At 71.3% G+C, this 56,073-nt stretch carries 54 protein-coding genes and 6 pseudogenes (2 of these 60 cut by a window edge); 38 read left to right on the top strand and 22 right to left on the bottom strand.

What is annotated here, in order from left to right:
* Positions 1-321, bottom strand: a pseudogene (locus IO33_RS44455) (MerR family transcriptional regulator) (it extends 145 nt beyond the left edge of the window).
* 51 nt (positions 322-372) lie between these two features.
* Positions 373-567, bottom strand: coding sequence for a sensor histidine kinase (locus tag IO33_RS0124875; RefSeq protein WP_031168748.1), 195 nt, complete (start codon positions 565-567; stop codon positions 373-375).
* 1 nt (position 568) lies between these two features.
* On the opposite strand from IO33_RS0124875, the gene IO33_RS0124880 reads away from it, so the two are divergent.
* Positions 569-766: a hypothetical protein gene (locus tag IO33_RS0124880; RefSeq protein WP_031168750.1), complete on the top strand. Its 198-nt coding sequence runs from the start codon at positions 569-571 to the stop codon at positions 764-766.
* 33 nt (positions 767-799) lie between these two features.
* Here IO33_RS0124880 and IO33_RS0124885 read toward each other — a convergent pair whose 3' ends face one another.
* Positions 800-1,408: a YdeI/OmpD-associated family protein gene (locus tag IO33_RS0124885; protein ID WP_031168752.1), complete on the bottom strand. Its 609-nt coding sequence runs from the start codon at positions 1,406-1,408 to the stop codon at positions 800-802.
* A 106-nt stretch (positions 1,409-1,514) separates the two neighbouring features.
* Between IO33_RS0124885 and IO33_RS0124890 the strand changes: the two genes are divergently transcribed.
* On the top strand, positions 1,515-2,573 hold the full coding sequence (locus IO33_RS0124890; protein WP_031168754.1) for a YihY/virulence factor BrkB family protein: 1,059 nt from the start codon (positions 1,515-1,517) through the stop codon (positions 2,571-2,573).
* A gap of 55 nt (positions 2,574-2,628) precedes the next feature.
* Here the strand turns inward: IO33_RS0124890 and IO33_RS0124895 are convergent, their stop codons facing one another.
* A complete protein-coding gene (locus IO33_RS0124895) occupies positions 2,629-3,378 on the bottom strand; it encodes an SDR family oxidoreductase (protein WP_031168756.1) in 750 nt (249 codons plus the stop codon).
* 980 nt (positions 3,379-4,358) lie between these two features.
* On the opposite strand from IO33_RS0124895, the gene IO33_RS0124900 reads away from it, so the two are divergent.
* Positions 4,359-5,315, top strand: a complete 957-nt coding sequence (locus tag IO33_RS0124900) for a hypothetical protein (protein WP_031168758.1) — start codon at positions 4,359-4,361, stop codon at positions 5,313-5,315.
* 221 nt (positions 5,316-5,536) lie between these two features.
* Here the strand turns inward: IO33_RS0124900 and IO33_RS0124905 are convergent, their stop codons facing one another.
* Positions 5,537-6,187 (bottom strand): hypothetical protein, encoded by a 651-nt coding sequence (locus IO33_RS0124905; RefSeq protein WP_031168760.1) that lies wholly within the window; start codon positions 6,185-6,187, stop codon positions 5,537-5,539.
* 503 nt (positions 6,188-6,690) lie between these two features.
* On the opposite strand from IO33_RS0124905, the gene IO33_RS0124910 reads away from it, so the two are divergent.
* Complete coding sequence (locus tag IO33_RS0124910; protein WP_051926934.1) at positions 6,691-7,185, top strand: GNAT family N-acetyltransferase; 495 nt, start codon at positions 6,691-6,693, stop codon at positions 7,183-7,185.
* Positions 7,186-7,386: 201 nt separating this feature from the next.
* On the opposite strand, the gene IO33_RS0124915 is transcribed toward IO33_RS0124910, so the two are convergent.
* On the bottom strand, positions 7,387-7,785 hold the full coding sequence (locus IO33_RS0124915) for an ACT domain-containing protein (protein ID WP_031168763.1): 399 nt from the start codon (positions 7,783-7,785) through the stop codon (positions 7,387-7,389).
* A gap of 97 nt (positions 7,786-7,882) precedes the next feature.
* A complete protein-coding gene (locus IO33_RS0124920; protein ID WP_031168765.1) occupies positions 7,883-9,043 on the bottom strand; it encodes an erythromycin esterase family protein in 1,161 nt (386 codons plus the stop codon).
* Between the two features lie 101 nt (positions 9,044-9,144).
* Here IO33_RS0124920 and IO33_RS0124925 point away from each other — a divergent pair, with 101 nt between their 5' ends.
* Together IO33_RS0124925 and IO33_RS0124930 are read left to right on the top strand one after the other, a co-directional pair.
* Complete coding sequence (locus IO33_RS0124925) at positions 9,145-9,879, top strand: TioE family transcriptional regulator (protein ID WP_031168767.1); 735 nt, start codon at positions 9,145-9,147, stop codon at positions 9,877-9,879.
* Between the two features lie 109 nt (positions 9,880-9,988).
* Complete coding sequence (locus IO33_RS0124930; protein WP_031168768.1) at positions 9,989-10,525, top strand: AAA family ATPase; 537 nt, start codon at positions 9,989-9,991, stop codon at positions 10,523-10,525.
* Between the two features lie 148 nt (positions 10,526-10,673).
* Here IO33_RS0124930 and IO33_RS0124935 read toward each other — a convergent pair whose 3' ends face one another.
* Complete coding sequence (locus IO33_RS0124935; RefSeq protein WP_031168770.1) at positions 10,674-11,597, bottom strand: SDR family oxidoreductase; 924 nt, start codon at positions 11,595-11,597, stop codon at positions 10,674-10,676.
* A gap of 84 nt (positions 11,598-11,681) precedes the next feature.
* Between IO33_RS0124935 and IO33_RS0124940 the strand changes: the two genes are divergently transcribed.
* Together IO33_RS0124940 and IO33_RS0124945 are read left to right on the top strand one after the other, a co-directional pair.
* On the top strand, positions 11,682-12,251 hold the full coding sequence (locus IO33_RS0124940) for a TetR/AcrR family transcriptional regulator (protein ID WP_031168772.1): 570 nt from the start codon (positions 11,682-11,684) through the stop codon (positions 12,249-12,251).
* 102 nt (positions 12,252-12,353) lie between these two features.
* A complete protein-coding gene (locus IO33_RS0124945) occupies positions 12,354-14,012 on the top strand; it encodes a penicillin-binding transpeptidase domain-containing protein (RefSeq protein WP_031168774.1) in 1,659 nt (552 codons plus the stop codon).
* 103 nt (positions 14,013-14,115) lie between these two features.
* Here the strand turns inward: IO33_RS0124945 and IO33_RS0124950 are convergent, their stop codons facing one another.
* Positions 14,116-14,784 (bottom strand): O-methyltransferase, encoded by a 669-nt coding sequence (locus tag IO33_RS0124950; RefSeq protein WP_031168776.1) that lies wholly within the window; start codon positions 14,782-14,784, stop codon positions 14,116-14,118.
* A 142-nt stretch (positions 14,785-14,926) separates the two neighbouring features.
* Between IO33_RS0124950 and IO33_RS0124955 the strand changes: the two genes are divergently transcribed.
* On the top strand, positions 14,927-15,487 hold the full coding sequence (locus tag IO33_RS0124955; RefSeq protein WP_031168778.1) for a YciI family protein: 561 nt from the start codon (positions 14,927-14,929) through the stop codon (positions 15,485-15,487).
* Positions 15,488-15,527: 40 nt separating this feature from the next.
* On the opposite strand, the gene IO33_RS0124960 is transcribed toward IO33_RS0124955, so the two are convergent.
* Positions 15,528-16,337: a DUF427 domain-containing protein gene (locus IO33_RS0124960; protein WP_031168780.1), complete on the bottom strand. Its 810-nt coding sequence runs from the start codon at positions 16,335-16,337 to the stop codon at positions 15,528-15,530.
* A gap of 144 nt (positions 16,338-16,481) precedes the next feature.
* Here IO33_RS0124960 and argG point away from each other — a divergent pair, with 144 nt between their 5' ends.
* The 6 genes from argG (at position 16,482) to IO33_RS0125000 (ending at position 23,672) form a co-directional block, all read left to right on the top strand.
* Positions 16,482-17,930: an argininosuccinate synthase gene (argG, locus tag IO33_RS0124965; RefSeq protein ID WP_031168782.1), complete on the top strand. Its 1,449-nt coding sequence runs from the start codon at positions 16,482-16,484 to the stop codon at positions 17,928-17,930.
* Positions 17,931-18,141: 211 nt separating this feature from the next.
* On the top strand, positions 18,142-19,098 hold the full coding sequence (locus IO33_RS0124970) for a GlxA family transcriptional regulator (RefSeq protein ID WP_031168783.1): 957 nt from the start codon (positions 18,142-18,144) through the stop codon (positions 19,096-19,098).
* A 125-nt stretch (positions 19,099-19,223) separates the two neighbouring features.
* Positions 19,224-20,222: a type I glyceraldehyde-3-phosphate dehydrogenase gene (gene gap, locus IO33_RS0124975; RefSeq protein WP_031168785.1), complete on the top strand. Its 999-nt coding sequence runs from the start codon at positions 19,224-19,226 to the stop codon at positions 20,220-20,222.
* 160 nt (positions 20,223-20,382) lie between these two features.
* Positions 20,383-21,459: a fatty acid desaturase family protein gene (locus tag IO33_RS0124980; protein WP_031168789.1), complete on the top strand. Its 1,077-nt coding sequence runs from the start codon at positions 20,383-20,385 to the stop codon at positions 21,457-21,459.
* 474 nt (positions 21,460-21,933) lie between these two features.
* Positions 21,934-22,083, top strand: a complete 150-nt coding sequence (locus IO33_RS54135) for a hypothetical protein (protein ID WP_425347975.1) — start codon at positions 21,934-21,936, stop codon at positions 22,081-22,083.
* Positions 22,084-23,240: 1,157 nt separating this feature from the next.
* Complete coding sequence (locus IO33_RS0125000; protein ID WP_031168793.1) at positions 23,241-23,672, top strand: nuclear transport factor 2 family protein; 432 nt, start codon at positions 23,241-23,243, stop codon at positions 23,670-23,672.
* 182 nt (positions 23,673-23,854) lie between these two features.
* On the opposite strand, the gene IO33_RS0125005 is transcribed toward IO33_RS0125000, so the two are convergent.
* Positions 23,855-24,001 (bottom strand): TetR family transcriptional regulator C-terminal domain-containing protein, encoded by a 147-nt coding sequence (locus IO33_RS0125005; RefSeq protein ID WP_209438912.1) that lies wholly within the window; start codon positions 23,999-24,001, stop codon positions 23,855-23,857.
* A gap of 428 nt (positions 24,002-24,429) precedes the next feature.
* On the bottom strand, positions 24,430-24,876 hold the full coding sequence (locus tag IO33_RS44460; RefSeq protein ID WP_051926935.1) for a MarR family winged helix-turn-helix transcriptional regulator: 447 nt from the start codon (positions 24,874-24,876) through the stop codon (positions 24,430-24,432).
* 83 nt (positions 24,877-24,959) lie between these two features.
* Here IO33_RS44460 and IO33_RS0125015 point away from each other — a divergent pair, with 83 nt between their 5' ends.
* From IO33_RS0125015 to IO33_RS0125030, 4 genes are all read left to right on the top strand, one after another.
* Positions 24,960-25,412, top strand: a complete 453-nt coding sequence (locus IO33_RS0125015; protein WP_157857899.1) for a hypothetical protein — start codon at positions 24,960-24,962, stop codon at positions 25,410-25,412.
* Positions 25,409-26,875 carry a multicopper oxidase family protein gene (locus IO33_RS0125020; protein WP_031168801.1) on the top strand — a complete coding sequence of 489 codons (1,467 nt, stop codon included), beginning with the start codon at positions 25,409-25,411 and terminating at the stop codon, positions 26,873-26,875. The genes IO33_RS0125015 and IO33_RS0125020 overlap by 4 nt, the downstream gene beginning before the upstream one ends.
* A 449-nt stretch (positions 26,876-27,324) precedes the next feature.
* A complete protein-coding gene (locus IO33_RS0125025) occupies positions 27,325-28,128 on the top strand; it encodes a hypothetical protein (RefSeq protein WP_245235879.1) in 804 nt (267 codons plus the stop codon).
* Positions 28,129-28,229: 101 nt separating this feature from the next.
* The gene (locus tag IO33_RS0125030; RefSeq protein ID WP_031168805.1) at positions 28,230-28,676 is read left to right on the top strand and encodes a hypothetical protein; all 447 of its coding nucleotides are present in this window, start codon (positions 28,230-28,232) and stop codon (positions 28,674-28,676) included.
* Between the two features lie 18 nt (positions 28,677-28,694).
* Here the strand turns inward: IO33_RS0125030 and IO33_RS0125035 are convergent, their stop codons facing one another.
* The gene (locus IO33_RS0125035; protein WP_031168808.1) at positions 28,695-29,138 is read right to left on the bottom strand and encodes a nuclear transport factor 2 family protein; all 444 of its coding nucleotides are present in this window, start codon (positions 29,136-29,138) and stop codon (positions 28,695-28,697) included.
* A gap of 142 nt (positions 29,139-29,280) precedes the next feature.
* On the opposite strand from IO33_RS0125035, the gene IO33_RS0125040 reads away from it, so the two are divergent.
* From IO33_RS0125040 to IO33_RS44475, 11 genes and pseudogenes are all read left to right on the top strand, one after another.
* The gene (locus IO33_RS0125040) at positions 29,281-29,853 is read left to right on the top strand and encodes a TetR/AcrR family transcriptional regulator (protein ID WP_209438913.1); all 573 of its coding nucleotides are present in this window, start codon (positions 29,281-29,283) and stop codon (positions 29,851-29,853) included.
* Between the two features lie 379 nt (positions 29,854-30,232).
* Positions 30,233-30,617 (top strand): annotated as a pseudogene (locus IO33_RS47745) (helix-turn-helix transcriptional regulator); the annotation flags it as partial.
* Positions 30,618-30,888: 271 nt separating this feature from the next.
* A complete protein-coding gene (locus IO33_RS0125045; RefSeq protein ID WP_209438914.1) occupies positions 30,889-32,340 on the top strand; it encodes a purine-cytosine permease family protein in 1,452 nt (483 codons plus the stop codon).
* Between the two features lie 154 nt (positions 32,341-32,494).
* Positions 32,495-33,160 (top strand): annotated as a pseudogene (locus IO33_RS44465) (acetate uptake transporter).
* Between the two features lie 302 nt (positions 33,161-33,462).
* Positions 33,463-34,297, top strand: a pseudogene (locus IO33_RS47750) (sigma factor); the annotation flags it as partial.
* 52 nt (positions 34,298-34,349) lie between these two features.
* Positions 34,350-34,400: pseudogene (locus IO33_RS54140) on the top strand (hypothetical protein); the annotation flags it as partial.
* Positions 34,401-34,413: 13 nt separating this feature from the next.
* Positions 34,414-34,605 (top strand): hypothetical protein, encoded by a 192-nt coding sequence (locus IO33_RS51750; protein ID WP_245235887.1) that lies wholly within the window; start codon positions 34,414-34,416, stop codon positions 34,603-34,605.
* A gap of 93 nt (positions 34,606-34,698) precedes the next feature.
* A complete protein-coding gene (locus IO33_RS0125065; protein ID WP_031168814.1) occupies positions 34,699-35,127 on the top strand; it encodes an ester cyclase in 429 nt (142 codons plus the stop codon).
* 147 nt (positions 35,128-35,274) lie between these two features.
* Positions 35,275-35,664 (top strand): hypothetical protein, encoded by a 390-nt coding sequence (locus tag IO33_RS0125070; RefSeq protein WP_245235880.1) that lies wholly within the window; start codon positions 35,275-35,277, stop codon positions 35,662-35,664.
* A 4-nt stretch (positions 35,665-35,668) separates the two neighbouring features.
* Positions 35,669-36,181 carry a lipoprotein gene (locus IO33_RS0125075; RefSeq protein ID WP_031168818.1) on the top strand — a complete coding sequence of 171 codons (513 nt, stop codon included), beginning with the start codon at positions 35,669-35,671 and terminating at the stop codon, positions 36,179-36,181.
* A gap of 65 nt (positions 36,182-36,246) precedes the next feature.
* Positions 36,247-36,622: pseudogene (locus tag IO33_RS44475) on the top strand (peptidase inhibitor family I36 protein).
* Positions 36,623-36,659: 37 nt separating this feature from the next.
* Here IO33_RS44475 and IO33_RS0125085 read toward each other — a convergent pair.
* Complete coding sequence (locus tag IO33_RS0125085; RefSeq protein WP_031168820.1) at positions 36,660-37,010, bottom strand: DUF1330 domain-containing protein; 351 nt, start codon at positions 37,008-37,010, stop codon at positions 36,660-36,662.
* 251 nt (positions 37,011-37,261) lie between these two features.
* Between IO33_RS0125085 and IO33_RS0125090 the strand changes: the two genes are divergently transcribed.
* Entirely contained in the window at positions 37,262-38,191 is a 930-nt protein-coding gene (locus tag IO33_RS0125090; protein WP_209438915.1) for an alpha/beta fold hydrolase, read from the top strand.
* On the opposite strand, the gene IO33_RS0125095 is transcribed toward IO33_RS0125090, so the two are convergent.
* The 7 genes from IO33_RS0125095 to IO33_RS0125125 form a co-directional block, all read right to left on the bottom strand.
* Positions 38,137-39,747 carry a 2-isopropylmalate synthase gene (locus IO33_RS0125095; protein ID WP_051926962.1) on the bottom strand — a complete coding sequence of 537 codons (1,611 nt, stop codon included), beginning with the start codon at positions 39,745-39,747 and terminating at the stop codon, positions 38,137-38,139. The genes IO33_RS0125090 and IO33_RS0125095 overlap by 55 nt on opposite strands.
* A gap of 44 nt (positions 39,748-39,791) precedes the next feature.
* Entirely contained in the window at positions 39,792-41,228 is a 1,437-nt protein-coding gene (locus IO33_RS0125100) for a DHA2 family efflux MFS transporter permease subunit (protein ID WP_051926938.1), read from the bottom strand.
* Positions 41,225-42,415, bottom strand: a complete 1,191-nt coding sequence (locus IO33_RS46035) for an AMP-binding protein (protein ID WP_031168828.1) — start codon at positions 42,413-42,415, stop codon at positions 41,225-41,227. The genes IO33_RS0125100 and IO33_RS46035 overlap by 4 nt, the downstream gene beginning before the upstream one ends.
* Entirely contained in the window at positions 42,412-43,497 is a 1,086-nt protein-coding gene (locus tag IO33_RS0125110; protein ID WP_031168830.1) for an ATP-grasp domain-containing protein, read from the bottom strand. Before IO33_RS0125110 ends, IO33_RS46035 begins: the two co-directional genes overlap by 4 nt.
* Positions 43,498-43,528: 31 nt before the next feature.
* Positions 43,529-44,344 carry an alpha/beta fold hydrolase gene (locus IO33_RS0125115; RefSeq protein ID WP_031168831.1) on the bottom strand — a complete coding sequence of 272 codons (816 nt, stop codon included), beginning with the start codon at positions 44,342-44,344 and terminating at the stop codon, positions 43,529-43,531.
* Entirely contained in the window at positions 44,337-45,848 is a 1,512-nt protein-coding gene (locus IO33_RS0125120) for a class I adenylate-forming enzyme family protein (protein WP_031168833.1), read from the bottom strand. The genes IO33_RS0125115 and IO33_RS0125120 overlap by 8 nt, the downstream gene beginning before the upstream one ends.
* Before the next feature lie 125 nt (positions 45,849-45,973).
* Positions 45,974-46,672, bottom strand: coding sequence for a class I SAM-dependent methyltransferase (locus IO33_RS0125125; protein ID WP_037685904.1), 699 nt, complete (start codon positions 46,670-46,672; stop codon positions 45,974-45,976).
* Positions 46,673-47,187: 515 nt separating this feature from the next.
* Here IO33_RS0125125 and IO33_RS0125130 point away from each other — a divergent pair.
* From IO33_RS0125130 to argS, 5 genes are all read left to right on the top strand, one after another.
* Positions 47,188-48,099, top strand: coding sequence for a LysR family transcriptional regulator (locus IO33_RS0125130; protein WP_051926939.1), 912 nt, complete (start codon positions 47,188-47,190; stop codon positions 48,097-48,099).
* A gap of 174 nt (positions 48,100-48,273) precedes the next feature.
* Positions 48,274-50,172 (top strand): molecular chaperone HtpG, encoded by a 1,899-nt coding sequence (gene htpG / locus IO33_RS0125135; protein WP_031168840.1) that lies wholly within the window; start codon positions 48,274-48,276, stop codon positions 50,170-50,172.
* Between the two features lie 172 nt (positions 50,173-50,344).
* A complete protein-coding gene (locus IO33_RS0125140; protein ID WP_031168842.1) occupies positions 50,345-51,001 on the top strand; it encodes a helix-turn-helix transcriptional regulator in 657 nt (218 codons plus the stop codon).
* Positions 51,002-51,071: 70 nt separating this feature from the next.
* A complete protein-coding gene (locus tag IO33_RS0125145; RefSeq protein WP_031168844.1) occupies positions 51,072-52,235 on the top strand; it encodes a DSD1 family PLP-dependent enzyme in 1,164 nt (387 codons plus the stop codon).
* A complete protein-coding gene (gene argS / locus IO33_RS0125150) occupies positions 52,219-53,904 on the top strand; it encodes an arginine--tRNA ligase (RefSeq protein ID WP_245235881.1) in 1,686 nt (561 codons plus the stop codon). The genes IO33_RS0125145 and argS overlap by 17 nt, the downstream gene beginning before the upstream one ends.
* Positions 53,905-53,922: 18 nt before the next feature.
* Here argS and IO33_RS0125155 read toward each other — a convergent pair whose 3' ends face one another.
* Positions 53,923-54,714 carry a PIG-L deacetylase family protein gene (locus IO33_RS0125155; RefSeq protein ID WP_031168848.1) on the bottom strand — a complete coding sequence of 264 codons (792 nt, stop codon included), beginning with the start codon at positions 54,712-54,714 and terminating at the stop codon, positions 53,923-53,925.
* Between the two features lie 100 nt (positions 54,715-54,814).
* Here IO33_RS0125155 and IO33_RS0125160 point away from each other — a divergent pair, with 100 nt between their 5' ends.
* Both IO33_RS0125160 and IO33_RS0125165 read left to right on the top strand, forming a co-directional pair.
* A complete protein-coding gene (locus tag IO33_RS0125160) occupies positions 54,815-55,450 on the top strand; it encodes a DUF1345 domain-containing protein (protein ID WP_031168850.1) in 636 nt (211 codons plus the stop codon).
* Between the two features lie 313 nt (positions 55,451-55,763).
* Positions 55,764-56,073, top strand: partial view of a bifunctional transcriptional activator/DNA repair enzyme AdaA gene (locus tag IO33_RS0125165; protein WP_031168852.1) — the start only. The gene runs 1,058 nt beyond the window's last position; the window shows 310 of its 1,368 coding nt (coding positions 1-310); the start codon lies at positions 55,764-55,766; its stop codon lies off the right edge, out of view.

The raw sequence follows: 56,073 nt of genomic DNA on the forward strand, positions 1-56,073 counted from the left end.
GCGGGCCCCTGGCGGACCAGCGCGGCGTAGCGCACCATGTGCGCCGCCGGCATCCCGGTCAGCCGCAGCTTGGTCACGCAGGCGAGCCACTCCAGGTCCCGGTCGTCGAACCGGCGTTGGCCCGCGTGCGACCGCTCCACCTGCGGCATCAGACCGATCTGTTCGTACCAGCGCAGTGTGGGCGGGCGGAGCCCCCGTCAACGCCGCGACCTCGCTGATCGTGTAACGGTCCTGGCCGTCGGGCCGAGGCCGCACCGGCTCCGTGGACGCGCGGGTGTCCACGGGCGAGGACATCACGGGCGTGCTGTCGATCACCGTCATGCGGCCCACGCTAGATCGTTCAAGTGCGCTTCAGGCAAGTGTCCTCGGTGATCACCACACGCAGGGGAGCTCCACCTCGATCACGGTCGGTCCCCCGGCGGGACCGGTCAGGGTCGTCCCGCCGTCCAGCGCGGCGACCCGACGGCGGATGCCGAGCAGGCCCGAGCCGCCCCGCTCGTCGGCACCGCCGCGTCCGTCGTCGCTGATCACGGCCCGCAGCCCGGTGCGCAGGCGCTCCAGCCGCACGGTGGCCCGCCTCCTCGCGTCGCGGCCGGTGCTGTGGCTCCTGTTCCTGTTCAACGGCGCCGTCGCCGCCTTCTGCGCCCTCGCGGTGGACAGCACGCAGGGCACCCTGGCAGTGGTGGGCAGGGGAGCCGTCTCGCTCGGAGCCGGCCTGGGCCTCCTCCCTCCGTGGCGCCGCGAGCCGCGGCCCGGGAGGGCCTGAGCCCCGGCCGCCGCAGGGCCCGCACGCCGCGGTTCAGGGATGGATCTTCTGCCGCGCGGCCAGCATGGCGACGAACTTCTCGATACGCGCCGCCCGGGTCTGTGGCTTCTTGGCGTCCTGGACGCGGTAGAGGATCGCGAACCGGTTGCGGCTGTCGAGCTCGGCGAAGAAGTCCCGCGCCTCCGGAACGGCCTCCAGGGCCGCCCGGAGGTCGTCGGGGACCGTGGCCGCGCCCTGGTTCTCGTACGCCGCCTCCCAGCGGCCGTCCGCCTTGGCCTTCTCCACCTCGAGCAGGCCGGCCGGTCGCATCCGGCCCTGCTCCGTGAGCTCGGTCGCCTTCTGCCGGTTCACCCTCGACCACTTGCCGCCCCGCCGGCGCGGGGTGAAGCGCTGCAGCCAGTGCCGCTCGTCCAGCTTCTTCTTCTGCCCGTCGATCCAGCCGAAGCAGAGGGCCGACTCCAGTGCCCCCGCGTAGTCGACGCCGGCGATCCCGGAGTCCTTCTTCGGGATCTTCAGCCAGACGCCCCGCACGCCGGCGTGATGCTCCTCCAGCCACTCCTCCCACGCCTCCTGCGAGGCGAAGGCGAGGACCGGATCGGCCGCCGCGTCGTGTGCTCCACCCGTCTGCGCCGAACCCGACATGCGTCACATCCAAACCCAGGTCGGTGGAGCGGTCAATCCGGCGACACACCTGATTCCCGCCGACCTCCCCGGGCTTGAGGCCGCGCGGCCGGGTTACCCGAACGCCATGGCGAAACTGCATCTTCCCGGGCGCCACCACGACGAGGACGTGGTCGAGGCGCCGCGCGTACCGGCACCGGAGGAGGCCGGGCCCGGCCGGCAGGTCGAGCAGGCCGCCCCCGACACCCCGGCGAAGCTGCCCAGGCGGGCCTGGGCCGCCGTGTTCAAGGGCTCCCTGCGCGAGTTCCGGGACGACGAGCTGACCGACCGGGCCGCCGCCCTGACCTACTACGGGGTCCTCGCGCTGTTCCCGGCGCTGCTGGTACTGGTGTCGCTGCTGGCCGTCGCCGGCAGGTCGGCCACCGACAAGGTGCTGGCCGACCTCAGGCATCTGGCGCCCGGCTCCGCCCGGGACATCATCACCAGGGCCGTGGAGCAACTGCAGAACAACGCCGGCACCGGCTCCGTCATGGCCGTCGTCGGCCTCGTACTGGCGGTGTGGTCGGCCTCCGGCTACGTGGCCGCCTTCATCCGCGCCGCCAACGCCGTCTACGACATGCCCGAGGGCCGCCCGGTGTGGAAGATCCTGCCGGTGCGGATCGGCGTCACCCTGGTACTGATGATCCTCGCCGTGGCCAGCGCGCTGATCGTCGTCTTCACCGGCGGTCTGGCCCGCCGCGCCGGTCAGGCGCTGGGGGCCGGCGACATGGCACTGACGGTGTGGTCGATCGCGAAGTGGCCGGTGCTGGTCCTGCTCGTCACGATGATGATCGCGATCCTGTACTGGGCGACACCGAACGCCAGGGTCAAGGGCTTCCGGTGGATCACCCCGGGCAGCGTCCTGGCGCTGGCGATCTGGATGGTCGCCTCCGCCGGGTTCGCCTTCTACGTGGGGAACTTCGCCTCCTACAACAAGACCTACGGCACCATGGCCGGAGTCATCGTCTTCCTGGTCTGGCTGTGGATCAGCAACCTGGCGATCCTGCTGGGCCTGGAGTTCGACGCGGAGACCGTGCGGCAGCGGGCCGTCGCCGGCGGCCATCCGCCCGCGGCCGAGCCCTACACCCAGCCCCGGGACACCAGGAAGTGGGACGAGGAGGACGTACGCCGGCTGAACGAGACATGACCCCGCAGGCGGGCGGGGCGCACCGCGCCGCGAGCACGGTGCGCCCTGCCCCCGCTCATGCCGCGTACCCGCCGTCCACGGAGAACTCCGCGCCCGTCACGTACACCGCCCGCGGTCCCGCCAGATAGGCCACGGTCGACGCCACCTCCTCGGCCGTGCCGAACCGGCCGAGGGCGGTCATGGCGGCCTGGCCGGAGGCGAAGGGGCCGTCCGCGGGGTTCATGTCGGTGTCGGTCGGGCCCGGGTGCACCACGTTCGCGGTGATCCCACGCCCGCCCAGCTCGCGGGCCAGCGCCTTGGTGAGCCCCACGACCGCGGACTTGCTCATCGCGTACAGCGAGGCGCCGGGGCCCGGCACGCGCCGGGTGATGCAACTGCCGACGGTGATGATCCGTCCGCCGGGTGCCATCAGCGCGGCGGCGGCCTGGGCGGCCAGGAACACCCCGCGCACGTTCACGGCGATCACGCGGTCCACGTCGGCGAGCGACATGCTCTCCAGCGGCTGCATCAGTCCGACGGCCGCGTTGTTCACGAGGACGTCCAGCCCGCCGAGTGCCTCGGCCGCCCGGCCGACCGCCTCCGCCGCCTCCGCCGCGTCCGCGGCGTCGGCACGCAGGGCCACCGCCCGCCGCCCCAGCGCCCGGATCTCCCGCACCAGGTCCTCCGCCGCCTCCTTCCCCTGCACAAAGGTCACGGCCACGTCCGCGCCCTCCTGTGCCAGTCGCCGTGCCGTCGCCGCACCGATGCCCCGGCTGCCGCCGGTGACCAGTGCCTTCGTGCCGTTCAGAGTTGCCTGTGAAGTCATGCCTCCATCCCACCGGCGGAGCGTGGGCAACGCTGGCGGCGAACGGACCTCGACCTGGCGACCGGGAGTACGGGGCCGCGGGCCCCGGTTCTGCGGCGCTGCCGGCTCCGCCCAGCCGCCTGGCCGTCACCGCGGATACCGGCGTGGACGGGCGTTGTCAGTGCCGGGTCGTAGGGTGCGAAGCACGGTCCGTTCACGGAGGCGATGGGGGCAGTGATGCGCAGGCCGGTCGAGGGAGAAGTCCATGTCCACTACGGCCAGCTCTACGTCGAGAGCGATCCGGACAGCCACGGCCCGGACCTCGCCGACGCGTTCGCCGGCCAGTCCTGCGGGCTGTGCGGTGCGGCGGTCCCCGGAGCCCTGTGGCTGACGACCGGACTGCACACGGGAGACGTCGGCTTCACCGTCGAAGTGCACGATGAGGCCCCGCCGTCGGACGCGGGCTGGGAGGACGTCGTGGAGGTGTCCTTCCGCCCCGTCTCGGGCGACACCGCGCTCGTGCTGTGGGGCGGCGAGGGATCCTGGGAGCTGGGCCTGGAAGAGACCGACTACCGGGTCCGGTACCGCGCCCAGGGCATGGACGCGGCACACGAGGAGGACACCCGGCACCACCGGCCCCGGTCTGAAGATCACCGGTTTCGCGGCGGGCGCCGCGCTCGCCGGCCCGCTCGCGACCTGGTCCCTCCCGGGCGCCCGGCCACGGCATCGGGCGTGACGGCCGCAGCGGTGCTGGCCTTCCACGCCGTACCGCTGGACGCCGTCGGAGCTCGGTCACCGGCCTCCTGCCCGGCCGGCCAGGAACGGTGCCGTTCGTCGAAGGGAGCGGAGAACGCATCGCCACGAGCGGGACGGACGCGCCCGAGCAGCCCCGGAACAGCGGCAACCGGCCGCCGCCCGGACAGATGCCGGATGATACGTGTAAACCATAACGATCTCGGCCCAGCTCTTGTATCCTCACCGATCCGGCCTAGCCTCCGGCCATGGCATTTCTTTCAAGTCGCCGCAGAAGGGCCCGCCTCGCTCCGGAGCTCGACGACCAGGAGCTGGGCAAGCTGCTGAAGTCTCTCGTGGCGACCACCAGGACCGGCACCTTCGGCACCACCGAGCTGTGTGTGGCGCAGATGTCCCGGCTCCTGGAGCAGGACCCCGGCGACTGGGACCGCCGGACGCACCGCATCGACGTCCTCGCGGGATACCTCGCCGGGTCCCAGCTGCCGCGCTCCTGGGTCACCCGTGAGCCCCGCAGCGCGAACGCACTCGTCCTGCACGCCTGGACCCAGGTGGCGCGGGGCCGCACCGAGGGGCGCCTGGAAGACCCCGCCGGCACCGTCGAGACATGTCTTCGGGCTGCCGAGCTCGCCCCGGACGACCCCGCTCCCTGGGTGGCCCTCCTCGCGGTGGCCCGTCTGGAGCGCCGGGAGCAGTCCCAGGTCTTCGGGGTGTGGAACGAGGTGCTCGCACGCGACCGCTGGAACCGCGAGGCCTATCTGAGCATGCTGGCCTACCTCAGCCCGGAGGAGGCGGGCTCGCGCATCCAGGTCCTCGAGTTCGTGGACACCCTGGGTGCACGCATGCCCGCCAACGCACCGTGCGTCGCGACAGAACTCACCGCCCAGGTCATGCAATACCACGCCATCCTCCACCGCGGCGGGTTCGAGGCACTGGTCGCGCGCAACCACTGGTCCCAGGCGATGGCCGCGCAGGCCCTCGACCGTGTGGCGCACACATGGGCCCAGCCCGGGTTCCTCCGTCACGCCAAGGCGGTCGCCGACCTCAACCTCCTCGCCTACGCGCTGATGGCCGCGGACCGGCGCGCCGAGGCACGGCCCGTCTTCGAGGTGGTCGGCGGCCTCGTCACCCCCTGGCCCTGGCAGACCGGCGGCGATCCGGTGGCAGAGTTCGACCAGACACGACAGAAGGTGAGCCCCGGCATGTGAGCCGTGGCAGCGGCGGCCTGATCTGACGCTGCGTCAGCCTTTCTCCGGTGCCAGGCGGCGACGCCCGCTCGACGTCGAGCGGCGCGGCGCGCCGGATCGGCCCCGTCCCACGGCTCGGCGACACCGTTCGGTGCCGGGCGAGACCGTTCCCGAGCGGGCCGGGGGCTCGGGCACCGCCGCGGCGCTCAGGCGCGGTCAGGACGGGGAGACGGGGCCACGGTTCACTCGGCGGGTTCGGGCTGGGGCTCCTCCGCGCTCGCCGTGGCCGGCTCCGAGCCGGCGGGAAGGGTGTAGAACACGGACGAGCCCTGCTTGGTGCGCTGGGCGTTGTTGCGGGCCACGAGGTTCTCCAGCGTGGTGCGGATGACCTTGGTCTGGATCGCCCGGTCGGGATGTGCCTTCTCGAGCGCCTCGGCGACCTCCGCCGCGGAGCGGGGCTCCTGCTGGTCCGCGAGATGGCGGCGGACGAGCTCGACGAGAGTGGGCTGTGCCGTCGGGGCCGCCGCCGCCTTCTTCGCCGCGGGCTTCGCGGCCACGGGCTTCTTGGCGGACCGCTTCCTTGGCTCGGACTGCTCCGTGGCCGCCTTCTTCGGCGTCCGGCGTGTGCCGGCGGTGGCCGTGGTCTTCGTCCGCGGGCCGGGCACCACGGCACTGTCGGTGGTGGCGGGTGCGGCCACCGAGGTCACGCCGAGCGCCTGCTGCATGCTCGTCAGAATGGTGTGATCATGCTGCAGGGCGGTCAACTGCTCCTGCAGCGCCACGATTTCGGCGGTGATGCGCTCCTGTTCCTTGACGTTGTGCTCGAGGTCGTTGGTCACCTGGCTGACGTACTGCGAGGTCAACTCGGTGACGGGTGTGGTGGGCTCAGGCATCTGTCGCTCCGATCGTGAGTGTGGTGCGCTCCTTTGCCTCCGGTTGCGGCAAGCGGGGAGCGGGAGTTGTGCTGCGGCTTCCCGGCAGAGCGGGGTTTCCTGTGGGGGTGTCCCGACACTTGGATGATACGGGTGGCCCGACCTGTTTCTACTGAGTGAATCCTGTGCGTTGCGCCGGCATACGGCATCCACCCTTGAGGATGCCGAAGGCCGGCGCGTCCGGCCAGGGCGGATGCACGAGGCGGCGGATTCCCTGATGACGCACACCATCGGGTGACACGGCGGCGGTGAACTCCCCTGACGTGTCCGGCCTGTCATGTGGTCGCGGACGGTACACCCGTGGTGTGTCCGCCCGGTGGCGCGGCGGCGGACGCGCCCGGGCGGGCCGGGCGGGTGCGTCAGGGCCGTCGGCCCGAAACCGCCTCCGACCGGCGGCCGCCGGGCCATCCCGCCCTTCTCCCCGCGTCGTTGGCCGCGGTCCGCAGGCGCCACAGGGCGGCCGCATGCGCCGCCCCCTGCGCGCCAGCATCTCGATCAGGGCGGACTGGGAGATACGTCCCGCGAAGGCTGCGGACGTCGAGCCGGTGGCCGAGCTGCGGGCCGTGGTGATGAGAGCGGACCTGGAGCGTCTCGGCCGGTACGACGAGCACCGGGTACGGCAGCGGCTGCGGGACGGGTTCGCGCCGGACCACACCCAGGTGATCGAGGTGGGCGGTGTGCTGGCCGGATGTGTGGCGCTGCGGCCGGCGCCGGACGGTCACTGGCTGGAGCACTTCTACCTCGACCCGACCCTGCAGAGCAGGGGCATCGGATCGGCCGTGCTGCGGATGGTGGCGGAGCGGGGCGACCGGGAGGACAGCCGGATCCGGTTGAACGTGCTCCAGGGGAGCAGGGCCCGCCGGCTGTACGAGCGCCACGGCTTCACCGTGGAGAGCGAGGACCCGGTGGACGTGTTCATGGTCCGTGAACCGGTCCCCGCGCCCACCGACACCCCGTGATGAGGGCACCCGCTCCCGGGATCCGACCCCGGACCCCTGTTCGCACCGCGGGACGCCGACACCGCCGCGAACATCCCGGTCGTGGCCCGGAGTTGCGGCAGCCGACGTGTCCACGCGCCGCCGCGCCACGGCCGGACACCCGGCGCGGCCGGATCAGGCCAGCCCCTGCCGCCGCCTCGGAGCAGTGGGCCGACCGTCGGCTCAGGAAGAGGCGCGGGACAGGCCCTGGAGGACGTCCACGGCCTGCCCGGCCTGTTCGTAGGGCACGAAGAGGTGGTCGTGGTGGAAGCCGGCGACCACGTTGCAGCTCAGGCCCGCGTCGGCGAGCGCCCGGGAGACGGCCGCCGTCAGACCGACCGCGGCCAGCGCGGAGTGCACCCGCAAGGTGATCCATCCGGCCACGTAGTCGTACGCCATTCCCGCCGCGTCCGCCTCCGCCTGCGGCACGACGAGGGTCAGACCCTCCTGCTCGGCGACCATCACCACGGGACTGACACCGGACGGCACCCCTCCCTCGGCCATGGTGAAGACATAGCGGCCCGGATTCAGCTCCGGACGCATGCCGCTGAGCAGTGTCTGCAGATCAGTCTCACCGGTCACCGGCCCAGCCTACGCGGCGACCGGCCGCGCGCCGGGCAGGCGGGCAGTGACGGACCTCCGCGTGGCCCGGCGGTACACGGTCGGCCGCCCGGCCGCGTCATGTGTGTGCGGGTGTGCCGGCCGTCGTGCCGTCGCTGACGTGCAGGACCGCGTCCACCGCGCCCAGTGTCGCCCGGTCGAGCGGGAAGTAGCCCTGCCTCGGGTGTGTGTCCGTCCGGGTGCGCGCGGCCGGGTCCGCGGTTGCCGGTTGTTCGAGGCGCCAGGTGCTGGTGCGGCTCTGCAGGAGGCCCTCATGGGTGTCCGGGGCGGGTTCCCGAAGCCCCAGAGCCTCGCTGCGGCCCAGGCTGCCGGCGACGCACACGTACCGTTCGCCCAGCAGCGAGGCCACGATGGCGCCGGCACCGGACCACCGGGCGGCCAGGTCGCCCAGGCTCCAGACGCTGGAGTTTCGCTGCAGGTGGAGGTTGTGCGCGAAGACCAGGGTCGGGCCCCGCCGCTCCTCTATGGCCCGGATGTCCAGGAGGTTCCGGGCCATGAGCGCGTCACGGGTGGCGGCCAGGCCGGCTATCCGCGGACTCGGTTCCAGGGGCTGCGCCGACTGCTTGTGGTAGCGCAGCAGGTCGAGGCCGGCGGTGAGGTGTGTCCTGGCCCTCGTCCACGCGGCGCGGGAGGTCGCCGCGATCAGTTCGGGGGCGCGGCCGTAGAGCGAGACGAGCATGTCATCGGCGATCGACCGCAGTCGCTCGGCCTCGGCGGTGGCACCGGGCGACATGGTGTGGTCCAGGACCGCCTCGGGTCGGCTCCACCGTGTGTCGTCGCCGGTGAGTTCCGCCAGATCGAGGTCGAGTCCCAGGTAGTCGCGGGCGTGTTCCAGACAGGTCCGTGGGCTGGGTGCGGTGGTGGTCTCCAGCGGCGCGTCGAAGCCGTGGAAGGCCAGACGTTCTGCGGGCGGCCGGTTCCGGTTGTGCTCGCGCATCCAGCTGACGAGCCGCCGGTTGGCGTCCTGGTCGCCGAAGCCGTGGGAGAAGCCGTCGCGCATGAGCGCGTCGAGGTTCCCCGTTCCCTCCTGGACGTAGTCGTTCACGGCGAGGGCCGCCACGCGATCGGTCTCCAGGGCGATCGACCGGAAGCCGTGGCAGGCCAGCTGGGCGAACAGCTCGTTGCGGACCCGCCCGAAGGCCGGTTCCTGGTGTGTGGGCTCCCCGAGCGCCAAGAGGTCGCATGAGGGGGTCACGAAGTCGCGGATGTCCTGACTCATGGACCTCAATCGTATCTTTGAAAGACCGGTTGAGACTTTGCGGAACCACTGCCCGCACCTCGCGCTGTGTCGAGGTGCGGACTGGGATAAAGTCTCAACCGGTGAGCACCCTGCGACCGACCGACCTCGCGCGCGAGCACGGCATCTCGACGCAGGCGGTGCGCAACTACGAGCGGCACGGATGCATCCCGCCCGCCGAGCGCACCGCCAGCGGCTACCGGATCTACACCGAGCTGCACGCGGCAGCGCTCCGTGCCTACCTCGCGCTCGTCCCGGCGTACGGATACGCCGCCGCCGGCCAGATCATGAACGCCGTCCACCGGGACGCACTCGACGAGGCCCTGGCGATCGTCGACCGCGGCCACGCTCAGCTGCTCCGGGACCGGGACACCCTCGACGCCGTGCGCACGGCGGTACGCGACCTGACAGCAAAGTCTCCGGCAGCCCCGGCCCCCGCACCGGACCCCGGAACCCGCACCGTCGGCGAACTCGCGCACCAACTCGACGTCACCCCGGCGACCTTGCGCAACTGGGAGAGCGCCGGCATCCTCACGCCCGCCCGGGACCCGGCCACCGGATACCGTGTCTTCCGCGCCGACGACATCCGCGACGCCGAACTGGCGCACCTCCTGCGGCGCGGGGGCTATCCGCTCGACCACATCGCGACCGTGGTCCAGCAGATCCGCTCGGCCGGCGGCACGCAGGCACTGGCCGCCTCCCTGGACACCTGGCAGCGCAAACTCACCGCCCAGGGCCTGGCCATGCTGCACTCCGCCACGCGTCTCAGCGCCTACCTCGGCAGCGAGAACCACACACTCCCTGCGGGCCGTTCATGACGCGTCGAGCGGACCGGGGCGCCGCCGGCGGACCGGCATGGGCCGCGTCACGGCTCGGCGCGGCCGACGGACGCCGCCCCGAAAGGCGCCGACCGCTACCCTGCGGTGGATGAGAGTCGGTACCGAACAGACCCGGCTGGTGGTGCTGCGGGGCAACAGCGCCTCGGGCAAGTCGTCCGTCGCGGCCGGCATCCGCGCCCGGTTCGGCCGTGGGCTCGCCCTGGTGGAGCAGGACAACCTGCGCCGTGTCGTGCTGCGCGAGCGGGACCGGCCGGATGCGGCGAACATCGGTCTGATCGACACCGTCGCCCGTTACGCCCTGGACGCCGGCTACCACGTGGTCGTGGAGGGCATCCTGTACGCCGACCACTATGGCGCCATGCTCGCGCGGCTGCGCGCCGACCACCGGGGGCCGACCCACGGCTACTACCTCCACGTGCCGTTCGACGAGACCCTCGCCCGCCACGCGACCAAGCCGATCGCCGGCGAGGTGAGTGAGGCCGACCTGCGGGACTGGTACCGCCACCGTGACCTGCTGCCCGGCGGAGCGGAGACGGTCGTCGGCGCCGGCAGCTCCTTGGCGGAGACGGTGGAGCACATCATGCGCGACACCGGACTGGCCGGACTGCCGCCCCTGGACCTCTGACTCCGAAACCGCCCGTGCGGCCGGGCCGTCGACGAGGACGAGGGCCGGACCGCCCGCGAGTTCAGCCGTGGCGCTCCCTCGCCCGTCCTGCCGGCGGCCCGGCCGGGGCCCGAGTCTCCGGAGCCTCCAGCCGGGCGTCCCCGTCCGCTCAGACGCCGGAGGCAGGCGTCCGGAAGTAGTGCCCCTTGCCGAGATCTTCGAGAAGAGCCGGGTGTGCCGGCTCCCAAGCCAGCAGGTCGCGGGTCAGGGTGCTCGACACCGGCGCGTCGAGTCCGAGGAAGCCCGCCAGCCAGCCGAAGTGCTCGGCCGCGGCCTCGGGGGCCACGGAGACCACCGGCACGTCGAGGTGCCGGCCGATCACCTCGGCGACGTCACGGATCGCGACGCCCTCCTCCGCGGCACCGTGCAGCACCGATCCGGCCGGGGCCCGTTCCACCGCCAGGCGGAACAGGTGTGCGGCGTCGAGGCGGTGGACGGCCGGCCAGCGGTTGGCACCGTCGCCGATGTAGCCGGAGACGCCCTTCGCGCGGGCGAGGGCGACCAGCATGGCCATGAAGCCGTTGTCCCCCTCGCCGTGACAGGTCGGTGAGAGCCGTATCACGGACGAGCGGATGCCACGCGCGGCGAAACCGAGCACCTCCTGCGCGGTGACCGCCCGGATCGAGACCGGGGATCCGTCGGACGTGGGCATGTCCCGTTCGGTCGCCACCCGTCCGGGCGTCAGGCCCGCCACGCCGGAGGCGAGGACGAACGGCCGGTCGGTGCCGGCGAGCGCCTCGCCGAAGGCGTCGACGGCGCGGCGGTCCGCCTCGGCGGCGCCCCGGAAGTCACCGCTGAAGGCGATGTCGTGCTTGAAGGCGAGATGGATCACCCCGTCCGACGCGGCGGCCGCGTCCCGCAGTACGTCGACGTCGTCGACGGTGCCGCGGACGACCTCTGCGCCCGCCGTGCCGAGCGCGGTGGCGGAGGCGTCGGAGCGGGCGAGCCCGAGGACCTGGTGCCCCGTCTCGATGAGTTCGGGTACGACGGCGGATCCGATCCAGCCGGACGCGCCGGTGACGAAGATGCGCATGGGAGAGCCCCCACCAGTTGATGTCAGTGACTGTCATAGACGCTACACCTGATGTCAGTGTCTGTCATCACGTAAGATCTCCGCATGGGGAGATGGGAGCCGGACGCGCGCGGACGCCTGGCGACGGCCGCACTGGCGCTCTACGCCGAGCGCGGGTACGAGCAGACCACCGTGGCGGAGATCGCCAGGAGTGCCGGGCTCACGGAGCGGACCTTCTTCCGGCACTACGCCGACAAGCGCGAGGTGTTGTTCGCCGGCGCCGGTGAGCTGGAGGACCTGTTCGTGCGGGCGGTCGCCGGCGCCCCCGCGTCGGCGGCGCCGCTCGCCGCGCTGACGGTCGGTCTGGACGCCGTCGCGGAGATGTTCGCCGACCGGCGTGAGTTCGCACGCCGACGGCACGCGGTGATCACGGCGAACGCGGAGCTCCAGGAGCGCGAGCTGATCAAGCTCGCGTCACTGGCGGCCGCGCTGGCCGGCGCCCTGCGCGGCCGCGGCGTCGCGGAGCCGGCCGCGAGCCTGGCCGCAGAGACGGCGGTCGCCGTCTTCAAGATCGCTTTCGAACGCTGGATCGCACCGGCCGAGGAAGCCTCGATGCAGCAGCTGATCCGGGAGTCGCTGACCGAACTCAAGGCCGTGGCCTCGGGCGGCGCGTAGCCGTGCCGCGGCCGTCACGACGGCTGTGACCGCCTGACGTTCAGATAACGATCTACCGACGACGGGCACGCGCTTTCATGGAATCTACATACGATCCTGCGCATGAACAGAGCTGTGAAGATCGGCATCGCCGGTACATCCACCGCGCTGCTCGTCCTCGGGGGAATCGGTACCTACAACATCGTGCACGGCTTGGTCTCCGGTTCAGCCGGTGACGACACCTCGCAGGCAGCACGCGGTTTCGACCCCTCGGCGGTGTCGAGTACGCCCCCCTCGGGTGCCGAGGCGAAGAAGCTGACCCGCGCGTTCCTGGACACCTGGTCCCAGCAGCACCTCGACGGTGCGGCGAGCGACACCGACGTGCCGGACGCCGCCTCGCAGGCACTGCGCGACTACGCCCGCGGCCTGCACCTGGAGAAGCTGTCGTTCGACCACATCCTCGACGCGGGGCCGTCGTCGGTGACGCAGGGGGCCACCAAGGTCACCTTCGACGTCACCGCCCGGGTCGCGGGCGGCACCTGGAGCTACCAGAGCGCGGTGGCGGTGCGGAAGAGCACGAACGGTCAGCTGGCGGTCCACTGGAACAACTCGGTGCTGTACCCGGGCCTCGGCGACGGCCAGTCGCTGACCGCGGGCAAGCTGCCGCCCGGCTCGGCCGGCGCCAAGGTCGTCGCGAGCGACGGCAGGACCGACCTGTCGCGTTTCGCGTCGCTGCGGGACATCGCGGCGACGATCGGCAAGAACGCGAAGGCCACCGGCGGCAGTCCCGGAACGGGCGTGGCCGTGGTCGACGGCGACGGCGCGGGCGTGGAGACGCTGAAGGTCTTCTCCAAGGGCCGGCCGGCGACCGTCAGGACCACCATCGACGCCGGCCTCCAGTCAGCGGCCGAGCGCGCCGTCAAGGACACCCACCTCCAGCGGAAGCCCGCCGGGACCGTGGCGCTGGACTGGCGCAACGGCCACATCCTCGCGATCGCGCACACGGGCGACGACGGCGACATCGCCATCAACGGCATCAAGTCCCCCGGCTCCACGATGAAGATCGTCACCGCGGCGGCCCTCTTCGACCGGGCGGGACTCACGCCGAGCAGCCCGGCGCCGTGCACCGACTCCCTGACGGCCAACAGCCAGCTGTTCCACAACGACTCCGGAGTCCGGCCCAACCCCGGCTCCTCCCTCGCCCAGGCGTTCACGGTGTCCTGCAACACCTCCTTCATCAAGGACGGCTTCCACTACCTCGTGCACGACGGCGACGCCTCCGCTCTGCACGACGAGGCCGTGAACGTGTTCGGCCTGGGCAGCTGGTCCATCGGCGGCGGGGTCGCCACCACCGATCCGAGCATTCCGGCGGACGTCGAGGGCGGCGACCAGGCGGCCCAGTTCATCGGCCAGGGCAAGGTCACCGCCACGCCCCTGGTCATGGCGTCCGTGGCGGCCACCGTCCGCAACGCCGGCTTCGAACAGCCGGTCATCCTGCCGGGCCAGCACCAGGAAACCGCGCCCCGGCCCCTGTCCGCCCGGACGGCCGGCTATCTGCAGTCGATGATGCGCGGCGTGGCCACCAGCGGTACGGCCGCTCCGCGACTGGGCGGACTGGCGGGGGTCGGCGCCAAGACCGGCACGGCGGAGGAGGGGGACCACACCAACGGCTGGCTCACCGCCTACAACTCCCGCATCTCGGTCGCGGCACTGGTCGAAGGCGGCAGCTCCGGCGTGGACTCGGCCGGATACGTGGTCCGGCGGCTGCTGACCGGCAGCTGAACTCAACTCCCTCGCGGGAGGCGCAACTTGCTCCTGTCCGGACGCCGAGAGCTGGGCGACGGCGACGGTGGCGTCGTAGGCGCTCGGTGCCGCGCCGTCTCGCTCAGTCGGTGACGAGGGCGAGGGTGAAGCCGTCGTAGCCCTTGGAGCCGACCGTCTGGAGCGTGGTGGCGGTCAACCGGGGGTGCTCGGCGATGAGTTCGGTGAACCGGCGGACACCCTGCACGCGGGGGTCGTCGCTGGCCGCGTCGGTGACGGCGCCGTCGCGGACGACGTTGTCGCCGACGATGACACTGCCGGGCCGGGTCAGCTTCAGCGCCCATTGCAGGTACTCGGGGTTGGCGGGCTTGTCGGCGTCGATGAAGACCAGGTCGAACGGGCCGGCTTCCTCGGCTTCGAGCACGGGCAGCGAGTCCTGGGCCTTGCCGACACGGATGTCGACGAGGTGATCCAGTCCGGCGCGGGCGATGTTGGCGGCGGCGACGGGGGCGTAGTCCGGATCGCTCTCCAGCGTGACCAGACGGCCGTCCTCCGGCAGGGCACGAGCGAGCCAGATGGTGCTGTAGCCGCCGAGGGTGCCGATCTCCAGGATCCGGCGAGCGCCCCGGAGCCGGGCGAGCAGGTGCAGCAACTTGCCCTGGTTGGGAGCCACCTGTATCGCCGGGAGCCCGGCGGCGTCGCTGTTCTCGGCGGCCGCCAGCAGGGCGTCGTCCTCCTTCACGAGCAGGTCGTTGAAGTAGTCGTCGACGGCGGTCCACGTCTGCTGAGACACGGTAGGTTCCCTTTCGATACTCACTAAGTTCCGAAAGGGAACGTACTAGAGTGGTGCGGCAGCCTGTCAATGGCTTTGCCGAACGGAAGCGGTTGCCAAAGCGGTTGAGGTGCAGGCCCGGGGTGGGGGAGAGTCCGGGGTCATGGAGTTCTTCTGCTACCACCGTGACCGGTCCGGCTCCCGGCCCCTGCGCGACGCACTGTTGGAGGAACACTGGGCCTACATGGACCAGTACGGCGAGGAGATGATCGCCCGCGGCCCGACCCTTGCCGCCGACGCGCAGACGCCCACCGGCAGCGTGCACATCGTCGACCTGCCGGACTCCGCTGCCGCCAGGGCCTTCGCCTTCGACGAGCCCAACCACCGGGCAGGGGTGTACCGGGATGTCCTGCTGCGCCGTTGGCGCAACACCCTGGGGCGCACCATGTGGGACTTCCCGGGCGGCCGGACCGCGGGGAACCGCTTCCTGGTGCTCGGCCTCGGCGTCGAAGAGGCGGGCGGCGCCGGCCACGACGTGCCGCCGCCGCGGCGGGACGAGCTGATCGCGTACGGACCGCTGCTGTCCGACGACGGCACCGCCTGGCTCGGCGCGGCCGCCCTGCTCCGGGCGCCGGAGCCGGACGCGGCACGAGCCGTCCTGGCTCCGGGGCGGTATGCGCACGTCGAGGTCCACGCGTGGACGTTCGGCGGCCGGCGGTCATGAACGGGCCGGGGCGGGGAAGCCGCCGGGCCGAGCGGCACCCTCAGGGTCGCGCTCGGGTGAAGTGCGTGACCGGGCGTTCGAGGCGTTCGCCGTCCACCGTGATGTCGACCGCCTCGTTGTAGAAGGCGAGCAGTCCCCTGATCGCGGTCACCGCGGGCAGCGGCTCCGGGTAGCTCCACACGACGTCGGGCGGGACGTCCGCCGCGCCGTGGGCGGTGCGCCAGGACCAGTACTCGGCGGTGCCCTTGTAGGGGCAGCCGGTGCGGTGGCCGGTGGGCTGGAACAGGTCGAGGCGGACGTCCTCGCGCGGGAGGTAGTAGCGGGTGGGCAGGCCGGTCTCGAAGAGGAGGACCGGCCGGCGGGTGTCGGCGACCACCCGCCCGCCGATCTCGACGACGACGTGCCGGCTGCTGGGGATCGCGTCGACGCGTTTGTGCGGGTCGCGAGGGTGGATGAAGATCTCCTCCTCCTCTTCGTACCAGCGGTCGAGGCCCCTGCCCGTGCGCCGGAACCACTCGAAGGCGATGTGGCCGGCCAGGTCCTCCGAGGGAAACGTCCAGGCCGCGTTCTCCAGCAGCTCGCCGTCCAGCAGGAGGTCGTAGAAGAGCGTCGATCCGGTGTGGGTCCCGGTCGGCGGGTTCTTCGCCGGGCGCAGCAGGTCCTCGCGCACGTCTGCGCGCGGGAATGCGTACAGCGGCACCGGGACGCCGGGCTCCCACACGAGGAGCGGACGGCGGCTGTCGACGACGGTGACCTCGCCCGTCCGGCCGCGCACCCAGCGCTCGCTGGGCTCCCAGAGGAGGCCCTCCGGAGTGGTGTGCGACGGCCGGGCGGTGCTGTGGGTGGTCATGGCCGGACCTCCTTCTCCCTCGTCGTGGGGCGGCTCCATGCTGGCGCAGCGGCGGGCCGCGTGCCAGGCAGGCCGTCGCACCCGAAAGGGACCGCGGTGAACCCGCACTATGCATGGGCATACGGAATGATGCATACTCTTCCTATGTCCAAGGTCCTCACTTCCCTTCCGGTCGGCGAGCGCGTCGGTATCGCGTTCTCCGGCGGCCTCGACACGTCGGTCGCCGTCGCGTGGATGCGCGACAAGGGCGCCGTCCCGTGCACCTACACCGCCGACATCGGCCAGTACGACGAGCCCGACATCGCCTCGGTGCCCGGCCGTGCGACCACCTACGGTGCCGAGCTCGCGCGCCTGGTCGACTGCCGCGCCGCCCTGGTCGAGGAGGGGCTGGCCGCACTCGCCTGCGGCGCGTTCCACATCCGCTCCGGCGGGCGCGCCTACTTCAACACCACGCCCCTCGGCCGCGCCGTCACCGGCACCCTCCTGGTCCGGGCCATGCTCGAGGACGACGTGCAGATCTGGGGCGACGGCTCCACCTTCAAGGGCAACGACATCGAGCGGTTCTACCGCTACGGCCTGCTCGCCAACCCCCACCTGCGCATCTACAAGCCGTGGCTGGACTCCGACTTCGTCACCGAGCTGGGCGGCCGCAAGGAGATGTCGGAGTGGCTGCTCACGCACGGGCTGCCCTACCGCGACAGCACGGAGAAGGCGTACTCGACCGACGCCAACATCTGGGGCGCCACCCACGAGGCCAAGACCCTGGAACACCTGGACACCGGCATCGAGACGGTCGAGCCGATCATGGGCGTGCGGTTCTGGGACCCCTCGGTCGAGATCGCCCCGGAGGACGTGACGATCGGCTTCGACCAGGGCCGGCCGGTGACGATCAACGGCAAGGAGTTCGCCTCGCCGGTCGAGCTGGTCATGGAGGCCAACGCCATCGGCGGCCGGCACGGCCTCGGCATGTCCGACCAGATCGAGAACCGGATCATCGAGGCCAAGAGCCGCGGCATCTACGAGGCGCCCGGCATGGCGCTGCTGCACACGGCGTACGAGCGCCTGGTCAACGCGATCCACAACGAGGACACCCTCGCGCAGTACCACAACGAGGGCCGCAAGCTCGGCCGCCTCATGTACGAGGGCCGCTGGCTGGACCCGCAGGCGCTGATGATCCGGGAGTCGCTGCAGCGCTGGGTCGGCGCGGCGGTCACCGGCGAGGTGACGCTGCGGCTGCGCCGCGGTGAGGACTACTCGATCCTCGACACCACCGGCCCGGCGTTCAGCTACCACCCGGACAAGCTGTCCATGGAGCGCACCGAGGACTCCGCGTTCGGCCCGTCGGACCGGATCGGCCAGCTCACCATGCGCAACCTCGACATCGCCGACTCCCGCGCGCGACTCGAGCAGTACGCGGACCTCGGCATGGTCGGCACCGAGCACCCGGCCCTGATCGGCGCGGCCCAGGCCGCCTCCACGGGTCTGATCGGCGCGATGCCCCAGGGCGGCGCCGAGGCGATCGCCTCCCGGGGCGCGGTCTCGGAGGAGGACGCGGCCCTGGACCGCGCCGCGATGGAGTCCGGCACGGACTGACGCCACCGGGCGGGCCACCCGCCTCGGGCAGCGGGCCCCGACGGTCTCACACCGGCGGGGCCCGTCGTCGTACGCCGGGGAACGGCGCTGCCCGGTGTCCGTACGGCACGGCGAGTGGGGAAGGGGCGCTGCGGTCCGCGACGGTCTGTCCGGCATCGCCCACCCGTACCGCCACGGCAGGGGCGCCCGCGGCTCTCGTACGCTGTGTGACGTGCCGTCCCCCCGTCTGCAACACGTCGCCGTCCTGGTGCTCGAAGGCGCGAAGCCGCTCGATGTCGGGATCCCGGCGCAGGTGTTCACGACGCGGGCGAGCATGCCGTACGAGGTGCGGGTGTGCGGGGCGGTGCCCGGCCTGGTGACGGGCGGTGACGGGCTGTCCTACCACGTCGCCCACGGCCTGGAGGCCCTCGCGTGGGCGGACATCGTCTTCCTCCCCGGGTACCGGTTCCCGGACCGCGAGGACCCGCCGCGACCCGTCGTCGACGCCCTGCTCGCCGCCCACGCCCGGGGCACCCGGCTCGCCGCGATCTCGACGGGAGCCTTCGCGCTCGCGGCCACGGGCCTGCTCGACGGCAGGCGCGCGACGACGCACTGGCACTACGCACGGGCCCTCGCGGCGAAGCACCCGCTCGTCCGGGTCGACGAGAACGTGCTCTTCGTCGACGAGGGCAGTGTGCTGACATCGGCCGGCGCCGCCTCCGGCATCGATCTGTGCCTGCACGTCCTGCGCAAGGACCTCGGGGTCGCCGTGGCGAACCACGCGGCCCGGCGCCTGGTCGCCGCCCCCTACCGCAGCGGAGGACAGGCCCAGTACGTGCCGCGCAGTGTGCCCGAGCCGCTCGGCGAGCGGTTCGCCGCGACCCGCGAGTGGGCCCTGCACCGCCTCGCCGAGCCCCTCACCCTCACGGTGCTCGCCCGCCATGCCGCGGTCTCGCCGCGCACGCTCTCCCGGCGCTTCGTCGAGGACACCGGCTACACGCCGATGCAGTGGGTGATGCGCGCCCGCGTCGACCTGGCCCGGGAACTGCTCGAACGCTCGGAACGCGGCATCGAGCAGATCGCCACCGACGTCGGCCTCGGCACCGGCACCAATCTGCGGACCCACTTCCAGCGCATCCTCGGCACCACCCCCAGCGAGTACCGGCGCACCTTCACCCAGGGCGAGTAGCCGGGCGCTGGCGCGATCCTTGCGAACCATGGCGCTCACGACACGGTCATCCGCGCCGACGGCAGGCGACGCTGGTGGCGCACCGGAGACCATCAGCACACAGCAGAATCCAAGGGGCACCCCTCATGACTCGCATCGCCATCAACGGTTTCGGCCGTATCGGACGCAATGTGCTGCGCGCACTGCTCGAACGCGACAGCGACCTCGAGGTCGTCGCGGTGAACGACCTCACCGAGCCCGCCACCCTCGCGCGGCTCCTCGCCTACGACACGACGGCCGGCCGGCTCGGCCGCCCGGTGACCGTCGACGGTGACGCCCTCGTCGTCGACGGCCGTCGGATCACCGTCCTCGCCGAGCGCGACCCGGCGCGGCTGCCGTGGGCCGAACTCGGCGTGGACATCGCCCTCGAGGCGACCGGCCGCTTCACGTCGGCGAAGGCCGCCCGCGCGCACCTCGACGCGGGCGCGCGGAAGGTGCTCGTGAGCGCCCCGTCCGACGGCGCCGATGTCACCCTCGCGTACGGGGTCAACACCGACGCGTACGACCCGGCCCTGCACACGATCGTCTCGAACGCCTCCTGCACCACCAACGCGCTCGCGCCGCTGGCCGCCGTGCTGGACGAACTGGCCGGGATCGAGCACGGGTTCATGACCACGGTGCACGCCTATACACAGGAACAGAACCTCCAGGATGGTCCGCACCGGGACGCCCGCCGGGCCCGCGCCGCCGCCGTCAACATCGTGCCCACCACGACGGGCGCGGCGAAGGCGATCGGCCTGGTGCTGCCGAACCTCGACGGCAAGCTGTCGGGCGACTCGATCCGGGTGCCCGTTCCGGTGGGCTCGATCGTCGAACTCAACACGACCGTCGCACGCGACGTGACCCGCGAGGACGTGCTGGCCGCCTACCGCACCGCGGCACAGGGCGCGCTCGCCGGCGTCCTGGAGTACTCGGACGACCCGCTGGTCTCCGCCGACATCACGGGCAACCCGGCCTCCTCCGTCTTCGACTCCCTCCTCACCCGCGTCGACGGCCGTCACATCAAGGTGGTCGCCTGGTACGACAACGAATGGGGCTTCTCCCACCGTGTGATCGACACACTGGAACTCCTCGCCGCGCGCTGAGCGCAGACCTGGACCGGATGCCCGGGGGTGGTCCAGGAAACGCCGAGGTCAGCGGCGTGAAGTGGTGGCAACACCCTGCGGGGGCGTGGGGAAAGCCCCCCATCCGGTCCGGTGACTGGCTGGCTGTTCCGCTCGAACGGGCGTGCCGAGACTCGACGGCATGACGACATCCACTCATGCCTCGGTCGACGCCGGGGTGCCGGCCGTCCGTTCCCGCCGGTCCGGCCCCGCGGCGGGCAGCGACTTCGCCCGGCTGTCCCGGCGTATCGCAGAGGCGGGTCTGCTGAGGCGGCGCCCTGGCTACTACACGGCACGGCTCGGTCTGGTGACCGCGCTGACGGCGGCGGGCTGGGGGGCCTTCCTCACGCTCGGGGACACCTGGTGGCAGCTGGCGGTGGCCGCCTTCCTGGCGCTGATGTTCGGACAGATCGCCCTGGTCGCCCACGACCTGGCGCACCGGCAGGTGTTCCGGCGCGGCAGGCCGAGCGAGACATGGGGCCGGTTCTTCGGCAATCTCGGGATCGGCATGAGCTACGGCTGGTGGATGAACAAGCACACACGCCACCACGCCAACCCCAACCACGAGGAACTCGACCCGGACGTCGCCCCGGACATCCTCGTGTGGTCCACGGCCCAGGCCCGGGACAGCCGTGGTCTGGCCCGGCTCATCGGCGGCCACCAGGCGTGGCTGTTCTTCCCGCTGCTGACCCTGGAGGGCTTCAACCTGCATGTCGCCGGCGTGCGCGCGCTGCGCTCGCCGGGCATGAAGCACCGGCTGCTGGAAGGCGGCCTGCTCTTCCTGCACCTCGCCGCGTACGGGTCCGCGCTGTTCCTGGTGCTCCCGCCCGGCAAGGCGGTGGCGTTCCTCGCCGTGCACCAGTGCCTCTTCGGCGTCTACCTCGGCTGCACCTTCGCCCCGAACCACAAGGGCATGCCCACCTTCAGCGGTGACGAGCGCCCCGACTTCCTGCGCCGTCAGGTCCTCACCTCCCGCAACGTACGGGGTGGCTGGTTCACCGATGTGCTGCTCGGCGGGCTGAACCACCAGATCGAGCACCATCTGTTCCCGAGCATGCCCACCCCTCATCTGCGGCGGGCCCAGGGCATCGTGCGCGAGTACTGCGCGGAGATCGGCGTGCCGTACCACGAGACCGGCCTGTTCCGGTCCTACCGCGAGGCGCTCACGCACTTGCACCGGGTGGGGGAGCCGATCAGGCGGCAGCGCAAGGCATCCTGACGGGCTTCTCGCCCCCGCCGACGGCTCGTCGTCCGCCGCGGGGGCCTGTCTCAGCCCGCGAGCAGCATCGCGGCCTCTCGGCGCCGAGCAGCGCGAGATACGCCCACGCGTAGGCGCGCTCCGGGCCCTCACCCGGCGCCAACGAGGTCCGGCTGGCCGTCACCGCCGACGACGGACGGCTGCGTCCGAGTGTCGCCGACGACGGCCGGGGCGGTGCGACGGCCGTCGCGGGCTCTGGACTCACCGGACTGCTGGCCCGGATCCGCACCGTGGACGGCATCCTGTCCTGCGACAGCCCACCGGCAGGGCCTACGGTGGTCACCGTCGAACTGCCACTGTGAGGGGACGGGATGCGCGTCGTCATCGCCGAGCACGCACCCGACGTTGCCGTCATCGACATCCGTTTGCCGCCGACGCAGACCGACGAAGGGGTACGGGCTGCCCTACGGCTTCGCGCGGAACGTAGGAGAGTTCGTGGCCGCCCTTGAGCGTGTCGCGGCCGGCGGTACGGTGCTGGACCCCGAGGTGGTCTTCGCCGAACTCGGCCTGCCTCCGTCAGAGACGGGCCGCCACCGGCGCGTCCTGGCGGTTCTGCGGTACCTGGAGAGCACACGGGCAGCCTGAGATTTTGAAGCGAACGGAGTTCCGTGACACGCACCGCCCACCATCTTTCCCCTTCACACAGCCAGCGTGCACACGACTGTTCATCAGGAAATCCTTGGCGTTCCGTGGTTCTCTACGATCTCAGGTACAGCGCAGACAGCTTCACCGATGCGACACGAGCGTCCAGAAGGCCCCAACCTCGTATGGTCCGCCGCACGGTGGATGTCTACTCGTTCGCTCGCCACCAGCGGGACCGCTCCGTCGCCGAGTGGTCCGCGGTGGAGGAACGCCGGGCGCGACAGCGGCTACGAGCCCAAGTAGGGACTCTCCTGAGGCTGGTGAATTCCACCGCCAAGGAACTCGCACTCGATGCCGCGGACACGGTGGACATACCGCCGGAGCGTCATCGGCGTAGCTCGCTCTGGCTCGCGTAGCGGCCACTGCAGAACCACCCCACGCGGAACTCGCGCGCCGACTTGGCTGGTCTGCCACTGTGCTGACAGCACGGCGCGACAACCCGACGTTGTGGGCGCATGCCGGGACACCGGCCGCGAGCCCGTACCCGGCCCAGCGCACAGCTCACTGCAGGGCACCCGGGCCGCCGCTTCGGGAGCTGGCAGTGCCGGCTGGAGTGTGGTGCACGCGGCGCACGCCGCGCAGCAGGCCCCCGAGCGGGTCGCCTTCATACCGGTGCGCGATGCTGGTGGCACCGGACTCCGCTCGTACTGTCCACAACGCTCGCCGTACACCGCCGCTCACCCCTGGCGCGCCTCGGCTCTCTCCTGGAAGCCTGCCGAGCGGTGGGTGCGAGCGATCGCGAATCGTGAACGCTGCGTGCGCAAAGTGGCACTGGTTCCCGCACCCACGATCGAGTGGACTGGTGGTCGTACAAGCGCGGCAACGACATCCGCAACCGCGCCTGACAATCGACCGCGGAGATGACCATGCCCGTCGTTGCCGTCCAGCACGCGCCGCGCAGTATCGAGCTCAACGCGAACGGGTCACCCGCGTCACGGACACGTTCGTGGATGTCTACAAGATCCTCGCGAACACCGTCCAGGTGTGGATCAACGAGATCCCGGCCGAAAGCTGGGGCACCTCCGACACGCTCACCGCCGGCAATCAGCCGCCCGCTCCATTGTCCAAGCACCGTAGTCACGAGGGGAATCGACGCCGTCATGACCACCACCGAGCGAGCCAAGTCCAACGAGCCGAGGGGCGTTGTGCTGCGCTATTTCGACGCCCTCGCCGCCGGGAACCAGGAGGCCATCTGGAACAGCTGGGCCGAGGATGGCACCGCCTGGTACGGGGGCGAGCTTCCCATCTCCGGCACCTGGCGGGGGCGGGACCAGGTCATCAATGGATTCCTGGCAACCGCCTTCGCGCACCTGGACCCCGACCGTGAGATCGGCCTGAAGGTCACCAACGTCTTCGGCGAGGGTGAGCAGGTACTGGTCGAGTGGGACTCCTGGGCAACAGGAAAGACCGGCAGGCCCTATCACGAGCACAATATCGGCGTCTTCGTCGTCCGCGACGGAAAGATCGTCACCATGCGAGAGTACGCTGACACCCAGCACTGGGAACGTGCGCTCGTCGCTGCGGCGGCTTGAGATCGGCGTACCAGCCTCGGTGCCACCCCGCACCAGCCGCTGGGAGCAGTACTGCGGCGGCAGCACCCGCCCCAGCGGCGCATCGCCGTCGTACAGAGCCTTGAAGTCCATCAGGGCGTCCAGCAGCGTGTCGCACTTGCCCTTGGTGAGGCCCATGCACAGGCGACACCAGGCCACTTCTGTCAGCCCTGATCGTTGTTCGCCTCGGTGATGACGGCCGAGGCGAGTCGGACTGAACGGGCAGCGATCTGCCGTGGGGAGAGTGGGCGTTCGTTCTCCAGCCACCAGGTGATGGTCTGTACGAACATGGCGGCGAGCAGGGTCGGCACCAGGCCCGGGGCAGGTGAGTGGCCGGTCGGATCGGATGCCGTGCCGTGCACAGCACCGCGCTCAACGCGGGACGAAGCAGGTCAGCGGGGCTCAGTCCTTGCACCGCCGGGCATCCGGAACCGGAGAAATCGGATCCACGTCCGGTGTAGCTGGCTGGTGTGGCGTCCGGCCTCCTGACGGACCTGTGTCCGCCACGGTCCTGGGGAGCGCCCACAGCAGCGAGGTGAATCACCACATCACGCCAGATGAGCATCCTGTTCAGCGCCGCCGTGGACTTCGCCCCCCTGTGTGGCCCGGCTGCCTACCCGCTTCGCCCCTCGAACCGAGGTGGCACCCGGCGAGGGACCCAGGGTGCAGCCCACCGGTCGGCCGCTGACCGCGAAGGACTAGGTCCTCCTGGTCGAAGGAGCCGGCGACTACACCTACCTCAGGTCGGCTCGTCGGTGGGCGCGTAGGCGAAGCGCACGACCATCGAGTGGAACAACTCCCGCTCCTCGGGTGTGAAGCACGTGGTCATCCGCTCGTCCGTGCGCCTGACTGCCGCCGTGACCTGGTCGAGCATCGCCCGGCCCGCGTCCGTCACCACGATTGCGTGGGCCCGGCGGTCGGTCGGGTGCGCCTCGCGGCGCACCAGGCCACGTGCCTCAAGCGCGTCCAGCGTACGGACCATCGTGGACTTGTCCACGCCCATGCTGTCCACGAGTTGGCGCTGCGTCTGCATCCCGAGCAGGCCGACGTGCAGGAGGATCCCGGCGTGGGCGTTCTCCAGGGCCAGCGGCTCCAGCTCCTGCGCGAAGAGGCGTGCCGCGCGGAGATGGGCGTGGCGAAGGGCCAGGCCCAGGGAGAGCCGCTGCGGGGCGGGGGTCTCGTTCATCGGTTCCAGTATAGGGGTGCGAAAAGATAGTCTCATGTGAGACTGTCTCTCCAGAGATGGAAGTTCACTCCTGGGGGATACACATGTCGCTCCAACCTGCCCGTCCGCGTTGGCCGTTGGTGACGCTGCGGGTCACCGCCGCGCTCGTCGCACTGCTCGCGCTGGCGCAGCCGTTCCTGGCCGGGGGGTTCCTGCAGGGGATCTACCCCCTGCTCGACGCCCACATGATGGCCGCGATGATCCTCTCGACGGCCGTCCTGCTGACCGTCATCGCCGCGCTGCTGGTCTGGCGGCTCGGCGGAGGGCCGAGCGTGTTCGCCCTGGGGTACACGATCCTCCTCGTGCTGTGCGTGGCGCAGATCAGCCTCGGGTTCAGCCGCGTTCTGGTCCTGCACATCCCGCTCGGTGTCGGCATCTTCGTGATGGCCGAGAAATTCGTCACCGACGTCTTCCGCCTCAAGCCGGGGGCTGAGCCCGCCGCTACGGCCGCCACCGAATCGGCTGAGCCCACCGAGCTGGCTGAGGCCCAGGCATGAGCGGCGCGAACCCCTGGAGCCGGCGCAAGTTCCTCGGAGTGGGCGCTATGGGCGTCCTGGGAGCCGGGGCCGTCGCGGTCGGCCTGCCCGCGCTCGGTGGGCTGATCCCCGGCGGGCAGCCGGGCCTGCTGCTGGCCAGCCGGGTGCAACTGCCCAAGCGCTACGCGGTGCAGCTGCCGATCCCGTCCGTGCTCCAGCCGACCCGCACCGACGGCACCACCGACTACTACGAGATCACCGCCCGTCCGGGCCTGGCCCGCCTGGTGCCCGGTCATGACACCGAGGTCTGGGGCTACCAGGGCATTTTCCCCGGCCCGACGATCGAGTCGTGCTCGGGACGCCGGACGGTGGTCACTCACCGCAACGAGCTGCCGCACCCGACCGTCGTGCACCTGCACGGCGGCCACACGCCGCACGAGAGCGACGGCTACCCGATGGACCTGATCGCCCCACTCGGTGGCGCCACCGGCGGGCCCGGTGCGAGAGCCATGGCCGGGATGGCGGGTATGGCGGGTATGGCCCCGGCGACGGCCCAGCGCGAGCGCGTCTACGACTACCCGATGAACCAGCGGGCCGCGACGCTCTGGTACCACGACCACACGATGGGCTTCACCGGTCCGCACGTGTACCGGGGGCTGGCCGGCTTCCATCTGGTCCGCGACGACGAGGAGGCCTCGCTCGGTCTGCCGCACGGTCCGCGGGAGCTGCCGCTTATGATCGCGGACCGCTCGTTCGCCGCCGACGGCTCCTTCGCCTACCCCGCGCTGGACCCGGGCGAGGTCAAGCCCGGGGTCCGGGCCGCCTACATGAACGGCGTGCTGGGCGACGTCATCCTGGTCAACGGCGCGCCCTGGCCGGTCGCACCGGTGGACCGCGCCCGCTACCGGCTGCGCATCCTCAACGCCTCCAACGCGCGCCGCTACCGGCTGGAGCTCGACCCGCAACCCCCGGGTGGCGGGGGACTGCTGCAGATCGGCTCCGACGGCGGCCTGCTGGAGCGCCCGGTCGCGCACGACGGGATCGAGCTGGCCCCGGCCGAACGCTTCGACGTCGTGGTCGACTTCGCCCGCTACCCGGCCGGCAGCAGCGTCCGGCTGGTCAACCGGCTCGGCACCGGCGGAACGGCCGAGGTCATGCGCTTCGACATCGGCAGCGCCTCGGCGAGTGACGACTCCCGGGTGCCAGGCGGCACGCTGGCCAAGGTCGAGAAGCTGGACCCGGCCAAGGCCGTGGCAACCCGGACCTTCGTCTTCCAGAAGTCGCAGGACAACTGGACGATCAACGGCCAGGACTACAAGCCCGGTCGCTCCCTGGCCATGCCGAAGCTCGGCCAGGTGGAGATCTGGCGGTTCGTCACCGACTTCCACCACCCCGTCCACCTGCACCTGGACCCGTTCCTGCACTGCCACAACCTCGAACACGAGGACATGGCGATGATGGCGGAGTTCACCACCGCGCAGTGACATCGCGTCACCTGGCAAGGGCGGCTCGGCGCCCGGCCGGCCGTGGCCCGCGCGCGAGCCTACCCCTTCACTGGCTCCGCAACGGCGAAGTGCCGGGCCAACACCTGTGGAACGCGATGTTTACGGGGATCAGGGGCACCAGGTGAGCTGCCGGCACCGCGGGTGACGTTGGTACGGGCTTGACCGTCGAGAACGTCGGCTCGATCGGGTCGTGGTCCGCATATGGATCCAGTGCTGTGCCGGGAAGACGTAGAACGCCGGCAGCTCGTCCCGGTCCCCGGTGATCTTCGCAACGGCTTGGACCACTTCGTGCCGCAGGTCTTTCGTGAACGCTTGGAGTTTGGGCGTGGGTGGATGAGTCGCTGGGGCCCCGGCTGAACGCTGGGCGCCGCCCGCTAACATCCCTGCGCATGATGAGGCGGAGGCGGCGGCTGGGTGCAGTGGCAGGGGTGGTGGTGCTGGCGGCGATCTGCGCCTCCGGTCCAGAAAGCTCGGAGGCCATCCGCACGGCGTCGGACCTCGGCCCCCTCCCGGCCGACCGCTACGACTACACGCCGCAGGACTACCAGCGATCGCAGCGGGCATCGGCGTTGCTGACCCGTCAGTGCATGGCGGAGCGCGGCCACCCGAACTTCCCACTCGACCCCCGATACCCCAGCGACCCAGTCGTCGCCACCGCAGTCGGCACCGACTACGGCGCCCTGGATCTCGCCACCGCCCGCCGCTGGGGCTACGGCTGGGACCCGGCAAAGGCGCCGGCCCTCCGGCCGAAGGGCCGCCGGATGACCAACGCTGAGTATGCGGACCTGCCCGCCTGCAACGCCGAGGCGAACCGGCGGCTGATGCGCGGCATCGACCTCAAGCGGGACTGGCTCTACGCAAGCACTCGGGCGATCGCGGTCGACAAGGCGGTCAAGCGCGACCCGCGCCTTCGCGCGAACTGGGATGCGTGGTCCCGCTGTATGGCAGAACAAGGATTCACCCGCTATCCCGATCCCATCGCGGCGTATACGGACGAAGCCTGGCAGCGGGGCGGTGACGGCAACACCCGGCAGACGCAGCGGGAGCGAGCCACCGCCGTCGCGGACGTCACTTGCAAGCGCCGCCACCATACGGCCGAGCTCTGGCACGCTGTACGGGCGCAGAAACAGGCCGTGGACATCACACGGCACCGCGACCGTTACGCCGCCGGGCTGCAGGCGCTGCGGACGTACCGGGCCAACATCGCCGAGGTGCTGCGGAAGCTCGGCTAGCGGAAGGCGCCCGCGATCATGCCGAGACTCGCGTCGTCGGTGACCTGAACGTCGACTCCGCACCGGAGCAGGGTCAGTACAGCCGCACGTGCCAGCTCGGCGTGAAGGCCAGCCTCAGCGACGGCACGACCCGCACCACGCACGTGGAGGTAGAGGTCCTCTGGCCCCTCTACGACCCGGACGACGGGCGGATCGGGCGCCCCTTCGTCCGCCTGCCGTACGACGCGGCCTGGGGCGGAACTCCCAACAGTCAGGCCGGCTTCGGCTACGTGGCAGACAACGGCTACATCGCCGACAAGTTCATCATCGACCTGGTCAACCCCCGCCAGGGCAGGGACAACGTGGCCGGCAACTACAGCGACCACGTGCACTACCAGCTCGTGCACGAGGACGGCACGCCGTCCCACCTCACGCCCGACCCGGTCAAGTTCAACGCCAAGGGTCACGCGGATGCCGGAACCGGCAACAAGCGCATCCTCGACGCCGTCAACCCGTCGGCCGCGTCGTACGGGCGCCGGAAACTTGATACCGCGTCAGCTACAGCCTGACGTGTCGTCATGTACCAGTCACCCTTGCTGGTCCAGTGCGGCGAGCAACTGGCTCGCGCGTCCGTCCGCCGCGGCGAAGGCGAGGTGGTCGTGGTAGTCGCGGGTCTCGATGATCAGGTCGTCCCTCACGCGGAGGACCTGGATGTTGGCGGTGCGGAAGGTGCGGCCAGTGGCGGGGTACAGGCCCTCGTAGTCGAACTCGGCGATCACCACTTCGGGGTCGTCGGTCTCGTGGATGCGGATGTTCTCGGTACGCAGGCGAACCGCGTCAGAGGCCTCCAGGGCGTCGAAGCGCTTACGGAGCTCCGCCCGGCCGTGGAGGCGGCGTGGCGGGACCGGCGAGAAGACGATCTCCACCTCGGCGTCCTCCGCGTAGAGCTCGGGCAGTTCGCTCCACTTGCCCGCCGAGATGAGACCCGTCAACTGCCCGAAGATCTCGCGGGGCGTAGCTGGTGCAGACATGGCTGACCTCCGTGATCCCGCCACCTATAATCGGATAGGCGACTCCGGTTCCGACGATACGGATACGCGACTCCGTTTGTCCAGGCATGGTGAGGACCACTTGACGACACATCAGACTTCCCCCGTCACAGGAGTGAAGCCCTTGCGTGCCGACGCACGGCGAAACCGCGCGCGGCTGCTGGAGGTCGCTGAGGCGGTCTTCACTGAGCGGGGTACGGGCGCCTCGACGGAGGAGATCGCCCGGGAGGCGAAGGTCGGCATTGCCACCGTGTTCCGACATTTCCCCACCAAGGAAGCCCTCCTCGAAGCGGTGCTCGTCCGGCGATTGGAACGGCTGGCCGAGGAGGGGCGCCGCCTGATAGTCGAGACCGGACCGGCGTGCGCTCTCTTCGCGTTCTTCGACCTGGTACTGGATCAGTCTCCGGTCAAGAATGCCTTCGCTGCGGCGCTCGCGGACGCGGGAGTCGATGTGCGGGCCGCTACCTCGGAGGCCGGGCGAGCCCTGCGCGAGGTGCTCACCGCGCTCCTCGACGGCGCCCAGCAGGCTGGTGTGGTGCGACGGGACCTGGAGGTGCCGGAGCTGACGGCGATCCTGGTGGGCACCTGCCGCATGCTGGAGCACCTGGAGGGCCACCCGGAGTCCGCCAAGCGGGCCCGAGCGGTCGTCCGTGACGGGCTGAAGGCGTGCACCGGGAGCCCGGAAGGGCCTACGTGAAGCCGAGTCCATGGTCAACGTCACCCACTTGGCCGTCCGCCGTGTGAGGCTTTGCGCAGGCGGGCGGCCTGGCTTTCGGTCTTCTCCGGATCGTGTGCCGGATGCCCCGACGCCGTAGGTATGCGCGGCACGGGCCGTTGCTGTATCCCTTGTCGGCCGCGAGGCCGTCGGGCTTCGTGCGGGGCCGGCCCGACCCGCGGAACGCGGATCTTTGCCGGCACCGTCTGGAACTGGGTCCAGCACCGTCTGGAACTGGGTGCAGTCCGCCCGCTCACCCAGTGTGACGGCCAGGGAAAGCGGGCGACCCGGCCGTCCGCGCTCAGGCGGAGTTTGCCGGTGAACCCGCCCCGCGAGCGGCCCAGTCCCTCACCTCCTGCCGCCGTTCCATGTGGCGAACCCCGCCGCCGACCTCGCGGCGATCTGCCGTGACTATCTGGCCGCCCCGGACGCCGGTGTCACCAACGCGGCATGGGCGGCGCGGGTGGCCATGAGCGAACGGGCCTTCACCCGGCGCTTCCGCGCCGAGAACCGGCGAGAGCCCGGCCGTCCGGCGTACCCGCGCCCGTCTGCTCGCCGCCGTGCCGCTGCTGCGTACGGCGTCGGTCAGCGAGGTCTCCGGCCGGCTCGGCCATGCCTCTCCCGCGGCCCTGACCGCAGCCTTCACCCGCGCCTTCGGCATGCCCCCGTCCCGCTTCACCACGAGCCACCGCCCCGGCGGCGGGACACACCGAGAGGACGGCCCGGCTGCGGGCGGGAACGCCTGAGGACGACCCCGTCGTCGGCCGGCGCGTCACCTTCCGGGAGGAACGCTGAACCACGCCGCCCTCCGGAGCGGCGGCCGGCATGCCCCCTGACCGCCGTAGCGCCCGACGACACCGCCGAGAGGCCGCCGGCCCGGTCCTGCCGCCCGCGGGGCCGGGCCGGCCGCCTGCGCCCCGCCCGGGCGGCCCCTGGACCTGCGCCCTCCCACTCGTCACGCCGTGCACGGCGGAGAACAATGTGTCCCAGAGGCAGACCGGACCGCCGGGAGGCGTCATGAGCACATCGGCTGAGCCAAGGGTGTCCGGCCTTGAGGTCCGGTCCATCGACTACGTCCCCCTGGACGAGAGGCACGGCAAGCTCTGGCATCTGGGCCCGCTGTGGTTCATGTCGAACGCCCAGATCGCGACCCTGGCCGTCGGACTGATCAGCATCACCGAGGGCGGCAACCTGATCTGGTCCCTGCTGTCCATCGTGGCCGGCACCGTCATCGGCACCTTCTTCATGGCCTTCCACTCGGCGCAGGGCCCGCAGCTGGGCCTGCCGCAGATGATCCAGTCGCGCCCCCAGTTCGGTTACGTCGGCGCCCTGCTGGTGTGGCTCTTCGCGTATGTGCAGTACGCGGGGTTCAACGTCTTCAACAGCATCCTCGCCGCCGAATCCCTGCACGCCACCCTGCACGGCGGCGTCAAGCTGTGGGTGGTCGTCGTCACCGTGGTCGCGCTCGTCGTCGCGCTGGTCGGCTACGACATCATCCACAAGGCCGAACGGGTCCTGACGTACACGTTCCTGGTCATCTTCGGGATCTTCACCGTGGGTGTCCTCGTCACCCTCCACTACCCGGCGGGCTCCTTCGACCTCGGCGCCTTCAAGTGGACCCCGTTCCTCGCGCAGTTCGGCGTGGTCGCCGGCTACCAGATCAGCTGGGCCATCTACGTCTCCGACTACTCGCGCTACCTGCCGCCGGACGTGACGGTCCGCAAGACCTTCTACTGGACGTACTTCGGCTCCGCGCTCGGCGGCATCTGGCTGATGGTCCTCGGCACGCTGCTGGCCGCCTGGGCGGGCAAGGGCTTCGACACCATCAGGTCGATCAACGCGGCCGGGGACAAGGTGTTCGTGGGCTTCGGCGCGATCGTGCTGCTCTTCGCCGCGCTGGGCCTGGTGTCCGTCACCGCCCTGAACATGTACGGCGGTTCGCTGACCCTCATCAGCGGCATCGACTCGTTCAAGCGGGTGCGGCCCACCCTGGGCGTACGCCTGCTGACCCTCGGTCTGACCGCGGCGCTCTCCCTGGTCGGCGCGATGGCCGCGACCTCCAACTTCCTCGCGAACTTCAACAACTTCCTGCTGCTGGTGCTCTACCTGTTCATCCCGTGGACCGCCGTGAACCTGATGGACTACTACGTCGTGCGCCGCGGGCACTACGCCATCGCCGAGATCTTCAACCCGCACGGCATCTACGGCCGGTGGGGCTGGCACGGCATCATCGCCTACCTGGTCGGCTTCGCCGTCATGATCCCCTTCTTCTCCGTGGGCACCCTGTACGTCGGCCCCGCCGCCGAGGCGCTGGGCGGCGCGGACATCTCCCTGTTCATCGGCCTTCCGGTCTCCGCGCTGCTGTACTGGTGGCTGACCCGCTCGATCGATGTGGACGCCGAGACGCGCCTGGCCCAGGCCGAGGCGGAGGCGCTGGAGCAGGCGGCACACGAGCACCGCGAGCCCTGAGGGCTAATGAATACGACAAATGGGTACTTTACGTAAAGGTAGAGCAGGCGACATGTGAGTGTCGTCAGCCCGCCTCGGGGCTTTGACCAGCACGTTCGTGGGCTCGGCGAGCGTCGGCTGCTGGTCCTCGGCTCTGGTCGAAGGGATGCCGGACATGAACGAGGACACGAGGAGCCTCCACCCGGAGCAGCCACCGGCGGACAACCCGCGCCCGGCGGTATGGGGCGACCCCGCCCCGCTGGGACTGGCTGGCTTCGCCCTGACCACGTTGCTGCTCTCGATCATCAACACCAACCTGCTGAAGGAGAGCGCCGCCATCGCGCCGGTACTGGGCCTGGCCGCGTTCTACGGCGGTCTCGCCCAATTCGCCGCGGGTCTGTTCGAGTTCCGCCGCGGCAACACGTTCGGCGCGACGGCGTTCGTCTCGTACGCGGCCTTCTGGCTGTCCTACTGGTAGATCGCACCGCGCCTGGCACTCGCCGGTGACGCACACAACGCGCTCGGCCTGTTCCTGCTGGGCTGGGCGATCTTCACGGCCTACATGGCCATCGCCGCGCTGCGGGTCAGCCTGGCCGTCCTGACGGTGCTGGTGCTGCTCGCGCTCACCTACCTCTTCCTGGCCATCGGTGCCTTCCAGACGGGTGTGGAGCCGCACGCCATGACGCAGGTGGGTGGCTGGTTCGGCATCGCCACCGGGCTTGCCGCCTGGTACGCCTCGGCGGCGACCGTCATCAACGAGTCCCACGGGCGCACCCTCATGCCGGTGGGCCCACGCCGGCCCGGCGTGGCTCCCCCGGTACGGGAGGAGCGCCGCGTCTGAGGCCCTGAAGGACGGGTCGGCGGTCGCTTCACCGGCACCGCGACGAGGACGTCGCCCAGGCCTGCGGGCGCTGCCCTCCGCCGGGCCGACGGCCGGCTGAAGCCGTGACGGCCGCCGGCCCGCACGCGTGAACCGCCTGCGGGCACCCGCCTCGACCTCCGCTGCGGCCTCCTGCCTCGCGGGCCGTCCCGGACTTGCTCCACGGCGATGTCACAGCCGGCCGGGCTGTCTCGTCTCAGATCGCGAAGAACGGCTTCGGGATCAAGGAGGCGATGGTCATGGCGGTGTTCGCGGGGACTCGGGTGAGCCGGGCCGAGGAGTTCGAGCAACTGCGGCCGCTGCTGTTCTCCGTCGCCTACCGCGACCTGGGCAGCGTGAGCGAGGCCGAGGACGCGGTGCAGGAGACCTGGCTGCGCTACGACCTCTCCGCGACCCGGCCCGCATCGACCAGGGCGTTCCTCTCGGCCACGGTCACCCGGATCTCGATCGACGTGCTGCGCTCGGCCCGGGTGCGGCGCGAGGAGTACGTCGGGCCGTGGTTCCCCGAGCCGCTGCTCACCGACCCGTACCAGGACCCGGAGCACGCGGCGGAGCGGGCCGACTCCCTGGCCATGGCGTCCCTGCTCTAGCTGGAGCGGCTCAGTCCCCACGAACGGGCCTGCCGCCAGCTCGCCGTACGCGCGCGCCGCCACATGCGCGCGGGCAGGCCACGGTTCGAGGCCGGCCGCAAGGAACGCGAGGAACTCGCGGAACGGTTCTTCGACGCCTTGCGGCACGGCGACGTCGACGGGCTGCGGGACCTGCTCGCCGCCGACGTCCGTATGGTCGCGGACAGCGGCGGCAAGGCGCCGCGGTGGTCCGGGGGGCTCTTCGGCGCCGACCAGGTGTGCCACATGCTCGCGTGCTCCTCCCCCCCGGTTCGCCGGTATCGGCGGCGTCATGGAACCACGCCGGGTGAACGGGGAACCCGGCGCGGTCTTCCGCGACCGCGAGGGCAAGGTCGTCAACACCTGGACACTCGGCGTCCTGGACGGACGGATCCAGGCGATCCGCACGGTCACCAACCCCGACCAACTCGCCCCCCTGGGCCCCGTCGCGGACGCCTGGGCCCTCCTGCGCGAAGCACACCAGGCCCGCCTGCGGGCGGCACCGCGGACTTCGAATGCTCGACGAGGCGGTCCCGGCGCGCATGGCGCCCGGCGGGCAGCCGCACACCCGGCGCTGGGCCGAGCGGATCGGCTCCTACGACGCCTATGTCATCGTCACCCCCGAGTACAACACCGCCCCACTTCGAGAACTTCGCCGAGTTCCGTCCGCGGGAGCTGCACGTCTCCGAAGTGCACGGGCTGGTCGACGAACTGCTGGCGTGGGCGCGGGCGCTCGCCCCGCTGCGCGCGCTCCGGGGCCACTGCCGGGTCGCACCCGCGGTGAGGAGGCATGCGTGATGTCACATCGCTGGGCGCCGTTCCGTCACATGTGTGTGGCCGGAACCCGGCCGGTCACGTCCGTACCAGTCCGGGGAGAACAGGGGAAGCCGCATGGCCAGGGATGAGATCACCCGCAACAAGGAGATCGCCCACCGCCTCAACGGAGCCGTGAACAGCGGTGATCCGGACGTCATCGCGAAGACGATCGATGAACTGGTCACGCCGGACCTGGTGTTCCACGCGCCGGTCCCGATAGGCATGACGGGGGTCCAGGCACTCAAGCAGGTGTGGTCGGTGCTCCTTGGCGCGTTTCCCGACATCCATGTCACGGTCGAGGACGTGATCGCCGAGGGGGACAAGGTCGTGGCCAGGAACACGGTGACCGGGACCCACCGGGGCGCATTCCGTGGTGTGCCGCCGACCGGCAGGCCCGTCAGCTACGGCGAGATCTTCGTCCTGCGTTTCGAGGACGGCCGCATCGCCGAGATCTGGGGCGTCGTGGACGTCCTCTCGCAGATGACGCAACTGGGCGCCCACTGAGGCATGCCCCGCTCGGCCGGGGCAACGCCCCCCGGGGCTCGGCGAGTTGAGGCGGAGTGGCCCGCGCGGTGACCGCGTGCGCGAGCGCGTTCCCGGCCGCCCTCGCTCCATGATCGCTGGAAGAGGTGAACCGGGCGCAGGAGCCGCATGGGGCGACAACCCCTCGGGCATGCCCTGGCCATGCGTCCCCTCGTGATCATGTCCGCGCTGGCGGCTGCCCTCGTCCCGGCCGCCGCCCCGTCCACCCCCGCCGCCGTGCCCCCCGGACACGTGTACTTCTGGCCCGAGCCCGACCAGATGGGGCCCGGCGGCGCCTGGGACTACGCGCCACCCGGCTACAAGGAGGCCGACCCCCGCGTGAAGCGGCACGCGTACTCCTTCGACTCGCACGCCCCCGTCACCGTCTACGCGATCAGCTACCGGCCCGACGGCTGTCTGTACCGCGCGATCCGGCCCGACGACTACGCCAACTCCTGGGAATGGGCGCAGAGATTCGACGGCGTCAGCGACACCACGATGGGATGCCAGCCGGGCTGAACCGATGCGACCCCTTCTGCCGGCCGGCGCCGCGCTCCTGGCGCTGGGCCTCTCCCTGACCGCCTGCACGACGAGGGCGGACACGTCCCCCCGCCCCTCCGCCGACGACGTGGTCAAGGCCGCCACGCGGCAACTCACCGACGACTGCCTCGCCCACCGCGGCCTCGCCCCGCCCCGACCCGGCACCCGCACACCCTCGCCTGCCGGGCAACAGCGGCTCTCCGAGGCGCTGTTCGGCACGGGCCCGGCGGAACTGTCCGTCCGCCTGCCCACGGGATATGTGGTCCTCGCCCACACGGACGGCTGCCTAGCGGCGGCCCAACGGCGCCTGTACGGCGACCAGGTGCGCTGGTTCCGTACCTCGGTGGTCGTGGACAACCTGCGACCGGAGGCCACCGCGACCCACCGCACGCTGGCCGAGGTCCGCGCCCGGCACCGGGCCGAGATCACCGAGTGGCAGCGGCTGCGGACCCATGCCGTCGCCGAAGCCACCGTCCTCCTGACCCGTCACCCGTGACGGCGACGCATCACAGACCAGTGGCACCGGCACCGGTGCCACCGACCGAAAGGAAACCCATCGTCATGACCAAGCGCCTCGCCGCCCTGCTCGTCGCCACCGCCCTGTCCGCCGGGGCCGTGCTCGCCACCTCCGCCTCGGCGCAGGCGGTGCCCTGCGGCAGCGGGAACTTCTGTGTGTGGACGGACGCCAACTTCCAGGGGCTGAAGATCGAGCACAGCGGGGACGACCACTGGTGGGAGGGTGACATGGCCGGGCACGACTCCTCCTGGGCGAACCACGGCATCTCCGGGCCCGGGGTCAAGGACCATGTCCAGGTGTACTTCGGGCCGCGAGCTGTCGGGCCATGTCACCATCTGTCTGGCCCCGGGCGAGGAGGTCGGCTACACCGCCGCCGCGAACGACCAGGGCGGCTCGCACACCTGGACCATGGGCTGCTGAACCACCGGCCACCAGCCGTCAACGCGGTGCGGTGGGCCTAGCCGTGGTCGGGGAGGCTCTCCAGCATGGCCCGTGCGGTGGCGGCCGCGTCGTAGTCCTCGCTCACGCCCGGAACGAGGATGATGTCGCCCTCGATGTGCCGGGACCGCAGGGGGGCGATGGCCTGGTACGCGTCGGAGTCCCACCATGCCCGTGCCTGCTCGATCGACGGGAAGCCGATCACGATGGCGTGCCCGGGCCAGGAGCCCTCCTTCACTTCGTGCGCGGCGCCGTGCACGAGGAACCGGCCGCCGTACGGCTCGAAGGTGGCGGTGACGCGTGCGATGTACTCGGCGATCTCCGGGTGCGGGGCGGCTTCCTGAAGGTGGGCTATCGCGTAGGCGGACATCGGGTCCTTCCCGGTCGGTCGGCTGCTGACATCCACCATCCTGCCGTGGGCCGGCGCCGGGGGCGATGACGTTTCGGGTAATCGGGGCCGGGGGAGGGCGTGTGCCTTCCCCCTTCACCGCGTTCTCCACCTCTTTGCCTTGTTCCTTCCTTTCGCGCTGTTCGCCCGGCGTGAACGCGCCGGGCCTCCCGCACCCCGACGGGTAGGCCGCAGCTGAGCGCGCGGAGCGCGACGGTACGGCACGGAGGTGGGTGTTGGTCATCGGCACGGCTCGGCAGGCCCCGGCGACCCGGGCGGAGATCGCGTACGACGAGGCGGGCAGCGGCGAGGCCGTCGTGTTCGTGCACGCGGGCTGCGCGGACCGGCGCATGTGGGACGCGCAGTTCACCGCCCTGGCGGCCGGCTACCGGGTGATCCGCTACGACTGGCGGGGCCGGGGTGCCTCCGCGGACGCGGTCGGGGAGTTCGGCCACCATCTGGATCTGATCGCGCTGATGGACGAGCGCGGGGTCCGACGGGCCGCGGTCGTCGGGGCGTCCGACGGCGGCGGGATCGCCCTGGACGCCGCACTGACCAGGCCGGACCGGTTCCGGGCGCTCGTCCTGGTCGCCCCCGGCCTCTCGGGGCACCAGTGGCCGCGGACGATGGTGGACCGGGCCCGGCGGCGGCTGCACGCCGTGGTCCCGGCGGAGCGGCTGCGGCGCTACGAGGCGGGCACCGCCGAGCGGATCGAACCCGCCGACCTGGACGCCGTCGCGGAGGCGGACGCGGAGTTCCTCGTGGCGGGGGAGGGCCGGGACCGCACGGCGGTGTGTCCCGAGGTGTGGCGGCGCGCCGTGGAGATGGGCCGGCTGACCCGGCAGCGGATCTGGAGCGCGCCACGCGCCACCGAACTGCTCCCGCGGCCCCCGGCCAGGGAACGCCTCGCGCAGGTGACGACTCCGACGCTGGTGATCAGCGGGCTGTGCGACGTCCCGGAGATCCGGGAGGTGGCCACGCTGCTGCAGCAGGAGATCCCGGGAGCACGGCACATCGAACTGCCCGACACCGGTCATCTGCCGTCCCTGGAGCGGCCGGTGGAGGTCACGGCCGCTCTGGAGGGGTTCTTCGCGTCCCTGGGTGGGGATCACCCGGCCACGGCCGCTGACGGGCGCCCGGACGCGGGCGCCGCGGGGAGGTGAGCCCGCCGAGCCCGTGCGGCGGCGGCGGCCCGGGCCCGTTCCAGCGCCCGCGCGCGGTCCGCCGCGCAGCCCACGCCCCACACGGTACGGGCCGCGGCAGCGCCCTCGGTCGCACACTCGGCGTAGACGACGACCTGGGACGTCCCGTCCGGTGCGCGCCGCGGCTGCTCCTCGTACGCCAGGACCCGGACGTCCGTGCCCTGCCCGTCCCCGGAGCCGGCCGCGTCCAGGTACTCCGTCCGGAACAGTGCGCCCAGCCGGTCCGCGGTGATCTCGCCGCCGTCGGCGTCCGTGTGTTCCTGGACCACGCGCGCGAACTCGATCTGCAGACGGCGCGGGAGCTCGAAGCCGTGCTCCTGGCGCATCAGATAGGCCACGCCGCCCTTGCCCGACTGGCTGTTGACCCGGATGACGGCCTCGTACGAGCGGCCGACGTCCGCCGGGTCGATCGGCAGATAGGGGACCGCCCACCGGGCCCGCTCCAGCGGCACACCGTCGTGCGCGGCGTGTGCCTCCATCGCCTCGAACCCCTTCTTGATCGCGTCCTGGTGGGAGCCGGAGAAGGAGGTGTAGACGAGGTCGCCCGCGTACGGGTGGCGGGGGTGGACCGGCAGGCCCGTGCACGCCTCGACGGTGCGGCGGACGGCGTCGATGTCGGAGAAGTCGATGCCGGGATCGACGCCCTGGGCGTGCAGATTGAGGCCGAGGGTGACCAGGCAGACGTTGCCGGTGCGCTCGCCGCCTCCGAACAGACAGCCCTCGATGCGGTCGGCGCCCGCCAGCACGGCCAGTTCGGCGGCGGCCACGGCGGTGCCGCGGTCGTTGTGCGGGTGGACCGACAGGGCCACGTGCGCCCGGCGGGACAGGCTCCGGCTCATGCGCTCGACCTGGTCGGCGTAGACGTTGGGCGTGCCGCACTCGACCGTCGCGGGCAGGTTGAGGACGATCTCGCGGCCGGGTCCCGGCTGCCAGACGTCCATGACCGCCTCGCAGACCTCCAGCGCGAAGTCCCCCTCCGTCTCGCTGAAGAACTCGGGGGAGTACTCGAAGCCCAGGTCGCAGTCGGCCAGTTGCTGTTCCGCGTACTTGAGGACGTGCTCGGTGCCGCGCACGGCGAGGGTTCTGCACTCCTCCCGCGTGGCGCCGAACACCACACGGCGCAACAACGGGGAGGTGGCGTTGTAGAGGTGGACGGTGGCGGCGCGGGCACCGGCCAGGGAGCGCACGGTGCGGTCGATCAGCTCGTCACGGGCCGGCGTGAGGACCGAGATCCGTACGTCGTCGGGGACGCGGTCCTCGGTGATCAGCCGCCGTACGAACGCGTGGTCGGTGCTGCTCGCGGCGGGGAAACCGATCTCGATCTCGCGGTAGCCCATGTCCACGAGCGTCTCGAACAGCCGTAGCTTGCGGTCGGGGCTCATCGGCTCGATCAGCGCCTGGTTGCCGTCCCGCAGGTCCGTGGAGAGCCAGCGGGGCGCCGCGGTGAGGGTCTTGCCGGGCCAGGTGCGGTCGGGCAGGTCCGGGGGCCGTGGTGGTGCATAGCGCCCGGACGGCATGACTCCCGGGCGTCCGCCGGTCGTCGCGTACTCGGGGACGGGTGTCACGACTGCGTACCCCTTCCGGATGTCGCGGCTTCGGTGGCCTGTTCGGCGGACGGAGCCGTGGGTGGGGCGCCCTCGCGCCGGGCCGCCGCACAGGCCAGGGCGCCGAGCACGATGACCGCGATGGGCAGCGCCATCGAGGTACGCATCGCCGAGACGCCGTCGTGGCCCCCCGCCGTCCGCGTCTGCACCAGCGCGCCGACCGCGGCGCTGCCGACCACCGAGCCCAGCTGCCGCACGGTGTTGAGCACCCCCGAGGCGGCGCCGGCGACCGCCGGCTCGACGCCCCGCATCGCCACGGCGGCCATCGGGGCGATGAGACAGCCGTTGCCCGCGCCGACCACCACCATCGGGGCCAGGAAGGCGGCCCACGCCGTGTGCGGGCCCATCACCAGCGCGTTCCACAGCATGCCGACGGCGGTCAGCACCATGCCGGTCAGCAGCACGTACTTGCCGTCCACCTTGTCGGTGAGCCGTCCGGCGAACGGCGCGAGCGCCATCGACACCACCGAGGCCGGAGCAAGCGCGAGACCCGCCTTCAGGGCACTGAAGTGCAGGACGTTCTGGAAGTACAGCGAGAGCAGCAGCATCAGGCCGAGCACACCGACCGAGATCGCCGCCGAGACGACGTTCATCACCGTGTAGTTCCGGTTGCGGAACAGCGCGAACGGCACCAGGGGCTCGCGGTCCTGGCGGCGCCGCTGCTGCGCGACGAAGACCGCGAAGAGGACGACCGCGGCGACCAGCAGCGCCCAGACGACACCGTTCCAGTGAAAGCGCTCGCCCTCGGTCAGGGCGAAGGTCAGACAGAACACGGCGCTCGCCGACACCAGGACGCCGGTGAGATCGAGCCGGTGTGCGGTGCCCTGACGGATGTCCGGGACGACGAGGAAGAGGACGGCCAGCACGGCCACGCCCACGGGCACGTTGACGAAGAAGATCCACCGCCAGCCGGGGCCGCTGACCAGCAGCCCGCCCAGCGCCGGACCCGCCACCGCGGCGACCCCCGCGACCGCCCCCCACACGCCGAGTGCCGCACCGCGCCGCTCGGCGGGAAAGGCCCCGACGATCAGGGTCATGGTCTGCGGGACGAGCAGCGCCGCGCCGAGGCCCTGCACCACGCGGGCGGCGATCAGCTGGGCCGGGCTGTCCACCAGGGCGCACCCCAGACTCGCCAGCGTGAACAGGGCGACGCCGACGGCGAACAGCTGGCGCGGACCCCGCAGGTCGCCGAGGCGACCCGCGGTGATCAACAGCGCGGCGAGCACCAGGATGTAGCCGTTCATCGACCACAACACCTCGTCGAACGAGGCGTGCAGGCTGCCGATCATGCTGGGAATGGCGATGTTGACGATCGTCAGGTCCAGCAGCGTCATGAAGAACCCGAGGGACAGGACGACCAGGATCGCCCAGGGGTTTCCCCGCAGCTTGCTCATGCGGTGCTCCCGCCGTCGCCGTCCCGCTGTTCGTCGTGGTCCTGCCACAGCATCGCCGGGACCTTGTTGGTCCGCTCGATCCGGGCCAGCCGGCTCACCCGCCGGGCCCGCAGGGAGCCCGGGTACTGCCGTGCCACCGCCGCCAGGTGGTAGAACTCGCCCGTCAGCCGGGCGCATACGGCGTCCGGGCCGGCGGTGCCCGTGAAATCGAGCGTGAGCGCGCTCGCCGCCCGCGCCGAGTCGGTGCTGCGGGTGAGCCTCAACTGCGCCTCGACGACACCCGGTTCCCCGCGCACCACGTCGATCAGCTCGCTCACCTTGAACAGGGCGCTGCGCAGGGTCACCGAGTCGTCGGCGCGGCCGAGCACCGTCAGTCCGTCGGGGCGTCCGCAGCGGCAGACGGCCGGTGCCACCCGGTCACCGAGGCGGTAGCGCACCACGGGGACGGTCCAGCCGTCGCCGATGCGGCTCAGCAGGGCGCCGCCCTCGTCCGGCTCCATGATCTGGTCGGGCAGCAGGTGCAGGACCGTCTCGTCGCAGCCGGGCTGGTTGGCGGCCATCACCCAGGTCTCCACCGAGCCGTAGTTGCCCCACAGACCGGCCTCGGGGAACGCCTCGCGGACCAGCTCGCGCTTGTTGCCGGTCCAGGGTTCGGCCATCCAGACGATGGTGCGTACGGGGAGGGTGCGCCCGGCGTCCAGGACGCCCCGGGCGAAGTCGGCGAGCCCGGTGGGTGTGCCCGCCAGGGCGTCGACCCCGACCTCCTCGAACAGCGGCAGCCAGCGGCCGACCTCGTCGGGCTCGTAGGGACCGGAGGGCACGACCGTGCAGCGGGACTTCTCGGCGAGGGTCTGCATGTAGTAGTGGGAGCCCCACATGCGGCCCGCGTTGAACAGGTTGAGCAGGGTGTCGCCCGGCCGCAGGGGCCGCCAGAACTCCAGCAGCCGCTCCAGAGCCATGCCGTGCGGGACGTGCGTCAGCTTGGGTGTGCCCGTCGTGCCGCCGCTGGACATCAGGACACTGCCGGCGCCGCGCGCGGCCAGTCGGGTCTGGGCATAGATCTCGGCGGGTCCGCTGACGGCGAGGTCGGTCACCTCCCGCGCGGTCCCCGCTACGGGCGGGCCGCCGGCGCCGGACAGCTTCCTGGCGTGCGCCAGCAGGTGGTCGGTCGGAATCTGCCCGATCATCGTGTGCTCTTCTTCTCCTGGTCCGGACGTTCGCTGGTCCGCGGGCCGGCGCCGCCGTCCCGCGGGTGACCGCCGAGGCCACGGCCCTCGCCGGCACGCAGGAACTTCTGGTGCGCGGCGCGGTACGCGTCGAAGCGTGCCGCGATGATCTGCCGCTGTTCGAGGGCCGCCTGCGGCGAGCCGGGGAAGCCGACCGCGCCGTCGGGCTCCACCTCGGACAGCCAGAACCGCTGCCCGTCGTGCAGGAAGTCGACGGCGATGTACGGCATGGGCATACGGGAGACGACGTAGTCGACGGTGTCGGCGAGTTGCGGCGGCAGCGGCACATGCTCCATCCCGCCGCCCGACGACAGGTTGGCCGTCAGCGAAGCGCCCTTCGGGATGCGGCGCAGCACCGTGTGCACCTTGCCGTCGATGACGTAGACCCGGAAGTCCTCGATGCCCTCGCCGAGATACGGCTGGCAGACCAGCGCCGTCTCCGCGCCGGCGGCCAGCCCGGCCACGCCCTTGAGTTCCTCGGCGCTGCGCACCAGACACACGCCCTGGCCCATGCCCCAGTAGGCGGGCTTGACGATGAGGGGATAGCTCACGGCGTCCAGGGCCGCCTCGTACGTCCGGGTCGGTGAGTCCCTGCCCACGCCGATGCGTACCGTCGGCACCTGCGGCAGCGGGCTGTCCGCGAGGTGCAGCATGGTCGCGGTCTTGTCGTTGGCGATGAACGACAGCCGGGGCGGGATCGGCAGGTGGAACCCGGCCGCCTCCAGGATCGTGTACAGATAGAGCTGGTTGCAGACGTCGACGGTGTGGTGCGCCAGCGACCACAGTGAGGTCACGAACACCGTGTCCCGCGGGGTGACGGGGGTGCCGTCCAGGAAGACCCGGGGGGCACCGGGGCCCGCGGCGTCCACGGACACCTCCTCCGGCTTGTGCAGGGACAGCCTCCAGCCGCGCTCCCGGGCCACCTCCTCGTAGATGCCCCAGACGTGCGTCCATTCCTTGGCGCGCATCCGCTCGGTGCCGCGGTCGGGGTAGATCCAGCACAGCCGGAGGCCGGCGGGCCGCTCTGCGGGTTCCGTGGTCATCGGTGCATCGCTTCCGTTCGTTCGGCTCTCGTCATCGGCGCACCCATGCGCGGATGACGCGGTGGAAGTGCTCGGGCTCCTCCAGGAAGGGGAGGTGACCGCTGTGTTCGAAGACCTCCAGGCGGGAGCCGGGGACCGCGTCCGCCAGCCAGTGACCGACGGCGCTGGGGTAGATCCGGCTCCGGGCGCCGTGCAGGAACAGCACGGGCAGCCCGAGCGAGGGCAGGCGCCCGCGCCAGTCCTGCCGCAGCACGTCCTGCCACAGCTGCCGCTTGGCCTCGCTGGCACACCGGGTGGCGGCATCCGTCAGCTCGTCCGTCAACTCCCGGGGAGGAGTGCTGCCTTCGGCGAAGAAGCTCGCCACCAGTGCCGCGGTGACGCCACGGTCCGCCGCGCCCAGCATGCGGTCGGCCTCCGTGGCGCCGGCGGCGTCCAGCGCCCCGAAGGCCGCGTGCTCCCAGCCCTCCTCGGTCAGCAGGTAGGGGCTCTGCTCGACGGAGACCAGGCCGCGGACCCGGGCGGTGCCGTACCGGTCCAGGTAGCGGTAGGCCACGGTCGCGCCCAGGGACCAGCCGAGCAGGGTCAGCCCCTGTACGTCCAGCTTCTCGGTCAGCGCGTGCAGATCAGCGGCACAGCGGTCCACGGTGAGGGGCTCGGCTCCCTGCGGGGTGGCGCCGTGGCCGCGCAGGTCCACGGTGATGACGCGGTGGTCGCGGGAGAGTTCGGCGACGGTGCGGGCGAAGAAGGCCGAGGGCGCGCCCAGGCCGTGGACCAGGAGCAGCGGCGGGCCCTCGCCGGTGTCCTCGAAGTGGATGACCTGGCCGTCGTCCGGCAAGAGTTCAGACATGCGGCTTCTCCGTGTCGTCCGGGTGGGCCGACGCCCTGTCGTGGGAGGGCGGCGTCTCGTCGGCCTCGCTCTGCCAGCGCTTGCGCAGCAGCGGCTTGTCGGGCTTGCCGACGGGAGTGTGCGGGATGTCGTCGGTGAGGCGGACGGTGCCCTGGAGCGCTCGGCCGCGCAGCACGGCCTCGACGGATTTGCGGACCTCGTGCTCGGGCCGCTCGGGGTCGGCGTGCACCGCGACCAGGACGTCGTTGCGGTACTCGCCGGGGCGGGCGGGCAGGGTCACGGATTCCAGGACCGGGCACTGCGCGGCGATCTCCTCGTCCAGGACCGGTGCGGGCAGTGGACCGCCGGCGGCCGCCAGGACCTCGGTGACCCGGCCCAGAATGCGCAGCGAGCCGTCCGCCTGCCGCTCGGCCACGTCGCCGGTCCAGAACTCGGCACCGCGGAAGGTGCGGGCGTTCGCCTCGTCGCTGCCCACATAGCCCTCACTCGTGCAGTCCGACGACAGCACCAGCTCGCCCAGGTCGGAGCGGTCCGCGGACAGCGGTTCGAGCCGGGTGCCGACTCCGTCGACCGCGAACATCCCCAGATCCGCCTGGAGTACGTCGGCCATGTTGCCGAGCGCCAGGCCGAACTCGGTCGAGCCGTAGATCTGCCGGATGTGGATGCCCAGCACCTCCGCTGCATCCCTCATCTGGGCGGGGCTGAGATACGCGCCGCCGCACAGCGGCCTGCGCAGCCGTGTGAGGCCGGGAGCCGGACCGCCGGCCGCCGCCCGCACGTACTCCTCGTAGTGGCGCGGCAGCGCGCTCATCGCGGTGGCGCCGTGTTCCCCGATCTGCCGCAGCAGCACGTCCGGTGCCGCGTGCGGATCGGCGAGCACCAGCTCGGCACCGGACAGCAGGGCGGCGAAGACATGCAGGTCGGTGGCGTGGGCGACGTCGAGGGTGTGCCGGCAGAAGAACACGTCCTCGGCGGTGATCCCGGTGTCCGCCAGCCAGCGGCGGCGCTCGCGCAGGAACCGGTCCTGCCGCCACACCATCTGCTTGGGAAAGCCGGTCGATCCGGACGTCCACAGCGCACGGAAGATCCCGGCGTGCTCCGCACCGGGCGCGCGGGAGGCCGGAGCCGCGGCGGTGAGGTCGTCGAGCCGGACCCGGGGCGGTGCGCCGGCGGGCAGTGCGCGGCCGTGGTCGGTGACGACGACACGGGGCCCGGTCAGGCGCAGTGCCGTCGCGGTGTCGGCCGCGTCGAAGTTGTCCATCAGCGGCACGTACCGGGCGCCGGTCCGCGCCACGGCCAGGATGAGGGCGACATAGCCGATGCTGTTGCGCAGCGAGCACGCGACGGCGTCGCCCGCGCCGATGCCGTGTTCGCGCAGCCCGGCGGCCGTGCGGTCGACCAGCTCGACGAGCTCCGCGTAGTCGACCGCCGTGCCGTCGGTGGTGGTGACGGCACGGGCGTGGGGCTGCCGCGCCGCGATGTCACACAGGGCTTGGTAGAGCACGCTTCACCTCGATGCGTGGGTCGACCGGCCGGTCCGGCCGGGGCCGGTGCGAAGCCGGACGGGCGCGTACGTTTTTTGCCTCGTGCGGGGTGTCCTGCTTCGTACGGTGGCCCTTGCGCGCGGCGTCACGCCTCGTTCCAGCCCGCATAGGTGGCGAAACGCCAGTCCTTGGCGAGGCAGTCGACGGTGCCGAAGCCCGCTTCGCGCAGCCATCCGAGCTGGGTGTCGACGTCGATGGGGATGTCGTGCTTCATGCGCTCACGGCCTGCGGCCCATTCCTCGGCCGGAGTTCCGGATGCGTGCACATGGGCCTCGTGCTGCTGGTCGTACATCTTCTCCAGCGCGCCCGTCGGCGCCAGAACCTGCTCGACATTGACGAAAATCCCGCCGGGGCGAAGGATTTCGCGGATCCGGACGAACAGATCCCGCTTCTGTTCATGCGTCAGGTGGTGGATGGAGAGCGCGGACACCACGGCGTCGAACGGACCGGAGGGCAGCTCGTCGAGATGGTCGGCCACGCGCACCGACACCTGGTCGTCCGCGGCGAACCGCTGCCGCGCCTGGCCGAGCATCAGCTCGGAGCGGTCCTGGAGCACGAGACCGGCCCCGGGAAGCCGGTCGCGGATCGCCGCACTGAGCAGGCCGGTGCCCGCGCCCAGGTCCAGGACGCGCGGGGCCGGCCCCACCGTCATGGCCACCGCGCCGACCGCGCTGTCGTAGAGGAGATCGAAAGAGGGGATGAGCTGCCGACGCAGTGCGTCATAGGTTTCCGGATTCCACAGCTCGGTGTGTGCGGAATCCCCGGCGGCCGTTGTCTGCGGCATGGTCGAACCTTCCCCGTAAAGATATTCCCTGATCCTTCGGCTCCCGGGGAATCCAAGGTTGGGTGCACGTGGAATCTGCCCCCCGTGAGCTGCCACGAGACTAAGTGCGGTCACCGGGGACGGGCAAACTTCTGTTGCTTATCGACCCGATCAACGTTGCTTTTCACGACCTGCGTGTGAGTCTTTGTTTGCGCAGGTAGGAGGGGTGAAGTGAAACGGGTTCGGTTCCGCGGAGACCCCGTGCGGGCCTCTTGCGCCGCCTTAACGGTCGCTTTTCAGCCAGTCTTTCATAAGGGTGGCCCGGGCAACGCGACGCCATTCAAGCCTTGCCGGCGCCAGGTTGCTGTAGCGTGCACCTGTCCGAAATGAGCGGGCCCCCGACGGGGAGTGCGGAAAGGGCCGGTAAAAAGTTCCCATGATGTGAAAGTGCTGTGGATGTCCATGGAAGTCGTGGGGGCAGGGGAAGTGATCGGCTACGCCTCGGCGAAGACCGGTTGCACAGGAAAGGGGAGCCGGTGTATCGCAACCTGGACGTCGGCCAGCTGCGCACGCTTGTCACCATCATGCGCACGGGAGGCTTCCGGCGGGCGGCACAGGCCCTGTCCCTCACCCAGCCCGCCGTGAGCCAGCACATACGGCGCCTGGAGGCGGTACTGGGCGGCCCGGTCTTCGCCAGCACCGGACGGCGTCTGGAACTCACCGACGCGGGGCGGGAGCTGCACCACTACGCCTGCCGTCTCGTCGCCCTCAACGACGAGGCCGCCACCCGCATCGCCAGCGCCGAACGCCGGACCGCCGTCGGCATCGGCGTCTCCCCGTTCCTCGAAGCCGCCCTCCCGGAATTCCTCGCCGCCCTGGTGGACCTGCTCCCGTGGATCCGCCCGACCGTGCACACCGGCCTCAGCGAACCGCTCACGGCCCGGGTGGCGGCCGGCGAACTCGACCTCGCCCTGGTGCTGCGCGCGCCCCGCGACCCCGGCGCGCGACTCGTCGGCGCGGTGCCCCTCGCCTGGTACGGCAACGTCCCGCCGGACGGGCCCGGTTCCGTACCGATCGCCCTGTGCGGGGAGCCGTGCAGCCTGCGCCGGCACGTCCTCGCCACGCTCGCCGCCCGGGAACATCCCTGGCACCTCGCCTATGAAGGCCCCGACGTGCCCGGGCTGCGTGCCGCGGTCGCCGCGGGCCTGGGCCTGACCTGTCTGCCCGCCCACAGCCCCGACACCCCGACCCTGCCGAGGCCGCTCCCCGAGGCCGTGCCACCCCTGCCCGTCCCCGCCCCGCTGCCGCTCTCCCTCGCCCTCGCGCCGACCACCTGCGCGGCCCTGGCCGAGGCCGCCGCCTGCGCCGCCCGGCAGGCGCTGTGCCGGTACCTCGCCGCAGACCCTGCCTCCGCGCACGCCCGCCCGCCCCAGCTGGCCGGGCGCTGAGCCGCCCGGCACCTCCCTGGGCCTGTCGGCCGATCCGCCGTCGCCGCCGGTCCCGCGGGCGCCGAAGGGGCTGGTTCCAGCCACCCCCGCCGTATCCCAGCCGGCTCCCTGACATGGTGTTTTACAGTGGATGACGTCAGTTCTGGCGATCACACCTGTGAGGAATGCGCGAACATGCCGACTGAAACGCTTGAGTTTCAGGTGGAGGCCCGTCAGCTGCTGCAGCTGATGATCCACTCGGTCTACTCGAACAAGGACGTCTTCCTGCGGGAGCTCGTCTCCAACGCCTCCGACGCGCTGGACAAGCTGCGTCTGGAGAAGCTGCGGGACGACTCGCTGGACGCCGACGTGTCCGACCTGCACATCGACATCGACATCGACCGTGACGCCCGCACCCTCACCGTGCGGGACAACGGCATCGGGATGTCGTACGACGAGGTCGGGCAGCTCATCGGCACGATCGCCAACTCCGGCACCGCCACGTTCCTCCAGGAGCTGCGCGAGGCCAAGGACGCGGCCGGGGCCGAGGGGCTCATCGGGCAGTTCGGCGTCGGTTTCTACTCCGGCTTCATGGTGGCCGACGAGGTCACCCTGGTGACCCGGCGCGCCGGCGAGAGCCAGGGCACCCGCTGGACATCGCGCGGCGAGGACACCTACACGCTGGAGCCGGTCGACGACGCGCCGCAGGGCACCTCCGTCACGCTCCACCTGAAGCCCGCCGACCCGGAGAACCAGCTCCACGACTACACCTCCCCGTGGCAGATCAGGGAGATCGTCAAACGGTACTCGGACTTCATCACCTGGCCCATCCGGATGGTCCCGGAGCAGGGCGAGGGCGACGAGGCGCCCGGCGTCGAGACGCTGAACTCGATGAAGGCCCTGTGGGCGCGCCCGCGTGACGAGGTGTCCGACGACGAGTACCACGAGCTGTACAAGCACATCGGCCACGACTGGCGCGACCCGCTGGAGACGATCCGGCTCCAGGCCGAGGGCACCTTCGAGTACCAGGCCCTGCTGTTCCTCCCGGCGCACGCACCCCACGACCTGTTCACCCGGGACTTCCGGCGCGGTGTGCAGCTGTACGTCAGGCGCGTGTTCATCATGGACGACTGCGAGGCGCTGCTGCCGCCGTACCTCCGCTTCGTCAAGGGCGTCGTCGACGCGGCCGACCTCTCGCTCAACGTGTCCCGGGAGATCCTCCAGCAGGACCGCCACATCGAGATGATGCGGCGACGGCTGACGAAGAAGGTCCTGTCCACGGTCAAGGACATGATGACCAAGGACCAGGAACGCTACGCCACGTTCTGGCGGGAGTTCGGCACCGTCCTGAAGGAGGGGCTGGTCACCGACCCGGAGAACCGCGACGCCATCCTCGCCCTCGCGTCCTTCGCGAGCACGCACCACGACACCGAGCCGACCACGCTCAAGGGGTACGCGGAGCGGATGAAGGACGGCCAGGAGGACATCTACTACCTCGCCGGCGAGTCCCGGCAGAGCATCGAGAACTCCCCGCACATGGAGGCCTTCCGGGACCGGGGCATCGAGGTGCTCCTGCTCACCGACCCCGTCGACGAGGTGTGGGCCGACGCCGTCGGTGAGTACGAGGGCAGGAAGCTGCGGTCGGTCGCCAAGGGTCAGATCGACCTCGGCGCCAAGGACGAGGACAAGGGCGACGGCGAGCGCGAGCAGCGGACCGAGGACTACGCGGGGCTGCTCGGCTGGATGAAGGAGCAGCTGGACGAGGACATCAAGGAGGTGCGCCTGTCCTCCCGCCTCACCGTCTCCCCGGCCTGTGTGGTCTCCGACGCGGACGACCTGACCCCGGCGCTGGAGAACATGTACCGCGCGATGGGCCAGGAGGTGCCGCGTGCCAAGCGGATCCTGGAACTCAACCCGGACCACCAGCTGGTGAAGGGTCTGAACCAGGCCTACAAGGAGCGCGAGGACCACACGGAGCTGACCGAGACCGCCGAACTCCTCCACGGCCTGGCCGTGCTCGCCGAGGGCGGGCAGCCGAAGGACCCGGCCCGCTTCGTCAAGCTGATGGCCGACCGCCTGGAACGCGCCCTGTAGCGCTCCGCCCAGCCAGTCGCCGGCGGCCTGTCCCGGAGAACCGGGCGGGCCGCCGTCGGCGTAAGGTCCCGACGGCCAGGCCCCGGCGGCTGGACAAACACGGCCGCTGATCTAGACTGTTCATCCAGAGGTGGACAATCGGTCTAAGGCCTTGGTGGAAAGGCGGCTCCCCGTGGACGAGGCGGCAGCGGACAGGGCGGCCTCCGCCGAGGCCGACGAGCACCTCATCCGCGAGACCGAGAAGATCGCCGTAGCGCTGGGCCGGATGTTCCCGGGACTGTGCGAAGTCGTCCTGCACGACCTGCGGCAACCGCGGCATGCGATCCGGACGATCGAGAACAACCTCTCCGGCCGCCGGGTCGGCGACTCCGCCACGGAGCTGGGCCTGGCCCGCATCGAGGACCCCGACTACCCCAGCGTCATCCAGAACTACCCCAACCAGTTCCCCGACGGCCGCCCGGCCAAGAGCACCTCCATCGGCATCAAGAACGCCGCGGGGCAGTACATCGCGGCCCTCTGCCTGAACCTGGACGTCTCCGTCCTGTCCTCGGTGACCCTCGCGCTGTCCAACCTGATGGCCACGGAGACCGAGCACGGCGAGCAGTCCCTGGAGACCCTGCGCGACCGGAACACGCGGGAACTGCGCCGGGCGGTGCAGGCCCATGCCGCGGAACGCGCCGCGACACCCCGCTCACTGAGCCGGGAGGACAAGCGGACCCTCGTACGGCAGCTGCAGCGCGACGGCTACTTCGACTCCCGCGACGCCGCCCAGACCATCGCCGACCTGCTGGGCGTGTCCAGGGCCACCGTCTACAACTACGCCAAGTAGCCGGGGTACCTCATGACCACCGACCGTGCGGCGCGACGCGTCCGATCCTGACGAAGCGGGACTTCCCACCGTGAACACTCCTGTGAACACCCCGGCGACCCTGGCGGACCCGGACACCCCGTTCGCCGTCGTCGACGTCCACACGATGCGGCGCAACATCGCGCGGCTGAAGGACAGGGCCGACCGGCTCGGGGTCACGCTGCGCCCGCACGTGAAGACCGCCAAGAGCCTCGACGCCGCCGCCCACCTGGACTCCGGCACGCCCTGCCCGGTGACGGTCTCCACACTGGCGGAGGCCGAGGCGTTCGCCGACGGCGGCTACACCGACATCACCTACGCCGTGGGTGTCGAACCCCGCAAACTCCCGCGGATCATCGCCCTGTCGCGCCGCGGCGTCACCCTGCGCGTCCTGCTGGACAGTGCCGAACAGGCGGCGTTCGTCACCGACGCCTCCCGCCGGGCGGGCATCCCCCTGCCCGCCCAGATCGAGATCGACTGCGACGGCCACCGCGGCGGGATCAGGCCCGGCGATCCCACGCTTGTCGAGATCGGCCGTGTCCTGCACGACGCCGGCTGCCTGGACGGCGTCCTGACCCACGCGGGCGAGTCCTACTTCGCCCACACCGCCGAGGACCAGCGCCTCGCGGCGAAGAACGAACGTGACACCGCCGTCGCCGCCGCCGAACGGCTGCGCGCGGCCGGCCTGCCCGTGAACATCGTCAGCGTGGGCTCCACCCCCACCGCCCACGCCGCCGAGGACCTCACCGGCGTCACCGAACTGCGCGCCGGGAACTACGTCTTCTTCGACCTCGTCATGGCCGGCCTGGGGGTCTGCCGGATCGAGGACATCGCCCTGTCGGTGGTCGTGACGGTCATCGGTCACCGTCCCGAGCACGGGTGGATCATGACCGACGGCGGCTGGATGGCCATGTCACGCGACCGCGGGACCGCCGCCCAGGCGCAGGACCAGGGCTACGGCCTGGTCGCCGACCTCGCCGGCCGCCGCATTCCGGGCCTGGTCATGACGGCCGCGAGCCAGGAGCACGGCACCCTCACGGCCCGCGACGGCGCCGTGCTGCCCCGCCTGCCGGTGGGCACCCGTCTGCGTGTCCTTCCCAACCACGCCTGCGCCACGGCCGCCCAGCACCGCGGCTACCACATCGTCGACGGCACCCGCCCGGCCGGCCCGGCACCGGCGATCGAGGCGTTCTGGGAACGTGTCACCGGCTGGTGAGCACCGGCTGACTCCAGCAGACATCGCGGCCGTCATCTCCGACGGCATCCACACGGCCATCCAGTCAGGACACATCTCGGCACAGGTGCCCGAGGAGATCCGCGTGGAGCGCCCGCGGCACCGCGGACACGGTGACTACTCGACCAACGTCGCCCTGCAACTCGCCAGGTCCGCGGGCCTGTCCGCCCGCGCCGTCGCAGAGACGCTGGCGCCGCTGGTGAGCGCGGCGGCCGGAGTCGCGAAGGCCGAGGTCGCCGGCCCCGGTTTTCTGAACATCACGCTGGAGGCCGCGGCGATCGGCGCCCTGGCCCGGGACATCGTCCTGGCCGGCGACACCTACGGCCGCACCGACCGGCTGGGTGGCCTGCGGCTCAACCTGGAGTTCGTCTCCGCCAACCCCACCGGCCCCGTCCACATCGGCGGAGCCCGCTGGGCGGTCGTGGGCGACGTCCTGGCCCGGCTGCTGGAGGCCGCCGGCGCGGACGTGTCACGGGAGTACTACTTCAACGACGCCGGTGGACAGATCGACCGCTTCGTCCGCTCCCTGCTCGCCGCGGCGCACGGCGCGCCGGGGCCCGAGGACGGCTACGGCGGCGACTACATCGAGGACATCGCGGCCGCCGTACTGCGTCGGCGGCCCGACGCCCTGGGCCTGTCCGAGACCGAGGCGTCCGCCGTGTTCCGGGAGGTGGGCACGGAGCTGATGTTCGACGAGATCAAGACATCGCTCGCCGCGTTCGGCACCCGCTTCGACACCTACTTCAACGAGAAGGACCTGCACGACCGGGGCGACCTGGACGCCGCCGTCAGCCGGCTGCGTGACGGCGGCCACGTCTTCGAGGAGGAGGGCGCGCTATGGCTGCGCACCACGGACTTCGGTGACGACAAGGACCGGGTCCTGGTCAAGAGTGACGGCTCCTGGACGTACTTCACCGCGGACTGCGCGTACTACCTGAACAAGCGGTCCCGGGGCTTCGAACGGGTCGTCATCATGCTCGGTGCCGACCACGCCGGATACGTGGGCCGGATGCGGGCCATGGCGGCCTGTTTCGGTGACGATCCGGACCGGCACCTGGAGATCCTGATCGGCCAGCTGGTCAACCTGGTCAAGGACGGCACACCGGTCCGGATGAGCAAACGGGCGGGCACGGTCCTCACCCTGGACGACCTGACCGGGGCGGTCGGCGTCGACGCCGCGCGGTACGCGCTCGCCCGGGCCAGCGTGGACTCGATGATCGACCTGGACATCGACCTGCTGACCCGGCAGTCGAACGACAACCCGGTCTACTACGTCCAGTACGCGCACACCCGGCTGTGCGCCGTCCTGCGCAAGGCGGCGGAGGCAGGCATCGGGAAGGGTGCCCGGGAGGACTTCGACCCCGCCCTGCTCAGCCACGGGCGGGAGGTCGACCTGCTGGCCACGCTGGCCGAGTTCCCGCAGGTCGTGGCCACCGCGGCCACCCTGCGTGAGCCCCACCGGGTGGCGCACTACCTGGAGGCGCTGGCCGGCACGTACCACCGGTTCTACGATGCCTGCCGGGTTCTGCCGCGGGCCGGTGAGGTCCCGGACGACCGGACCCGGGCCCGGCTGTGGCTGACGGATGCGAGCAGGCTGGTCCTGCGCAACGGGCTGCGTCTGCTCGGCGTCTCGGCACCGGAACGGATGTAGACGCGCCCGCGTCCCGCCCTACGAGGTGGGCCGGAAGAGGCCCGCGACGGCATCGGACCCCGTCGCCGCGCGGGCCTCGACGAACCATTCCCGGCCGAGCAGCCACCCGAAGACAGGCGCGGGCAGACGCACCAGCACCCTCATCACGGGCGCGAGCCGCCCCGTGCCCAGCTGCGAACGGTGGGCGGCCAGAGCGGCCCGCTTCCGCGCGGCGAAGCGGCGGACATCGACCGTGTGTGTGATGGACGCGCGCGCCGTGTAGGACGTGCGCACCAGGTCCGGGTCGTACCGGAAGGGGATCCGCAGCAGGCGCACCAGCCTCACCAGGCGCTCGACCACATCGCGGGGCATGGTCGCCTCCAGCACACGGGGCACCCCGGCGAGCTCGGCCGCACGCCGGCCGACCTGATGCACCTTCACATGGTCGCGGTGGCCGTATCCGCCGCGTGCGTCGTAGCTGAGGAGCAGGCCCGCGCCTTCCTCGCGGAGGACGGCGGCCAGCCGTCCGGCCGCTTCCTCCGTATCCGCCCGGACGAAGAGTGCCCGGTCCGGCGGATCCGGATGGAGGATCGCGCCGTGGCCGCTGTTCGCATACCCCAGATGCACCACGCGCCGGGCGCCCAACACCGCGGCAGCAGCGCGTAGTTCCGCCAGGCGCGGCGTCTCTCCGTCCGGCGCGGCGTCCATGAGGCCGTCCGTGGCGACCACGATCACCACGCGGTGCCCCTCGGCCGCGGCGCGCGCGAGCGTGCCACCCGTCAGCAACACCTCGTCGTCCGGATGGGCGTGAAAGGCCACGACGGTTGTCATGGGCCCATACTGGCCCACGGCACACGGCCGGCGGCAGCGAGCGCCCCGGCGCGCGGTGCGGGTTCGGCCAGGCACGGCGACTCCACTACCGTGCTGTCGCATGAGCAAGTGGCTGCCGCTGTCCGCGGTCCCCAGGCTGGCCTGCGCGGTGGTCGTCGGAACGGCGGTCGGTGCCGTCGTCGGCTCGGCGACGCGCCGCGAGATGGGCATCCTTTCCGGCACCGCGGCGACGGAAGCCGTGTTCGTCGTGGCCGGCTGGCTGGTGCTGTGGCCGATGGACGCCGCCGCGACCCACCGCAACGCCCGGCGTGAGGATCTGCGGCCCGTCCTGGAAGAGCTGGCGGTGGTGGCCACCTCGCTCGGCGGGCTGGTCGGGATCGTGCTGCTGCTCCTCCTGAACGGTTCACGGACCGGTCATGCCGCCGCGCTGACCGCGCTCGCCGGTGTGTTCCTGGCATGGGCGGCGCTGCATCTGATGTACGCCGCCCGCTACGCCCACATCTACTACGACGCCTCCGCCGGCGGGATCGACTTCAACTCCGATCTGCCGCCCACCTACCGGGACTTCCTCTACTTCAGCTACAACCTCGGCATGACCTACCAGGTCTCCGACACCGCCGTATCCAGCCCGGTGATCCGCGCGATGGCGCTGCGGCACACACTGCTGTCCTATGTGTTCGGCGCCGGCATCCTGGCCACCACCCTCAACCTGGTCGCGAGCATGATCACCAGCTGACCTGCCCGGGTGGCCCGGAGGTGGTGATCGCCGCTGTCCGGCGCTCGGGCAACTGCGCCGGGCGCAGGAAGACGGAATTCGTCTCCACCACCACTATCGGCCACAGCGGGCGGACGTGTCTGGCGGGTACGACCGCTGCGAGTACCCACGAATGTCACAGGCCCGTGCCACCCGATCCGGGGCGAGATCCCCGCCTTCCTGCACGACCACAGGGGTGACTGTCCGAGTCACCGGCGGAGCAGCCCCCTTGGTGCTCACGGTCCTGTCCGAATCTGGCCAGCGCCGAGACCGGTCGATCGCCTAGAACAGGGACATGACGACTTACTCGGCCGTGGTCACCACCGGCATCTACTGCCGGCCGGGCTGCGGGACGAAGCCGCGGGCGGAGAACGTGCGCACGTTCGCACACCCAGCGGTGGCCGAGGCCCACGGTTTCCGGGCGTGTCTGCGGTGCCGGCCGTACCGGGTGGCCGGACCGATCGCCGCGGACGCGCCCGAACTGCTCTGCAGAGCCGTTCAGTTGATCATCGCGGGAGCGCTGGACACGGGTACCGAGGCCGCGCTGGGCGCCCGCCTCGCCGTGTCGCCCCGGCATCTTCGCCGGCTGTTCACCCAGCACCTCG

This window comes from Streptomyces durhamensis (assembly GCF_000725475.1).
Taxonomy (GTDB): Bacteria; Actinomycetota; Actinomycetes; order Streptomycetales; family Streptomycetaceae; genus Streptomyces; species Streptomyces filipinensis.

Excerpts from the sequence above, each read along its gene's own strand:
- IO33_RS0125015 (WP_157857899.1), top strand. The coding sequence starts at position 24,960 with ATGTCGCTCCAACCTGCCCGTCCGCGTTGGCCGTTGGTGACGCTGCGG.
- IO33_RS44460 (WP_051926935.1), bottom strand. The coding sequence starts at position 24,876 with ATGAACGAGACCCCCGCCCCGCAGCGGCTCTCCCTGGGCCTGGCCCTT.
- IO33_RS0125045 (WP_209438914.1), top strand. The coding sequence starts at position 30,889 with ATGAGCACATCGGCTGAGCCAAGGGTGTCCGGCCTTGAGGTCCGGTCC.
- IO33_RS0124945 (WP_031168774.1), top strand. The coding sequence starts at position 12,354 with ATGAACAGAGCTGTGAAGATCGGCATCGCCGGTACATCCACCGCGCTG.
- IO33_RS0125100 (WP_051926938.1), bottom strand. The coding sequence starts at position 41,228 with ATGAGCAAGCTGCGGGGAAACCCCTGGGCGATCCTGGTCGTCCTGTCC.
- IO33_RS0125000 (WP_031168793.1), top strand. The coding sequence starts at position 23,241 with ATGACCACCACCGAGCGAGCCAAGTCCAACGAGCCGAGGGGCGTTGTG.
- IO33_RS46035 (WP_031168828.1), bottom strand. The coding sequence starts at position 42,415 with ATGATCGGGCAGATTCCGACCGACCACCTGCTGGCGCACGCCAGGAAG.
- IO33_RS0124930 (WP_031168768.1), top strand. The coding sequence starts at position 9,989 with ATGAGAGTCGGTACCGAACAGACCCGGCTGGTGGTGCTGCGGGGCAAC.
- IO33_RS0124955 (WP_031168778.1), top strand. The coding sequence starts at position 14,927 with ATGGAGTTCTTCTGCTACCACCGTGACCGGTCCGGCTCCCGGCCCCTG.
- IO33_RS0125125 (WP_037685904.1), bottom strand. The coding sequence starts at position 46,672 with ATGCCGCAGACAACGGCCGCCGGGGATTCCGCACACACCGAGCTGTGG.
- IO33_RS0124900 (WP_031168758.1), top strand. The coding sequence starts at position 4,359 with ATGGCATTTCTTTCAAGTCGCCGCAGAAGGGCCCGCCTCGCTCCGGAG.
- IO33_RS0125095 (WP_051926962.1), bottom strand. The coding sequence starts at position 39,747 with ATGCCGTCCGGGCGCTATGCACCACCACGGCCCCCGGACCTGCCCGAC.
- IO33_RS0124940 (WP_031168772.1), top strand. The coding sequence starts at position 11,682 with ATGGGGAGATGGGAGCCGGACGCGCGCGGACGCCTGGCGACGGCCGCA.
- gap (WP_031168785.1), top strand. The coding sequence starts at position 19,224 with ATGACTCGCATCGCCATCAACGGTTTCGGCCGTATCGGACGCAATGTG.
- IO33_RS0125075 (WP_031168818.1), top strand. The coding sequence starts at position 35,669 with ATGCGACCCCTTCTGCCGGCCGGCGCCGCGCTCCTGGCGCTGGGCCTC.
- argG (WP_031168782.1), top strand. The coding sequence starts at position 16,482 with ATGTCCAAGGTCCTCACTTCCCTTCCGGTCGGCGAGCGCGTCGGTATC.
- IO33_RS0124890 (WP_031168754.1), top strand. The coding sequence starts at position 1,515 with ATGGCGAAACTGCATCTTCCCGGGCGCCACCACGACGAGGACGTGGTC.
- IO33_RS0125065 (WP_031168814.1), top strand. The coding sequence starts at position 34,699 with ATGGCCAGGGATGAGATCACCCGCAACAAGGAGATCGCCCACCGCCTC.
- IO33_RS0125160 (WP_031168850.1), top strand. The coding sequence starts at position 54,815 with ATGAGCAAGTGGCTGCCGCTGTCCGCGGTCCCCAGGCTGGCCTGCGCG.
- IO33_RS0124905 (WP_031168760.1), bottom strand. The coding sequence starts at position 6,187 with ATGCCTGAGCCCACCACACCCGTCACCGAGTTGACCTCGCAGTACGTC.
- IO33_RS0125035 (WP_031168808.1), bottom strand. The coding sequence starts at position 29,138 with ATGTCTGCACCAGCTACGCCCCGCGAGATCTTCGGGCAGTTGACGGGT.
- IO33_RS0125155 (WP_031168848.1), bottom strand. The coding sequence starts at position 54,714 with ATGACAACCGTCGTGGCCTTTCACGCCCATCCGGACGACGAGGTGTTG.
- htpG (WP_031168840.1), top strand. The coding sequence starts at position 48,274 with ATGCCGACTGAAACGCTTGAGTTTCAGGTGGAGGCCCGTCAGCTGCTG.
- IO33_RS0125115 (WP_031168831.1), bottom strand. The coding sequence starts at position 44,344 with ATGTCTGAACTCTTGCCGGACGACGGCCAGGTCATCCACTTCGAGGAC.
- IO33_RS0125085 (WP_031168820.1), bottom strand. The coding sequence starts at position 37,010 with ATGTCCGCCTACGCGATAGCCCACCTTCAGGAAGCCGCCCCGCACCCG.
- IO33_RS0125070 (WP_245235880.1), top strand. The coding sequence starts at position 35,275 with ATGGGGCGACAACCCCTCGGGCATGCCCTGGCCATGCGTCCCCTCGTG.
- IO33_RS0124980 (WP_031168789.1), top strand. The coding sequence starts at position 20,383 with ATGACGACATCCACTCATGCCTCGGTCGACGCCGGGGTGCCGGCCGTC.
- IO33_RS0124935 (WP_031168770.1), bottom strand. The coding sequence starts at position 11,597 with ATGCGCATCTTCGTCACCGGCGCGTCCGGCTGGATCGGATCCGCCGTC.
- IO33_RS0124920 (WP_031168765.1), bottom strand. The coding sequence starts at position 9,043 with ATGAGTCAGGACATCCGCGACTTCGTGACCCCCTCATGCGACCTCTTG.
- IO33_RS51750 (WP_245235887.1), top strand. The coding sequence starts at position 34,414 with ATGTCATCGTCACCCCCGAGTACAACACCGCCCCACTTCGAGAACTTC.
- IO33_RS0124885 (WP_031168752.1), bottom strand. The coding sequence starts at position 1,408 with ATGTCGGGTTCGGCGCAGACGGGTGGAGCACACGACGCGGCGGCCGAT.
- IO33_RS0125020 (WP_031168801.1), top strand. The coding sequence starts at position 25,409 with ATGAGCGGCGCGAACCCCTGGAGCCGGCGCAAGTTCCTCGGAGTGGGC.
- IO33_RS0125110 (WP_031168830.1), bottom strand. The coding sequence starts at position 43,497 with ATGACCACGGAACCCGCAGAGCGGCCCGCCGGCCTCCGGCTGTGCTGG.
- IO33_RS0124910 (WP_051926934.1), top strand. The coding sequence starts at position 6,691 with ATGCGCCGCCCCCTGCGCGCCAGCATCTCGATCAGGGCGGACTGGGAG.
- IO33_RS0124960 (WP_031168780.1), bottom strand. The coding sequence starts at position 16,337 with ATGACCACCCACAGCACCGCCCGGCCGTCGCACACCACTCCGGAGGGC.
- IO33_RS0124895 (WP_031168756.1), bottom strand. The coding sequence starts at position 3,378 with ATGACTTCACAGGCAACTCTGAACGGCACGAAGGCACTGGTCACCGGC.